Source organism: Pseudomonas parafulva NBRC 16636 = DSM 17004, assembly GCF_000730645.1.
Classification (GTDB): Bacteria; Pseudomonadota; Gammaproteobacteria; order Pseudomonadales; family Pseudomonadaceae; genus Aquipseudomonas; species Aquipseudomonas parafulva.
The window spans coordinates 1-51635 of the sequence record NZ_BBIU01000032.1; the positions used below are offsets into that span (position 1 = coordinate 1).

40 protein-coding genes are annotated in these 51635 nt (G+C 62.5%); 16 read left to right on the top strand and 24 right to left on the bottom strand.

The genetic code is table 11. The features are described from left to right. Positions 1-165 precede the first annotated feature (165 nt). The 6 genes from PPA02S_RS18435 (at position 166) to PPA02S_RS18455 (ending at position 8383) form a co-directional block, all read left to right on the top strand. Positions 166-681, top strand: a complete 516-nt coding sequence (locus tag PPA02S_RS18435; protein WP_028635253.1) for an RNA polymerase sigma factor — start codon at positions 166-168, stop codon at positions 679-681. Next, positions 678-1634, top strand: a complete 957-nt coding sequence (locus tag PPA02S_RS18440; RefSeq protein ID WP_028635254.1) for a FecR domain-containing protein — start codon at positions 678-680, stop codon at positions 1632-1634. Before PPA02S_RS18435 ends, PPA02S_RS18440 begins: the two co-directional genes overlap by 4 nt. Before the next feature lie 108 nt (positions 1635-1742). Next, positions 1743-4175, top strand: coding sequence for a TonB-dependent siderophore receptor (locus PPA02S_RS18445; RefSeq protein WP_028635255.1), 2433 nt, complete (start codon positions 1743-1745; stop codon positions 4173-4175). Between the two features lie 56 nt (positions 4176-4231). Next, a complete protein-coding gene (locus tag PPA02S_RS18450; protein WP_028635256.1) occupies positions 4232-5344 on the top strand; it encodes a PepSY-associated TM helix domain-containing protein in 1113 nt (370 codons plus the stop codon). After that, positions 5341-5517 carry a DUF4175 domain-containing protein gene (locus PPA02S_RS23100; RefSeq protein ID WP_161629598.1) on the top strand — a complete coding sequence of 59 codons (177 nt, stop codon included), beginning with the start codon at positions 5341-5343 and terminating at the stop codon, positions 5515-5517. The genes PPA02S_RS18450 and PPA02S_RS23100 overlap by 4 nt, the downstream gene beginning before the upstream one ends. 70 nt (positions 5518-5587) lie before the next feature. Further along, positions 5588-8383: a dermonecrotic toxin domain-containing protein gene (locus PPA02S_RS18455; RefSeq protein WP_033728201.1), complete on the top strand. Its 2796-nt coding sequence runs from the start codon at positions 5588-5590 to the stop codon at positions 8381-8383. Here PPA02S_RS18455 and PPA02S_RS18460 read toward each other — a convergent pair. From PPA02S_RS18460 to glnE, 8 genes are all read right to left on the bottom strand, one after another. Continuing rightward, the gene (locus PPA02S_RS18460) at positions 8356-9798 is read right to left on the bottom strand and encodes a lipopolysaccharide kinase InaA family protein (RefSeq protein ID WP_028635258.1); all 1443 of its coding nucleotides are present in this window, start codon (positions 9796-9798) and stop codon (positions 8356-8358) included. The genes PPA02S_RS18455 and PPA02S_RS18460 overlap by 28 nt on opposite strands. After that, positions 9798-10550, bottom strand: coding sequence for a lipopolysaccharide kinase InaA family protein (locus tag PPA02S_RS18465; protein WP_028635259.1), 753 nt, complete (start codon positions 10548-10550; stop codon positions 9798-9800). The genes PPA02S_RS18460 and PPA02S_RS18465 overlap by 1 nt, the downstream gene beginning before the upstream one ends. Further along, positions 10547-11281: a lipopolysaccharide kinase InaA family protein gene (locus tag PPA02S_RS18470; protein WP_028635260.1), complete on the bottom strand. Its 735-nt coding sequence runs from the start codon at positions 11279-11281 to the stop codon at positions 10547-10549. The genes PPA02S_RS18465 and PPA02S_RS18470 overlap by 4 nt, the downstream gene beginning before the upstream one ends. Beyond that, a complete protein-coding gene (gene rfaP / locus PPA02S_RS18475; protein ID WP_028635261.1) occupies positions 11281-12087 on the bottom strand; it encodes a lipopolysaccharide core heptose(I) kinase RfaP in 807 nt (268 codons plus the stop codon). Before rfaP ends, PPA02S_RS18470 begins: the two co-directional genes overlap by 1 nt. Beyond that, a complete protein-coding gene (locus PPA02S_RS18480) occupies positions 12084-13208 on the bottom strand; it encodes a glycosyltransferase family 4 protein (RefSeq protein ID WP_028635262.1) in 1125 nt (374 codons plus the stop codon). The genes rfaP and PPA02S_RS18480 overlap by 4 nt, the downstream gene beginning before the upstream one ends. Next, positions 13208-14266 (bottom strand): lipopolysaccharide heptosyltransferase I, encoded by a 1059-nt coding sequence (gene waaC / locus PPA02S_RS18485; protein WP_028635263.1) that lies wholly within the window; start codon positions 14264-14266, stop codon positions 13208-13210. The genes PPA02S_RS18480 and waaC overlap by 1 nt, the downstream gene beginning before the upstream one ends. Then, positions 14267-15316, bottom strand: a complete 1050-nt coding sequence (gene waaF, locus PPA02S_RS18490) for a lipopolysaccharide heptosyltransferase II (RefSeq protein WP_028635264.1) — start codon at positions 15314-15316, stop codon at positions 14267-14269. A gap of 139 nt (positions 15317-15455) precedes the next feature. Further along, positions 15456-18389: a bifunctional [glutamate--ammonia ligase]-adenylyl-L-tyrosine phosphorylase/[glutamate--ammonia-ligase] adenylyltransferase gene (gene glnE, locus PPA02S_RS18495; protein ID WP_028635265.1), complete on the bottom strand. Its 2934-nt coding sequence runs from the start codon at positions 18387-18389 to the stop codon at positions 15456-15458. Positions 18390-18772: 383 nt separating this feature from the next. Between glnE and aceE the strand changes: the two genes are divergently transcribed. The 5 genes from aceE to PPA02S_RS18520 all read left to right on the top strand — a co-directional run bounded on the left by aceE (position 18773) and on the right by PPA02S_RS18520 (position 27468). Continuing rightward, on the top strand, positions 18773-21418 hold the full coding sequence (gene aceE, locus PPA02S_RS18500) for a pyruvate dehydrogenase (acetyl-transferring), homodimeric type (RefSeq protein WP_028635266.1): 2646 nt from the start codon (positions 18773-18775) through the stop codon (positions 21416-21418). A 13-nt stretch (positions 21419-21431) separates the two neighbouring features. Beyond that, entirely contained in the window at positions 21432-23078 is a 1647-nt protein-coding gene (aceF, locus tag PPA02S_RS18505; RefSeq protein ID WP_028635267.1) for a dihydrolipoyllysine-residue acetyltransferase, read from the top strand. 252 nt (positions 23079-23330) lie between these two features. Further along, complete coding sequence (locus PPA02S_RS18510) at positions 23331-26018, top strand: putative bifunctional diguanylate cyclase/phosphodiesterase (protein WP_028635268.1); 2688 nt, start codon at positions 23331-23333, stop codon at positions 26016-26018. Positions 26019-26172: 154 nt separating this feature from the next. Continuing rightward, positions 26173-26841, top strand: a complete 669-nt coding sequence (gene msrA, locus PPA02S_RS18515; RefSeq protein WP_028635269.1) for a peptide-methionine (S)-S-oxide reductase MsrA — start codon at positions 26173-26175, stop codon at positions 26839-26841. A gap of 3 nt (positions 26842-26844) precedes the next feature. Then, positions 26845-27468: a glutathione S-transferase gene (locus PPA02S_RS18520; RefSeq protein ID WP_028635270.1), complete on the top strand. Its 624-nt coding sequence runs from the start codon at positions 26845-26847 to the stop codon at positions 27466-27468. A 65-nt stretch (positions 27469-27533) separates the two neighbouring features. Here the strand turns inward: PPA02S_RS18520 and rloA2 are convergent, their stop codons facing one another. Beyond that, complete coding sequence (rloA2, locus tag PPA02S_RS18525; protein ID WP_028635271.1) at positions 27534-28034, bottom strand: retropepsin-like aspartic peptidase RloA2; 501 nt, start codon at positions 28032-28034, stop codon at positions 27534-27536. A 182-nt stretch (positions 28035-28216) separates the two neighbouring features. Between rloA2 and yihG the strand changes: the two genes are divergently transcribed. Beyond that, on the top strand, positions 28217-29104 hold the full coding sequence (gene yihG / locus PPA02S_RS18530) for a 1-acylglycerol-3-phosphate O-acyltransferase, YihG family (protein ID WP_028635272.1): 888 nt from the start codon (positions 28217-28219) through the stop codon (positions 29102-29104). A gap of 630 nt (positions 29105-29734) precedes the next feature. After that, positions 29735-30538: an RHS repeat-associated core domain-containing protein gene (locus PPA02S_RS22795; protein WP_080667908.1), complete on the top strand. Its 804-nt coding sequence runs from the start codon at positions 29735-29737 to the stop codon at positions 30536-30538. 109 nt (positions 30539-30647) lie between these two features. Here PPA02S_RS22795 and fdhA read toward each other — a convergent pair whose 3' ends face one another. Next, entirely contained in the window at positions 30648-31847 is a 1200-nt protein-coding gene (gene fdhA, locus PPA02S_RS18535) for a formaldehyde dehydrogenase, glutathione-independent (protein WP_023532721.1), read from the bottom strand. 268 nt (positions 31848-32115) lie between these two features. Here fdhA and PPA02S_RS22800 point away from each other — a divergent pair, with 268 nt between their 5' ends. Beyond that, positions 32116-33144 carry an RHS repeat-associated core domain-containing protein gene (locus tag PPA02S_RS22800; RefSeq protein WP_080667909.1) on the top strand — a complete coding sequence of 343 codons (1029 nt, stop codon included), beginning with the start codon at positions 32116-32118 and terminating at the stop codon, positions 33142-33144. Between the two features lie 55 nt (positions 33145-33199). Here PPA02S_RS22800 and purU read toward each other — a convergent pair whose 3' ends face one another. The 6 genes from purU to PPA02S_RS18565 form a co-directional block, all read right to left on the bottom strand. Continuing rightward, positions 33200-34057: a formyltetrahydrofolate deformylase gene (purU, locus tag PPA02S_RS18540; protein WP_028635273.1), complete on the bottom strand. Its 858-nt coding sequence runs from the start codon at positions 34055-34057 to the stop codon at positions 33200-33202. Between the two features lie 11 nt (positions 34058-34068). After that, entirely contained in the window at positions 34069-34701 is a 633-nt protein-coding gene (locus PPA02S_RS18545) for a sarcosine oxidase subunit gamma (protein WP_028635274.1), read from the bottom strand. Between the two features lie 128 nt (positions 34702-34829). After that, positions 34830-37847 carry a sarcosine oxidase subunit alpha gene (locus PPA02S_RS18550; protein ID WP_028635275.1) on the bottom strand — a complete coding sequence of 1006 codons (3018 nt, stop codon included), beginning with the start codon at positions 37845-37847 and terminating at the stop codon, positions 34830-34832. Further along, positions 37844-38179: a sarcosine oxidase subunit delta gene (locus tag PPA02S_RS18555; RefSeq protein WP_028635276.1), complete on the bottom strand. Its 336-nt coding sequence runs from the start codon at positions 38177-38179 to the stop codon at positions 37844-37846. Before PPA02S_RS18555 ends, PPA02S_RS18550 begins: the two co-directional genes overlap by 4 nt. Before the next feature lie 14 nt (positions 38180-38193). Next, the gene (locus PPA02S_RS18560; RefSeq protein WP_028635277.1) at positions 38194-39444 is read right to left on the bottom strand and encodes a sarcosine oxidase subunit beta family protein; all 1251 of its coding nucleotides are present in this window, start codon (positions 39442-39444) and stop codon (positions 38194-38196) included. Between the two features lie 15 nt (positions 39445-39459). Continuing rightward, on the bottom strand, positions 39460-40713 hold the full coding sequence (locus PPA02S_RS18565; protein WP_028635278.1) for a serine hydroxymethyltransferase: 1254 nt from the start codon (positions 40711-40713) through the stop codon (positions 39460-39462). A gap of 354 nt (positions 40714-41067) precedes the next feature. Between PPA02S_RS18565 and PPA02S_RS18570 the strand changes: the two genes are divergently transcribed. Next, a complete protein-coding gene (locus tag PPA02S_RS18570) occupies positions 41068-42108 on the top strand; it encodes a threonine aldolase family protein (protein WP_028635279.1) in 1041 nt (346 codons plus the stop codon). A 115-nt stretch (positions 42109-42223) separates the two neighbouring features. On the opposite strand, the gene PPA02S_RS22805 is transcribed toward PPA02S_RS18570, so the two are convergent. The 4 genes from PPA02S_RS22805 to gbcB all read right to left on the bottom strand — a co-directional run bounded on the left by PPA02S_RS22805 (position 42224) and on the right by gbcB (position 45027). Next, positions 42224-43069: an RHS repeat-associated core domain-containing protein gene (locus PPA02S_RS22805; RefSeq protein WP_080667910.1), complete on the bottom strand. Its 846-nt coding sequence runs from the start codon at positions 43067-43069 to the stop codon at positions 42224-42226. Positions 43070-43218: 149 nt separating this feature from the next. Then, the gene (locus tag PPA02S_RS18575) at positions 43219-43521 is read right to left on the bottom strand and encodes a cell division protein ZapA (RefSeq protein WP_028635280.1); all 303 of its coding nucleotides are present in this window, start codon (positions 43519-43521) and stop codon (positions 43219-43221) included. Further along, on the bottom strand, positions 43518-43748 hold the full coding sequence (locus PPA02S_RS18580) for a hypothetical protein (protein ID WP_028635281.1): 231 nt from the start codon (positions 43746-43748) through the stop codon (positions 43518-43520). The genes PPA02S_RS18575 and PPA02S_RS18580 overlap by 4 nt, the downstream gene beginning before the upstream one ends. A 178-nt stretch (positions 43749-43926) precedes the next feature. Further along, positions 43927-45027 carry a glycine betaine monooxygenase reductase subunit gene (gbcB, locus tag PPA02S_RS18585; RefSeq protein ID WP_028635282.1) on the bottom strand — a complete coding sequence of 367 codons (1101 nt, stop codon included), beginning with the start codon at positions 45025-45027 and terminating at the stop codon, positions 43927-43929. Between the two features lie 294 nt (positions 45028-45321). Here gbcB and gbca point away from each other — a divergent pair, with 294 nt between their 5' ends. Then, on the top strand, positions 45322-46614 hold the full coding sequence (gene gbca, locus PPA02S_RS18590) for a glycine betaine monooxygenase oxygenase subunit (RefSeq protein WP_028635283.1): 1293 nt from the start codon (positions 45322-45324) through the stop codon (positions 46612-46614). A gap of 54 nt (positions 46615-46668) precedes the next feature. On the opposite strand, the gene PPA02S_RS22815 is transcribed toward gbca, so the two are convergent. The 4 genes from PPA02S_RS22815 to dgcB form a co-directional block, all read right to left on the bottom strand. Continuing rightward, positions 46669-47463 carry an RHS repeat-associated core domain-containing protein gene (locus PPA02S_RS22815; RefSeq protein ID WP_080667912.1) on the bottom strand — a complete coding sequence of 265 codons (795 nt, stop codon included), beginning with the start codon at positions 47461-47463 and terminating at the stop codon, positions 46669-46671. Between the two features lie 188 nt (positions 47464-47651). Continuing rightward, positions 47652-48422: an electron transfer flavoprotein subunit beta gene (gene etfB, locus PPA02S_RS18595; protein WP_028635284.1), complete on the bottom strand. Its 771-nt coding sequence runs from the start codon at positions 48420-48422 to the stop codon at positions 47652-47654. 10 nt (positions 48423-48432) lie between these two features. Then, positions 48433-49665, bottom strand: coding sequence for an electron transfer flavoprotein subunit alpha (etfA, locus tag PPA02S_RS18600; protein WP_028635285.1), 1233 nt, complete (start codon positions 49663-49665; stop codon positions 48433-48435). After that, complete coding sequence (gene dgcB, locus PPA02S_RS18605; RefSeq protein ID WP_028635286.1) at positions 49665-51620, bottom strand: dimethylglycine demethylation protein DgcB; 1956 nt, start codon at positions 51618-51620, stop codon at positions 49665-49667. Before dgcB ends, etfA begins: the two co-directional genes overlap by 1 nt. Positions 51621-51635: the final 15 nt, after the last annotated feature.

A 51635-nucleotide genomic window follows, 5' to 3' on the forward strand; every position in this document is an offset into this window, starting at 1 on the left:
TCCCACAGGTTGATGTGGCTTGCTTGCGAAATAAATCAACTGCGCGGCATCGCAAACCTAAAGGCTGGGTACCCGATGACCGTCCATTGCACATCCCCCTGCGCCTCTGTAACAATCGCGAATAGTTATCGTTAGTTAGTGCATACGTTCCAGGGGGGACGCTGCTTGCCTGCTCAGAGCCCACACGCCGATCTGGTCGGTGCGTTGTACCGCGACCATCGCGGCTGGCTGCTCGCCTGGCTGCAACGCAGCATGGCCTGCCGGCAACGTGCCGAAGACCTCAGCCAGGACACTTTCGTGCGCCTGCTCGGCCGTGAGCAGCTGCAAACCCCGCGTGAGCCACGGGCGTTCTTGGCTGCGGTGGCCAAGGGCCTGATGTTCGATCACTTCCGCCGCGCTGCCCTGGAGCAAGCCTACCTGGCCGAGCTTGCGCAGCTGCCCCCTGCCGAACACCCCTCGCCCCAGGTGCAGCACCTCATCCTCGAAGACCTCAAAGCCATCGACCGCCTGCTGGGCAAGCTGTCCAGCAAGGCCCGCGCAGCCTTCCTGCACAACCGCCTCGACGGCATGGGCCACGCCGAAATCGCCGAACGCCTCGGGGTATCGGTATCCCGGGTACGCCAGTACATCGCCCAGGGCATGCGCCAGTGCTACGTGGCTCTGTATGGGGAACCTACGTGAACAACGCACCGGTGTCGGCCAAGGTGCTGGAGGCCGCCATCGCCTGGAAGCTCAGCCTGGACGACATTGGCACAGCCCCGGATGAGCGCAGTGCCTTCATGCGCTGGCACGCCGCCAGCGATGAACATGCCCGTGCCTGGCGCCAACTTGCGGCCCTGGATACGCGCGTCAGCGCAGCCGCAGGCCCGGCACGCCAGGCCCTGCTGCAATCGCGGGCAGGTTTGCGCCAGCGTGTCAGCAAGCTTGGCGGGGGGCTGGCAGGCGTGTTCCTGCTCGGTTCCTTGCTGGCGTGGGTGGGCGCGCCCTCACTGGCGCCGAGCTACTGGCTGGCAGACCAACGCACTGCCACCGGCGAGTTGCGCACCCTGCGCCTGGAGGACGGCACCATGCTCAGCCTCAATACCCATACCGCCGTGGATATCAATTACCAGGGCCAGCAGCGGGTAATCGTGCTGCATCAGGGTGAAATCTCCATCGAGACCGGCCATGAAGACCCGCGCCCACTGCTGGTACGCACCGATGACGGCCGCCTGCGGCCACTGGGCACGCGTTTTCTGGTACGCCGGGAGGCCGAAGGCACGCGCCTGGAGGTGTTGCAGGCCTCGGTAGGCGCCCGGCCCTCCAACAGCGGTGATGAGCAGGTGCTGAGCGAGGGCCAGCAGGTGCTGATGAACGCCAATGGCCTGGGCCAGATCGGCGCCGTGGCGCCCGGCGCAGACGCCTGGACTCGTGGCATGCTGGTGGTGGAAGACATGCGCCTGGCCGACCTGCTGGCCACCCTGGGGCGCTACCGCAGCGGCTACCTGGGCGTGGACGACAAGGTCGCCGACCTGCGGGTAAGCGGCAGCTTCCCGCTGGCCGATACTGACCTGGCGCTGGAGTCGCTGGTACCCGCGCTGCCGGTCAAGATCGAGCGACATACCCATTGGTGGGTCAACGTCACACCCCGGTAAGTTGGCCAGGCATTGCACCGGCCCATTATTTTTTGCCCTACCCCTGTCACTTTTCAAACCTCGCCCGGCAAGGAAGCAGTTAGCACTTATCCGTCTAGGAGCCGCTGCATGTCCCGAGCTGTCGATCGTATCCTGCGCCCCAGCCTGATGGCCCTGGCCATCGCCGTGAGCGCGCCCCTGGCAAGCCCCGCCTTGCTGGCCGCCGAGCAGGCCACCACCCGTGCCTACGCGCTGCCGAGCGGGCCGTTGGCCGCTACCCTGAACCAGATCGCCAGCCAGGCCGGCATCGCACTGGCCATCGACCCGGCGCTGGTCAGCGGCCGCAGGTCGGCACCGGTCAATGGCCAGTACAACGGCCTGGGCGCCCTGCAGGCCGCGCTGCAAGGCAGTGGCCTGCAGTTGCAGCAGAGCAGCGTGGGCAGCTACAGCCTGGTAGCGGTTGCACAGGGCAGCCTGGCCCTGCCGGCCACCACCGTGGATGCCGCCAGCGTCAACGAAAATGCCTGGGGCCCGGTGGAAGGCTACGTGGCAAAACGCACCGCGGCAGGCACCAAGACCGATACTGCACTGGTCGAGGTGCCCCGTTCCATCTCTGTGGCCACCCGTGAGCAAATGAAAGACCGTGGCGTTCACAGCCTGGATGACGCGGTGCGTTACATGCCGGGCATCGTCTCGGCGAGCTTTGGCAGTGACACGCGCTATGACTGGATGCGCGTGCGCGGCTTCGAACCCACCCAGTTCCTCGACGGCCTGCCACTGCCGCGGGGCGTGTATGCCAACCCAAAGGCCGAAACCTGGAACCTCGACCGCCTGGCCCTGCTGCGCGGCCCGGCCTCATCGCTGTATGGCCAGACCCCGCCCGGTGGCCTGCTGGACATGGTCAGCCGTCGCCCGCAGGCCGAGAGCAGTCATGAAATCGAGTTGCAATATGGCAGCGACAACCATCGCCAGATCAACTTTGCCAGCACGGGCAAGATCGACGACCAGGGGCAATGGCTGTACGGCATAAGCGGTGTGGTTCGCGATGGCGGTACGCCCATCGATCATATCGACGACAAGCGCTACAACATTGCGCCCAGCCTGACCTGGAACATCGACGAAGACACCTCGCTGACCCTGCTCAGCCAGTTCACCCGCGACGATACCGGTGCTACCAGCCAGTTCCGGCCCGTACAAGGCACCAAGATCGACATGCCGTTCGGCAAGGTATCGCACCACAAGAACCTGGGCGACCCGGGCTACGAATACTACGACCGCACTTACTACGCGCTGGGCTATGCCTTCGAGCACCGGTTGAATGACGTGTGGCAGTTCCGCCAGAACGTGCGCTACACCAAGTCCGACCTGGCGTTCCAGACCATTACCCCCGGCAGCTACAACCGCGAGAGCCCGCCTGTGAGTGACGATGGCACCGTTCGGCGCATGTCCACCAACACCGATGAAGACATCAGCCAGTTTGCGGTGGACAACAACTTCCAGGCGGACTTCAACACCGGCGCCCTCAGCCATACCTTGCTGATAGGCCTGGACCACCAGCGAATCAACACCAACTACCTGTCGATCTTCGGCTTTGACGTGCCGGACAGCAACGTCAACAACCCGGTGTATGGCTTGCCCATCACCCGCCCGCCCCGCTCCACTGCGTTCTACGACTACAACCAGAAAACCCGGCAAACCGGCGTGTACTTGCAGGATCAGATGGCACTGGACAACTGGCGCCTGACCCTGAGCGGTCGTGAAGACTGGGTGCACACGGGCACCAAGTTCTTCAATAAAGACGACGCCACCCATACCCAGCGGGACAAGCAGTTCAGCGGCAACGCCGCGCTCAGCTACGTGTTCGACTCAGGCTTCGTGCCTTACCTGTCCTACGCCGAGTCCTTCCAGCCCACCCTCAACGCAACGGCATCACCTACCGAGTCGTTCAAGCCCACCGAAGGCAAGCAGTGGGAGCTGGGGGTGAAATATCAACCGCCAGGCTCCAGCACCCTGCTTTCTGCTGCTGTGTACGACCTGACTCAGAAGAACGTGTCAGTAACCAACACCGTCGGCGGCATTACCATCACCAGCCAGACAGGTGAAGTGAAAGTACGTGGCCTGGAACTGGAAGCCGTGTCGGATGTGAGCGACAACCTGAAGGTGATCGCCACCTATACCCTGGCCAAATCTGATGTCCAGAAAGGCGACTACAAAGGTAACCGCCTGCAACTGATGCCTAACCAGCAGGCATCGGTATGGGGCGACTACACCTGGCACGCAGGGGCACTCGATGGGTTCGGCATCGGTTTGGGCGCGCGCTACACCGGCAACACCTACGGCGACCAGGCTAACACCTACCTGGGCAAGGCGGATGCCTACACCGTGTTCGACGCCTCCGTGCATTACGACCTGGGCCGCCTTGCCAACAGCCTCAAAGGTGCGTCGGTTGCGGTCAATGCCACCAACCTGTTCAACAAGGACTACCTGTCCACCTGCGACAGCTACTACTGCTACTACGGTGACGAACGCAGCGTGGTGGCTAGCGCTTCCTACCAGTTCTGAGTAACGGGGCGGCCGCGTTGCGGCCTCCCAGCTTGAACGCCCCAACCGGTACCCCGATGAAAAGCCCAACCATCCGCCGCTGGTCGACGGTTCATACTTACAGCAGCCTGGTCTGCACGGTGTTCCTGCTGTTGCTGGCCATTACCGGCCTGCCGCTGATCTTCCACCACGAACTGGAACACCTGCTGGGCGATGCCCCCGAGCTGCGCCAGATGGCTGCGGGTACTCCACACCTGGACCTGCAGCAACTGGTGCTCAAGGCCGAGCAGCACCGTCCGGGCGAAGTCATGCAATACTTCGGCTTCGATGCCGACGAACCCGACGGTGTGGTTGCCATTACCGCCGCCACGGCCGGCACCGAGCCCAATGCCTCCCACACCTTCATGCTCGACGCCCGCACCGGCGAGGCCGTGGCCATGCCCGCCGCCAATGGCGGGTTCATGATGGTCATGCTGCGCCTGCACGTGGACATGTTCGCCGGGCTGCCGGGCAAGCTGCTACTCGCTTTCATGGGTGTGCTGTTCATCGTGGCGATCGTCTCCGGCACCGTGCTGTACGCACCGTTCATGCGCCGGCTGCCCTTTGCGGCAGTGCGCCGGGACAAATCCACCCGGCTGCGCTGGCTCGACCTGCACAACCTGATTGGCATCGTCACGTTGACCTGGGCCTTGGTGGTCGGGGTAACGGGCGTGATCAGCGCGCTGTCCGACCTGGTGATCGCCGCCTGGCGCAACGACAGCCTGGTGACCATGGTGGCGCCTTACCGTGATGCCCCGCCGCTGACCGAGCGGGCGCCGGCCAGTCACCTGCTGCACATCGCCGAGCAGGCTGCACCCGGCATGCAGGCAGACTTCATCGCCTTCCCGGGCACGCGCTTTTCCAGCGAGCACCACTACGCCGTGTTCATGAAGGGTGCCAGCCACCTGACGTCGCACCTGCTCACCCCGGTCCTGATCGACGCCCGCAACCTAACGGTGACCGCCGTTGGTGAGCGCCCCTGGTACATGGATGCCATGGGGCTCTCGCAGCCGCTGCACTTTGGCGATTACGGCGGGCGGCCCATGCAGGTGTTGTGGGCGGTACTCGATACCCTGACCATCGTGGTACTGCTCAGTGGCCTGTACCTGTGGTGGGGCAAGCAGCGCCGAGCGCGGGAGCAAAAACCATGAGCCACAGCTCACGCAGTACCTGGCGTATCTTCGCCTGGCCAGGGCTGATCGCGGTGCTTGGCGCAGCGGGGCTGTTCGCCGCGCTACTCGGTGACGGCGTATGGGACATGCTGGCCTGGCTGGGCCTTGGCTTGCCGGCGGTACTGAGCATATACGGCCTCGGCAAACGTTGAGGTACCCGGGTAACGCGCCTGAGCCTGCCAGGCCCACCAGGCTATGGCGCCACCCCACGGAGTGCCGCCCATGAGCCTGCAACAATTCATCGCCTACGACCAGCAGTTGGCCGACCTGCTCACCCCGCTACCCCAACCCGACACCCGCTTGCCCTGGCTGGAGGCACGCCAGCGTTACTTTGCCGACCTCGCCGCCTATTGGCTGGACACCGGCGCCACCCCCTCAACACGCCAAGCCAGGCTGGCCGCCGTGCTACGCGCCCAGCTACTGGCGCAGATCAACCTGCGCATCGGCGACCATACCCTGGGTTCGAACCACGCCGAGTTGATGAAAACCTGCATCGAGTTGCCGCTGTCGTGGCAGCGCCAGCACCTGCCCAGCCCCACGCGGCCACAGGTCTACCGGCCCGTGCTGGATATCAGCACACCGAGCTGGCGTGGCTACCTGCCCGGCACCTTCATCATTATCGAAGGTGGCCCTGAAGGGCGCATGCCAGAACCGGCCCAACACAGTGAATATGCGCTGCTGTGCAGTTTGTCCCACGGCATCGAGGCGTTCGATGACCTGGCGGAGTTGCATGTGGAGCTGTGCGAACGGCTGGATGACCCACTGCAGAGCCAACCGCTGTTGCGTCATCTGCCTGATGAGCAAACGCGCGACCTGGCGCGCAACGCCGAGCGCCTGCGCTACGAGTGGTTCAACGACGACCTGGTGCAGCACCAGGCCCAAGTGCTGATAGATGGCCAGCGTGTACGCCTGACCCACGTATGGGAGGCAGCCGTGCCAGCCGGCCAGGTGAACTGGCTCGAGTTGGCCGAGCACCTGGAACACGCTGCCGACCTGCTACCCCTGGCGGGCAGCCCGCCCGCCCTGCATACCCGCTATGGCCTGTTGCTGGAACGCAATTCTCCGGCCTGGCTGAAGAACGCCTCGCCACAAGCCCTCACCCATGTGATGCAGACCATGCAGGAACTGATCATTGCCATCGACCGCGCCGCCGCCCCTGGCATCCTCAGCCACGAGCAGTTTCTGGACCAGAACAGCCTGAACGCCTGGACGTGTGAGCGCCTGCGCGCGGCCCTGCGCCAGCGCCACCAGTTCGACGCAGACCCGCTCGAGCTGTATGTCAGCGTGACCATGGCCCGTCAGCGCGGCCCTGTATTGCACCCAGGCCTTGCCACAGGCTACATCCCGGCGGCAAGCCGCCCCCAGGTCGGCGACACCATCGAGCTGGTGGGCAAAACCTACCGCCTCGACCAGCTGGCAGCGCTCAATGTTGCCTGGCTGGACATCGACTACTGGCTCACCGCACGCGTACACCGCAAAGACAACAGCGCCGTCCCGCAGGTTACCCCCGCGCAGATCAAGCAACTGGTCCGCGACCTGAACGTGGGCGAAACCTACAGCCGGTACTTGCGCGCCCACCTGCTGGACTCACCCGATGCACAGTGGCGTCAACAGCAATACATTGCGATCAGCACGGCACGCATGCAGGCCGAGGCAGCGAAGGCCCGTTACGCCGGGCATTACCTCGAAGACGTGTTCGAACGAGGCTATGCCTGGAGCAGGGCGGTCATCGATCACCCGAACAGCGAACAGCGGCACAGCCATGGCCACCGGTTGAGTGTTCGTCAGTGCCTGATCGACAGCCACACAGTCATGGGCGTCATGTTGATCACACCAAATAACCCTGGCCTGCAGCGGTTCGTGGTGTACACCCCCGACGCACCGGACCGACGGGCCTGGCGCGAGTACCGCAACGCCCGGCACCTGCTGCGCACACTGCGCGCTCAGCCCCTGCTGCGTGACTACCTCAAGGAGCGCCTGCCACTGGCAGACCATGCGCAGCTGGAGCGGGGCTTGCTGAAAGGCCGCATGGGGCCAAGAATCGCCACGCCAGCCATCACTGGCGATTTTCAGCAGGCCCGCTACCTGGCCGAAGTGCGGGCAGCACTCGCCATGGTGGATGCCAGCACCAATACCAAGCTGGAGCTGCTTGGCGAGTTCAGCCTTCATGCCCTGTGGGTGCTGCTCGACCTGGTTAGCCTGGTACTGCCAAACCGGGCGCTGACACCACTGTCATTCGGCCGTGCGGTGATCTCTGTTCTGGACATGACCCAGGCCTACAAGCAGGAAGATCGTGTAGGTGTACTGAAGCATCTGGTAGAAGCCTTTACCCATGTCAACGACGGTATAAACAGCATCGGTGGCTCCACCGTAGTGCGCAGGGCGATAAGGGGCATGCCACCGACGCCGCCTGTGCTGTTACCGCCAGCCCTGGCCCTGCGCGTAGACACCCAGAAGCTGCATTACCGGGTAGACGGTATTCACAAGGAAGGCATCTACGAACAGAAATCCCCCTATCCTGGGGTCACCTTCTACTTCATCAAGGACTCGGCAGGCCGCACGTATCAGGTCGCCTTCGACGGCTATCGCTGGCGAGTGGTCGACCCTCGCCAGCCCGACGCGTACACCAAGGTGCCGGTAAAGCGCCGCGAGGATGGTGAGTGGGTGGTGGATTCGCCCGTGCTCTGGTACGACGGCCTGCCTGACCTGGGAGCGCTGCTGGACGGCTGTCGCCTGGCCAAAGTGCCACTCGGCACCCCTGCGGGTACCCCGGGCCTGTACCTCAGCACCGGCCAGCTCTATCTGCTGGCAGGGGGGCACGCCTTGCCCGTGCGCAGGCACCTGCTGGTGGATCACTACCACCTGCAATTGGGAAGCGCCTCGGCGGCCGCCGTTTACGCCTGGGCCATCCTGCGCTGGCAGGGCCAGCAGTGGCGTATGCGTGTGCGCCAGGCCGGGCGCAGCAGCGCCTGGCTGGCGCTACCGCAGGGCTACGCGGTCAGCGTGGGCAGCAGTTGATTCAGGCGTTGGTACAGGGCGCTGCTGCTGGGCCAGTTGCGTAGCAGCCGCGCACGGTCGCGGGCATAGGCCGGGGCAAAACTCAGCTGGGTCGCATGCTGGGTCATGGCATCCAGGTCGATCAGCGACCATTGGCCGCCCTGCCAGAACAGGTTATGGCCCTTGAAGTCGCCATGGCTGATGCGCTCGGCGATCAGCCGCTGCATCAGCTGTACCAGCGCCTGAACCTGCTCTTCGGGGGCCTGCCCCGTTTCAACGTGCGGCGCGAAACAGGCGCTGAGGTCTGGCCCGTCGATGTATTCGGTCACCAGGTAGGCCGTAGTGCGCAAACCCATCACCCGCTGCTCCAGCACCGCCAGGGGGCGCGGCGTGGCGATATCCAGAAAACGCAGGCGGTGCCCTTCGATCCATGAATGCCAGGCCCGGCTCGGGCGCCAGAACCGCTTGAACCAGTGCGCGGTGTTCTTAATGTTGTAGCGTTTAAGTACCAATGGGCGGCCATTGACCTCGATGCGCGCCACACTGGCCGCGCCGCCGGTCTTGTACAGGTGCCCTTGCTCGATCAGTGCATCGGCCTGTTCAAGCACCGGCAGCATGGCCTGGGCCTCACTGCGCACCACTGCGCGCAGGCCAGACAGACTGCGCTGCACACTGAACAGGCTGCATTCGCGGCCGGCTTTTTCCAGGTAGTCCTTCTGGCGCCAGGCGCGCACCTTGTCTACCTGCTTCTGCAAGGCTTCCAGGGGCAGTGCATGTTCGGCATTGGCCAGCAGATAATGCACCAGCAGCTCCTCGATGAAGGGCTCCAGGCGCTTGGGCAACTGGGCAAAGAACACCCCGAGGTTTTCCAGCACCCGTGGCCGCGAGAGCTGCTGGCCAGGCGTTTCAGCCTTGATACCGGCGCCGTCGATCAGGTACAGCTTGCCGCCGTGGCGCAGCAGGTTGTCCAGGTGCAGGTCTTCCTGCCACAAGCCCTGCCGGTGCATGTGTGCCACGGCGGTCAGCGCTTCGCCCAACACGGCCTGTTGTTCGTCGGCCAGTGCAGGCAGTTGTTCCACGCCAGCCCAGGCATCAGCCAGGCTCTGTGCGCCATCGAGAAACTCGAACAGCAACCAGCCGCCTTCACCTTCCACCAGGCCGTCAGCCAGCAGCTTCGGTGTCGTCAGGCCTTGCTCGGCCAGCAGTTTCACCCCTTGCAGCTCACGCTGGAACTGGCGTGCGGCGTTGCTGCCTACCAGCAGCTTGGCCAGCACCGGAATGCCCCGCCAGATACCCGCGCCTACGTAACGCTGGCCTGGCAGCACACGCAGCAGGCTCAGCAACTGCAAATCGGCACCACCGGCAGCATCTGCCAGGGTCAGGCTCAGGGGCAGCGACGGGTGGCGACCTGCCGCTTTCAGTTCAGACAGGTGCATCAGCGTGCCTCTTTGTGATGGCGGCGTTGCATCAACCGTTGCAGCCAAGTGTCGACCAGCGTGCTGCCTGCAGGCTGCGCCAGGTAGGCCGCCAGCAGCGTGCGCACGTCGTGCTCACCCCACACCGGCGCCCGGCGCAGCAATGGCTCCAGGTCGCGCAGGCGGTCACGCATGCCGAACAGCAACGGCCGGGTTTTTTCCAGGTCGATCAGCTGTGCGTCCCAGCCTTCCCGGCGCTGGCGCAAGAAGATGTGCTTGGGATAAAAGCACCCATGCACCTGGCCGGCGCCGTGCAGCGTACGCGCCAACTGGCCGCACGCTATCAGCATGCCGTCGCGCGCAGCGGCGCCCAGTTGCGCCCACTGCGCCAGTTGGCTGTCGAGGTCGCTCCAGTCGTCCAGCGCACGGGTCATCAACACCGCCCGGTGCTGGCCAGCCTGTTTGCGTTCGCCGTAGAACACCGCCTGCAGGGCCGGTATGTGCAGCTTCTGGTAACGCACGATGTTGCGAAATTCGCGGGCGAAGGTGGGTTCGCCGAACGGCCGGTGCAGGGTGCGGGTCAGGTAGTCGCTTTGCCGCTTGAGGTAGTAACCCTTGCCCTCAAGCTCCAGGCGGAACACGCTACTCCAGCCACCACGGCCGGTATTGGGCTCGTCCACCGCGTCCAGTTGCAACGCCCACAGCGCCTCGAAATCGTCCAGGCCATGGCGTTTGAGCAGCGCTCTGTCGTCGCTGGCCACGTAGTCGGTCATTCCCTTCCCTCGAAAAAGCCCAGTACCTGGCGGATACGCTTCTTGTCCCGGTCGTTCAGCCGGTTGCGCTCACGGTACTGCAGGTAGAAGCGCAGGCGCTGGGTGGCAGACAAGTGATACTTGGCCACTTTGTCCAGGCAGGCCAGGTCCTTGATCAAGCGGTGACGCCACATGAAGCCCCGCCAGAAGTCGCCAGTGGGGCAGTCGATGAAGAACACCGTGCCCTGGTCGTCGACCAGCAGGTTGCGCCATTTCAGGTCGTTGTGGGCAAAGCGGTGCTCATGCATGACCCGGGTGTGGCGGGCCAGCTGGCGGCTGATATGGTCGACCCAGGCGCGGTCGGCCAGGCGCGCATCATGGCGCTCGGCCAAGGCCGACAAGTCTTCGGTGTTGGGCAGCTCGCGGGTAATCATGGCACCGCGGCCAAAGGCCAGGCCGTTGCGCTCAAGCCCCCAGGCCACTACTTCGGCCGTGGGAATGCCCCATTTGTCGAACTGCTTGAGGTTCTGCCATTCGGCCTTGATACGCGGCCGACCCAGGTAACGGCGCATGTGCTTGCCGGCACCGGTGTAGCGTTTGACGTAGTAGTTGACCCCGTCACGCTCGATCCGCACCACCTCGCTGAGCGGGTCGCGGGTAAGGCGCTCGCCCTGGATGGCAAACACCGCATCGAGGCTGCCGAAGTCCGCCGCCAGATGTTGATAACCTGGCGCCAGTGTCCAACTCGCCATCAGAGTGCATCCCCATAGCGTTGCTTACGGTCGTAGAGTTTCTGCGCCTTGCGTTCCAGCCAGGCCAGCAGCGCGGCCTCGTCCCGCAGCACCTCGCGCAACGGGCGCTGGAAGTACGCGCGCAAAAAGCGCAGCTTGTCGCGGGCGGTCAGGCCAATGTCCAGGGCCGAGAAATACAGGGCGGCCAGGTCTTTGTCGCGCCAGCGCCGGCTGATTTTCGCCCGTGTCTGCGCACGGTGCAGGTCGATCACCGACAGTTTGAAGCCATCCGCCGTCACCGGCCGGTCTGTGTGCAGCAGGAAATGGCAGATGTAGCAGTCACGGTGGTTCACCCCGGCGCGGTGCATGCCACCGGTCATCTCGGCCACACGTGCAATCAGCGCATGCTTCAGGCGCGGCTGAGGCGGTTGCTTCACCCAGTCGAGGCTGAAGTCTTCCAGGCTGATGGTGGGCGCCAGTTCTTCGGTGATGATGAACGAGTGCTGCGTGGCCGGGTTACTGCCGCGCTCACCGTAGGCAACGGCGGTCATGGTCGGTACACCCACTTCATGCAGGCGCTGGATGGCTCGCCATTCCTGCCCTGCACCGAGCACCGGCAGCTTGGCCGTGAGCAGGTTCTTGGCAATCTCACCCCAGCCGATGCCGCGGTGAATCTTGACGAAAAAGCCTTCGCCAGCCACCTCGGTACGCAGCGTGCGACGCCCTTCCAGCTCCCGGTACACCTCGCCCTGCAAGGCTTCCACGGCGTCGAAGGCATCACGCCCGGCCCACAGGCTTTTGAAGGGTTCGGCCAGTATCAGCTTCATACGCCCTCCTGCCCCAGGATCACGTCGGCAGCGTGCTGCGGCATGCTGTACAGGTCGGCGGTATCAGCGAAGCGCAGGCCGTTGCGCGACCAGTCGGTGCGGGCCTGTGGGTCTTCGAGCATGCGCTGCAGGTAGCCGTTGAGCTGCTCTTGTTCGAACGGCTCGTCCAGTACCAGGCCGCACTCGGCCTCGGCAATGTAATGCGCGTAGCCGCACACCTTCGACACCAGCACCGGCAAGCCTGCCACCAGCGCTTCGAGCAACACCGTGCCGGTGTTCTCGTTGTAGGCCGGGTGGATCAACAGGTCGGCACCCAACAGGAACCGCGGGATGTCGCTGCGCCCTTTCAGGAACTGCACCTGGTCACCCAGGCCCAGGGTTGCGCTCTGCAGCTGGAACACCTTGGGGTCATCCTGGCCGATCACCATCAGCCGGGGGCGCTTGCGCAAGGCCGAAGGCAGCGCAGCCAGCGCCTTCAGGCTACGGTCCACACCTTTGGTCTTGAAGCCGGAGCCAATCTGCACCAGCAGCAGTTCGTCATCTGCCAGGTTGAATTCCTTGCGGAAACCCGCGCGAATCTCGGCGGCGTTCGCCGGGGCCCGGCGGTCCTGGGAAATGCCCGGCGGCAGCAGGTGAAAACGCTCCACCGGGGTGCCGTAATGCTTGATGAACAGCGGTTGCTGCACTTCGGAGATCATCAGCACCTCGGTGCTGGCGTGCTTGTCGAACACGGCCCGCTCGTACTCGGCAAAGTGCCGGTAACGGCCCCAGCGGCGGTACAGGCCACCGCGCAGGGTCTGGGCCTTGTCTTCAAAGCAGCCATCGGCAGCGTAATAAACGTCCAGCCCCGGCATTTTGTTGAAGCCGATCAGGCGGTCGACGGGGCGCTCGGCCAGGTCGGCCTGCATCCAGGCGGTGAGCTTTTCGTTGCGGCGGTGGTTGAAGATCGCCTTGACCGGCGCCACCAGCACTTCGAAACCTGCGGGGATGTCGCCCTCCCAGATCAGCGTGTACACACGGATCTGGTGGCCGCGCCGTTGGCACTCCAGGGCGATGCGCATGAAGTCGCGCTGCAGCCCACCGAAGGGGAAGTATTTGTAAAGCACGAAAGCCAGTTGCATCAACGGACATCCTCAGCCAGCAGCAGCGCGCTCAAGCGGCTCGCCACATGCTCGGGATTCAGGCGAGTGAAGCACAGCGGCCACTCGCGGTTCGGATCGTACCGGCGCAGGTCTTCGGCGCTCGGTTTGTAGGTGCATTTTTTTTGCAGGCAGGGCGCGCACGGCCAGTCACTGGCCTGGTGCACCTGGGTCCGCCCGTAGGCACCGGTAAGGCCCGGGTTGGTTGGGCCAAACAGCGACAAGGTAGGCACATCGAGCGCTGCGGCCAGGTGGCCCAGGCCGGTATCGACCGCGACGCAGGCCTTGGCGGCAGCGAGCACACGGGCCACGCCTGCCAGGTTCAACTTGGGCAGCACCTGGCAGTTGTTCAAGCCCTGGGCGATGCGCTCGGCCCGGGCCTTTTCCGCCGGGTTGCCCCAGGGCAGGCGCACTTCCAGCCGGCGACGGCCCATGCGCTCGGCAAGCTCGCGCCAATAGGCTTCGGGCCAATGCTTGGTGGCCCAGGTGGTGCCATGCAGAAACACCACATAGGGTGCAGCCGGTGGCAGTTGCAGGCGGTCGAGGTCCAGGCCGTATTGGCCGATCCCTTCCGGCAGGTCATAGGCCAGGGCCATGGCGAACAACTGGCGAACACGCTCCACGGCATGCTGGCCGACGGCAACCGACAGGCGCCGGTCGTAGAAGCGGCTGGCCCAGCCTTCACGGGCGGAATAGCGGTCCAGCCCGGCGATGGGCGCCTTGACATAGCGGGTAAGCCAGGCCGACTTGACCAGGCCCTGGGCATCGATCACCAGGTCGTACTTGCGCGCGCGCAGGCGCTGCTTGAACGCCTTCCATTCGCCGCTGCGCAGCGTCTGCCACAGGTTCTTGCGCCAGCGGCGGATTGCCACCGGGATTATCTGGTCCACGGCCGGGTGCCAGCTGGGGATTTCGGCAAAGCCTTCTTCCACCACCCAGTCGAAGCGGATGCCGGGTATGGCGTGGGCCGCATCGGTGAGCGCCGGCAGGGTATGGATCACATCACCCAGCGACGAGGTCTTGATGATCAGTACCCGCACTTATTCGACCTCGACCACAGCATCGATCAACCCCGGGCCACTCAGGCTGTGCAAGGCCGCGATGACGCTGCCTGGCTGCAGCAGGCGCAGGCAGTTGTAGTGGCCAAACCGGCAGGTGCGGTCGAAACACGGGCTGCACTCGATGCCGGTGCGCACCACTTCCACCTGTTCGGCCAGCGGCGGTGTGAAGCCAGGCGATGTAGACCCGTACACCGCCACCAGCGGGCGGTTGAGGGCAGCTGCCACGTGCATCAGTCCAGAATCGTTGGACACCACGGCCTGGGCACAGGACATCAGGTCGATGGCCTCGGCCAGGGAGGTTTCACCGGCCAGGTTGGACGATTCTTCACGCAAGCCGGGGATTAGCCGGTCACGGATCTGCTCACCCACAGGGTGGTCGTTTTTCGAGCCGAACAGCCATACCTGCCAGCCCTGGCGGATCATCGCGTCGGCGACTGCAGCGTAATGCTCGGCAGGCCAGCGTTTGGCCTCGCCAAACTCGGCACCTGGGCACAGTGCGAGCACCGGGCGGTCCAGCTCCAGCCCGAACTTGGCCAGGGCAGCGTCGCGGCTCTGGGCTTCGATCTGCAAGCTGGGGCGCGGGTAAGGTTGCGGCAGCGCTGCCCCCGGCGGGTAGGCCAGGGCCATGAAACGCTCGATCATCAGCGGGTAGCGGGCCTTGTCCAGCTTGCGCACATCATTCAGCAGGCCAAAGCGCATCTCGCCGCGCCAGCCGGTGCGCTTGGGGATACCGGCAAAGAACGGCACCAGCGCCGACTTGAGCGAATTAGGCAACAGGATGGCCTGGTCGTACTGACCGGCCAATGACTTGCCAATGCGCCGGCGGGTGGCCAGTTCCAGCGCACCATGGCCAAGCGGGAAGCTAAGCGCCTGCCGCACCTCAGGCATGCGCTCGAGGATAGGCCGGCTCCACTCGGGGGCGAGCACATCGATCATGCAGTCGGGGTGCTGCTGTTTCAGGCACTGGAACAGGGTCTGCGCCATTACCATGTCGCCGACCCAGCTGGGGCCAATGATCAGTATTCTCATGCTTAGTCCAGAAACACTCGGGGAGGCTGCAGGCTGCGGTAAGCCTGGCCTCCCCTCTTTATATTCAGGCTATGTGGCGGACAGTGTACCACCCACGTGGGCCATTCGCGGGCAAGCCCGCCTACAGGCGACAGGCCCTTCACGTAAGGCCCAGCTCACCCCATATACGCCGTACCTCACGGCGTTCATCGGCAAACTGCGCCGCGTCGATCACCCCGGCCTGCTTCTGCAAGGCCTGGCGGTGCGAGGCCGAGCGGAACGCCTTGTACACTTCACGCAACAACGCCGCGTCGCTGGCCGGCATCAGGTTCGCCTGCTCCAGCTCTTCCAGGATGCGGATGTTATCGGTCCATCGCAGTATGGCCGCGTGGTCGTGCGACCAGGCCAAAGCGGCGTATTGCACCATAAATTCGATATCGACGATACCGCCCGCATCCTGCTTGATGTCAAAGGGCATGCCGGCATCGAAGGCATTGGCCGCCGTGCCGGCGGCGGTTGCCTTGGTGCCCAGGTTGTCACGCATCTTGGCGCGCATTTCACTCACGTCGATGCGCAGCTTTTCCAGGTCCCGAGGCTGGCCCAGTACCTGGGCACGTACGCCCTCGAAGGCCGCGCCTACCCGCGGGCAACCCACCAGCACCCGGGCGCGTACCAGGGCCTGGTGCTCCCAGGTCCAGGCTTCGTTCTGCTGGTAGCGCTCGAACGCCCCCAGCGAGCTGACCAGCAACCCGGATGCGCCAGAAGGCCGCAGGCGCATGTCCACGTCGTACAGCTGCCCCGAGTTGGTCTGGGTGGTCAGCAGGTGAATGATGCGCTGGCCCAGGCGGGTGAAGAACTGCGCGCTGTCGATAGGTTTGGCGCCGTCGGTTTCCGCTTGCGGGTCACCGTCGTGGATGAACACCAGGTCAAGGTCCGACCCATGACCCAGCTCCAGGCCGCCGACCTTGCCGTAACCAATGATGATGAAGCCCGGGTCGCAGGGGCTGCCGTCGCTGCGCACGGGCTGGCCATGGCGGGCCACAGTCTGCCGCCAGGCCAGGGCCAGCACCTGGTCGAGGATGGCTTCGGCCAGCCAGGTAAGGTAGTCGCTGACTTTCATCAGCGGCAGGTTGCCGCTGATTTCCGAGGCTGCCACGCGCAGGCTGTGGGCCAGCTTGAAGTGGCGCAAGGCCTCCATCTGCTGCTCCAGGTCGTCCTCGGGGATCCGGGTCAGCCTTTCACGCAGCTCGCTGGCCAGCTCTGGCGCCAACGGCGGGCTGAACAGGCGCCCTTCGTTGAGCAGCTCATCGAGCAGCAACGGGTAGCGGGCAATCTGCTCGGCAATCCACGGGCTGGCCGCACACAGCGTCAACAGCCGCCGCAACGCCCCGGGGTTTTCCGTCAACAGCACCAGGTAGGCAGACCGCCGCGCCACGGCTTCGACCAGCGGCAACACCCGCTCCAGCACCAGGTCGGGGTTTTCGTGTTCGATGGCCTGGGCCAGCAGACGCGGGATGAAAGCATCCAGGCGCTCGCGCCCGATACGCTGCATCGAGCGCAACTGCGGGCTGGAGCGCAGTGCCGCCAGGCGGCGCAAGGCTTCAACGGGTTGCCGGAAGCCGGCTTCTTCAAGCTGGCGACCCGCTGCTTCCTCGTCCTGGGCCTGCTCCCACAGCGGCGACCACTCGCCGCCCACCACCAGCTCGCTTACACCGTCCTCGTCATCCGGGTCGGCGATCACCTGCCGGAAGTGCCAGTCGATACGGCCCCGCCAGTGGCTGAGCTGCGCCTGGAAGCCCTGCCAGTCAGCAAACCCGAGCATGTAGGCAACCCGTGCCTGGTCGGTGTCGCTTTCGGGCAGCATCTGCGTCTGGCGGTCGGCAATGGCCTGGATGGCATGCTCGGTATAGCGCAGAAACGCATACCCCTCGCGCAGCTCCGCCACCACAGCGGGCGGCAGGTAGCCCTGCCCCTCCAGCGTTGCCAGCACCTTGAGCAGCGGCCGCTGTTGCAGGCTCAGGTCCCGCCCACCATGGATCAGCTGGAAGGCCTGGGCAATGAACTCCACCTCGCGGATACCACCCGCACCCAGCTTGATGTTGTCGGCCATGCCCTTGCGCCGCACTTCCTGCTGGATCAGCTGTTTCATGGTGCGCAGGGCTTCGATCGCCGAAAAATCCAGGTACCGGCGGTACACGAACGGGCGCAGCATGTCTTGCAACTGCGCACCGGCTGCCTGGTCCCCGGCCACCACCCGCGCCTTGATCATGGCATAACGTTCCCAGTCGCGGCCCTGGTCCTGGTAGTACTGCTCCAGCGCATTGAAACTGAGCACCAGTGCGCCAGACGAGCCGTAGGGGCGCAGGCGCATGTCGACGCGGAACACGAAGCCGTCGACGGTGACAGGGTCCAGCGCCTTGATCAGGCGCTGCCCCAGGCGGGTGAAGAATTCCTGGTTATCCAGCGAACGCTTCACGCCTTCGGTTTCGCCACCCTCGGGGAAGGCGAAAATCAGGTCGATGTCCGACGACAGGTTCAGCTCGCCGGCCCCCAGCTTGCCCATGCCCAACACCACCATGTGCTGCGGCTGGCCACTGCGGTTACCCATGGGCGTGCCGAACTGCTGGCAGTGGCGCGGGTACAGCCACTGGTACGCTTCGTCGATGGCGGCATCGGCCAGGTCGGACAGGTCGCGGCAGGTCTCAGCCAGGTCGGCTTGGCGGGTGATGTCCCGCCAGATGATCCGCAGTTGCTGGCGGTTGCGCTCACGGCGCAGGTTACGCGCCAGTTCTTCTTCTGTTTGCGCCGCCTGGGCTACCTCGGCAACCTGGGCACGCAGCTCGCCGGGCGCGTGGCGCCGGTCCAGCGCGCCCGCGGCCAGCAGGCCGAAGAGCATGGCAGGGTCACGCTGGGCCAGGCCGAGCACGAAATCGCTGGCGGCGGCCACCTGATCGAACTGCTGGCGGTGCAACGGGCTCCAGAGGTTCAGGTCCAGGCCGGGGTGGGCAGCCACGGCATCTTGCAAAAACTGCCCATTGCGCGTGGCCAGTGGCTGCAGGGCAGGTGGCAGATCGGAGGGCAAAGGTAGGCGCATGGTCTATCCTTGATCGGCGTGAAAAGGGAGAGGGAAAGCGGCCAAGGAGACACCGGCCCACGGTTGGACTGTCGTACAAAGGTTGGAAATAGCTGAAATGCCTGTTTTTGTGGCAACAAACATCAAGGACCACCCGTTCGCGACTCACTACCAACCAACATGAACGTTTTTCCTCACAAGCCGAGATGCGACCGAACGTCGCACAGCTGTAGTTTTACTACTACCCATGGCGTGCAAAGGCATGAAATGAGAAAGCAAATGTAGTAAAACTACACGGCGCCGGACGATACCCCGGTATTCCAAGAATTCACGACGTCTGCCCATAAGGCCAGTCGCAATCTCAGGCAATCGATTCTGGTTGCCTTTCCGCCCTGGAGCAAGCCATGCAAGACCTCGATCCAATCGAAACCCAGGAATGGCTGGATGCCCTGGAGTCGGTCCTCGACAAAGAAGGCGAAGACCGCGCTCATTACCTGATGACCCGTATGGGCGAGCTGGCCACCCGTAGTGGCTCTCAGCTGCCGTATGCGATCACCACGCCATACCGCAACACCATCCCTGTCACCCACGAAGCACGCATGCCTGGCGACCTGTTCATGGAACGCCGCATTCGCTCGATGGTGCGTTGGAACGCCCTGGCCATGGTCATGCGCACCAACCTGAAAGACTCGGACCTGGGCGGACACATCTCCAGCTTCGCCTCCAGCGCCACCCTTTACGACATCGGCTTCAACTACTTCTTCCAGGCCCCGACCGAAGAACACGGCGGCGACCTGGTGTTCTTCCAGGGCCACGCCTCGCCAGGCGTCTACGCCCGCGCCTTCATGGAAGGTCGCATCAGCGAAGAACAGATGAACAACTTCCGTCAGGAAGTGGACGGCAACGGCCTGTCCTCGTACCCACACCCCTGGCTGATGCCTGACTTCTGGCAGTTCCCGACCGTATCGATGGGTCTGGGCCCGATCCAGGCCATCTACCAGGCACGCTTCATGAAGTACCTGGAAGCCCGTGGCTTCATCCCGGCCGGCAAGCAGAAAGTCTGGTGCTTCATGGGCGACGGCGAGTGCGACGAGCCGGAATCCCTGGGCGCCATTTCCCTGGCCGGCCGCGAGAAGCTGGACAACCTGATTTTTGTCATCAACTGCAACCTGCAGCGCCTCGACGGCCCTGTGCGCGGCAACGGCAAGATCATCCAGGAACTCGAAGGCGTGTTCCGTGGCGGTGGCTGGAACGTCAACAAGGTCGTCTGGGGCCGTTTCTGGGACCCACTGCTGGCCAAGGACACCAACGGTGCCCTGCAGCGCCGCATGGACGAAGTCATCGACGGCGAGTACCAGAACTACAAGGCCAAAGATGGCGCCTACGTGCGTGAGCACTTCTTCAACACCCCAGAGCTCAAGGCCATGGTCGAAGACCTGTCCGACGACGAGATCTGGAAGCTCAACCGTGGCGGCCACGACCCGTACAAGGTCTACGCGGCGTACCACCAGGCTGTTAACCACAAAGAGCAGCCGACCGTTATCCTGGCCAAGACCATCAAGGGCTACGGCACCGGTGCCGGCGAAGCCAAGAACACCGCGCACAACACCAAGAAGGTCGACGTCGACAGCCTGCGCAAATTCCGCGACCGCTTCGACATCCCGGTCAAGGATGCAGAGCTGGAGAACCTGCCGTTCTTCAAGCCTGAAGAAGGTTCCGCCGAAGCCAAGTACCTGGCCGAGCGCCGCGCAGCCCTGGGCGGTTTCGTGCCGCAGCGCCGCGCCAAGAGCTTCAGCGTGCCTACCCCGCCACTGGAAACGCTGAAAGCGATCCTGGACGGCTCGGGCGACCGCGAAATCTCCACTACCATGGCCTTCGTGCGTATTCTGGCGCAGCTGGTCAAGGACAAGGAAATCGGCCAGCGCATCGTGCCGATCATTCCGGACGAAGCCCGTACCTTCGGTATGGAAGGCATGTTCCGCCAGCTGGGCATCTACTCGTCGGTCGGCCAGCTCTACGAGCCTGTCGACAAAGACCAGGTGATGTTCTACCGCGAAGACAAGAAGGGCCAGATCCTCGAGGAAGGCATCAACGAAGCCGGCGCCATGTCGTCGTTCATCGCTGCCGGTACCTCGTACAGCTGCCACAACCAACCGATGCTACCGTTCTACATCTTCTACTCGATGTTCGGCTTCCAGCGCATTGGCGACCTGGCCTGGGCCGCTGGCGACAGCCGCACCCGTGGCTTCCTGATCGGCGGTACTGCCGGCCGTACCACCCTCAACGGTGAAGGCCTGCAGCACGAAGACGGTCACAGCCACATGATGGCCGGTACCATCCCGAACTGCCGCACCTACGATCCCACCTACGGCTACGAGCTGGCGGTGATCATCCAGGACGGCATGAAGAAGATGACCGAAGAGCAACAGGACATCTTCTACTACATCACCGTGATGAACGAATCCTACCAGCAGCCTGCCATCCCGGCCGGTGCGGAGGAAGGCATCATCAAGGGCATGTACCTGCTGGAAGAAGACACCCGTGACGCCGCACACCATGTGCAGCTGATGGGCTCGGGCACCATCCTGCGCGAAGTGCGCGAGGCAGCGAAGATCCTGCGTGAAGAGTTCAACGTCGGTGCCGACGTGTGGAGCGTCACCAGCTTCAACGAACTGCGCCGTGACGGCCTGGCCGTGGAACGCGCCAACCGCCTCAAGCCTGGCCAGAAGCCACAGCAGACCTACGTCGAGCAGTGCCTGACCGGTCGCAAAGGCCCGGTGATCGCGTCTACCGACTACATGAAGCTGTTCGCCGAGCAGATTCGCCAGTGGGTGCCAAGCAAAGAGTTCAAGGTCCTGGGTACCGACGGTTACGGTCGCAGCGACAGCCGCAAGAAGCTGCGTCACTTCTTTGAAGTCGACCGCCACTTCGTGGTGCTGGCTGCCCTGGAAGCCCTGGCTGACCGCGGCGAGATCGAACCCAAGGTTGTGGCTGACGCCATCGTCAAGTTCGGCATCGACCCGGACAAGCGCAACCCCCTGGACTGCTGAGGAGTATTTTTAAGTGAGCGAACTCATTCGCGTACCTGACATCGGCAGCGGTGAAGGTGAAATCATCGAGCTGTTCGTCAAGGTCGGTGACCGTATCGAGGCCGACCAGAGCCTGCTGACCCTGGAGTCCGACAAGGCCTCCATGGAGATCCCGGCACCGAAGGCTGGTGTGGTCAAGGAACTGAAGGTCAAGCTGGGCGACCGCCTGAAAGAAGGCGACGAGCTGCTGGTACTGGAAGCCGAAGGTGCCGCTGCTGCGGCCCCTGAGGCACCGGCGGCCGAGCAGAAGCCTGCAGCAGAAGCAGCGGCGCCAGCGCCTGCCGCAGAAGCTGCCCCGGCCCCCGCTGCTGCACCGGCTGCGGCCAGCGTGCAGGACATCCACGTGCCGGATATCGGTTCGTCGGGCAAGGCCAAGATCATCGAAGTGCTGGTGAAGGCTGGCGATACCGTCGAAGCCGACCAGTCGCTGATCACCCTGGAGTCCGACAAGGCCTCCATGGAAATCCCGTCCCCCGCCGCTGGCGTGGTGAAGGAAGTCATCGCCAAGCTGGACGATGAGGTTGGCACCGGTGACCTGATCCTCAAGCTGGAAGTGGCTGGCGCCGCGCCGGCTGCTGCTCCAGCCCCTGCGGCTGCGGCGCCGGCCAAGGCCGAGGCTGAACAAGCCCCGGCGGCAAGTGCTCCTGCGCCTGCTGCCCCTGCCGCTGCACCTGCAGCCGCTGCGCCAGCTGCCGGTAGCAACACCAAGGTTCATGCCGGCCCTGCCGTGCGCCAGCTGGCCCGTGAATTCGGTGTCGAGCTGGGCGCAGTGGCGGCCAGCGGCCCACACGGTCGTATCCTGAAAGAAGACGTGCAGGTTTACGTCAAGGCCATGATGCAGAAGGCCAAGGAAGCACCTGCAGCTGCCGGTGCCACCGGTGGCGCAGGCATCCCGCCGATCCCTGCCGTGGACTTCAGCAAGTTTGGTGAAGTGGAAGAAGTGGCCCTGACCCGCCTGATGCAGGTCGGTGCTGCCAACTTGCACCGCAGCTGGCTGAACGTGCCGCACGTCACCCAGTTCGATTCTGCCGACATCACCGAGCTGGAAGCCTTCCGCGTGGCGCAGAAGGCTGTGGCCGAGAAAGCAGGCGTCAAGCTGACCGTGCTGCCGTTGCTGCTCAAGGCCTGCGCCTTCCTGCTCAAGGAACTGCCAGACTTCAACAGCTCGCTGGCCCCAAGCGGCAAGGCGATCATCCGCAAGAAGTACGTCAACGTCGGTTTCGCCGTGGACACCCCGGATGGCCTGCTGGTACCGGTGATCAAGAACGTCGACCAGAAGAACTTGCTGCAACTGGCTGCCGAAGCCGCGGCGCTGGCCGAAAAAGCCCGCACCAAGAAGCTGTCGGCTGACGAGATGCAGGGCGCCTGCTTCACCATCTCCAGCCTCGGCCACATTGGCGGCACCGGCTTCACGCCGATCGTCAACGCACCGGAAGTTGCAATCCTGGGGGTCTCGAAAGCCACCATGCAGCCGGTGTGGGATGGCAAGGCCTTCCAGCCCAAGCTGATGCTGCCGCTGTCGCTGTCCTACGATCACCGTGTGATCAATGGCGCTGCCGCCGCGCGCTTCACCAAGCGTCTGGGCGATGTGCTGGGCGACATCCGCACCCTGCTGCTGTAACGCTGCACACTGCCCCTCCTGGCGAGGGGCAGGACTTTTTTCGAGCTGCCACGCTCGTACCTCAACCCCGTCGTTTGGCGGGGCTTTTTTTGTCCGTCAAAAAACCCAAGGCGATCTAACTTTCCCGCTCACCCCGCCGATAACCATTACACACCCTCAAACATGGCCGCTTGCCAGCCATAGGGACATGATGCAACCTTGCCAGATTCGACGTGGTCCAACGGGCGCGTTCCCTCTTCAAGCGAGTCTTCGATGAAAAGCCAAACCGATGCCGCCAGCCGTGTGGCGGCCGAGGTCGTCACGCCGTTACCCGTGCCGTCGCGGCTGGGTATGCTGCGGTTCGAAAGGCTCAACGAAGCAAGCTGGTCGCTGCTGTACCTGGACCCGGCCTGCGAGCGCCAGTTTGGCCTGCACGCCGGCGATTTGTGCGCCCTGGTGGATGCCCCCTACGCCAGCCTGATGGAGCCTGAGGCCCGCTACCGGCTGCACGACGACATTCAACTGCAATTGGCCCAACGTGCCTATTACCGGGTGCGCTACACCCTGCATACACCAAGCGCCTCACTGCGCATGCTGGAAGTGGGCGAAGGCTACAAGCAACACAACCGCCAGTTGCTGCGCGGCTACCTGAGCGTGCTGGACGACCACCCCGAAGACACCGGCGAGACCGCCAGTGAGCTTGAGTCGCGCAACAACCGCCTGCAACTGGCCCTGCAACTGAACCAGCGTGCCCAGCAGGAACAACTGGAGCACCTGGAGCGGGTGCGCAGCCAGCAGGACCTCATCCTGCGCCTGGCACGCCAGCGGTACAGCGCCGAAAACTCACTGCTCGAAGCCGCCGAATTGATCACCCGCAGTGCCTGCGAAATCTACAAGATCGACTGCGCTGGCATCTGGCACCTGGAAGACCAGCGCCTCGAACCCATCACCGCTTGGTACAGCGACGTGCAGGCCTACCGCCAGCCCGAAGCCATTGACGCCAGCCGCTTCCCCGACTACCTGGACGCCCTGCACGCCAGCCGGGCCATCGACGCCCACAATGCCGGCCACGACCCCCGCACACGCGCCCTGTTGCAAAGCATGGGCCCCGGCAACAAGGCGATGCTCGACGCCAGTATCCGCGTCGACGGCCAGGTGGTAGGCGTGCTGTGCCTTGAGCAGACCGGGCAGACGCGCGCCTGGCAGTCAGACGAAATTGCCTTTGCAGGCGAGCTGGCCGACCAGTTCGCCCAGGTGATCACCAACCACAACCGCCGTGCCGCCACCAGCGCGCTGCACCTGTTCCAGCGAGCGGTGGAACAAAGTGCCAGTGCCTTCCTGCTGGTGAACCGCGATGGCCAGGTGGAATATGTAAACCCGAGTTTCACCGCCATTACCCAGTACAGCACCGATGAAGTCCAGGGCCACCACCTGGGTGAGTTGCCCGCGCTGGAAAACCTCAACGAACTGCTGTTCGATTCCCCTTCCAGCCTGGCCATGGGCAACAGCTGGCAGGGCGAATTCAAAAGCCGGCGCAAGAACCTGGAGCCCTACTGGGGCCAGTTGTCGATCTCCAAGGTGTACGGCGACAACCGCGAGCTGACCCACTACATCGGCATCTACGAAGACGTCACCCAGACCAAGCTGGCGCAGCAGCGCATCGAGCGGCTGGCCTACACCGACAACCTGACCAACCTGGGTAACCGCCCTGCCTTCATCCGCAGCCTGGACGAATGCTTCGCCCGCGACGTGCAAAACGCCATGTGCCTGTTGTTGGTAGACATCGACAACTTCAAGCGCATCAACGACAGCCTGGGCCACCACACCGGCGACAAGCTGCTGATCAGCCTGGCCAGGCGCTTGCGCAACAGCCTGCACGCCGGCGGCATCCTGGCGCGCTTCGCCAGTAACGAGTTCGCCGTGCTGCTCGACGACACCAGCCTGGAAGCGGGCCAGAGCGTGGCGCAGCAGTTGCTGCATACCCTCGACAAACCGATGTTCGTCGACAACCAGTTGATCAACGTCACTGCCTCGGTGGGCCTGGCCAGTGCGCCGCAGCACGGCGCCGACCCCACCAGCCTGATGAAGAACGCAGGCCTTGCCCTGCACAAGGCCAAGGCCAACGGCAAGCACCAGGTGCAGGTGTTCACCGAAGTGCTCAATGCCGAAGCCAGCTACAAGCTGTTCGTCGAGAACAACCTGCGCCGCGCGCTGACCCAGAACGAGCTGGAGGTGTTCTACCAGCCCAAGCTGTGCCTGCGCAGTGGCCGGCTGTTGGGCCTGGAAGCCTTGCTGCGCTGGAACCACCCCGAGCGCGGCATGATCCGCCCGGACCAGTTCATCAGCGTGGCCGAAGAAACCGGCCTGATCATCCCCATCGGCAAATGGGTGGTGCGCCAATCATGCCGCATGAGCAAGGCGTTGCGCGAAGCCGGCCTGGGCAACCTGCATGTGGCCATCAACCTGTCGCCCAAGCAGTTCTCCGACCCGGACCTGGTGGCCTCGATCAGCAGCATCATTCGCGAGGAGGGGCTGCCGGCGCACCTGCTGGAACTGGAACTGACCGAAGGGCTGCTGCTGGAGGCCAGCGACGACACGCACCGCCAGCTGGATGAACTGAAAGCCCTGGGCCTGACCCTGGCCATGGACGACTTTGGCACAGGCTACTCCTCGCTGAGCTACCTGAAGAAGTTTCCGATCGACATCCTCAAGATCGACCGCAGCTTCATCAATGATATCCCGGACAACCAGGACGACATGGAAATCACCTCGGCGGTGGTGGCCATGGCGCACAACCTGAAGCTGAAAGTGGTGGCAGAGGGCATCGAGACACCCGCCCAGCTGGCGTTCCTGCGCCGCCACCGCTGCGACATTGGCCAGGGTTACCTGTTCGACCGGCCGATCCCAGGGCGCGAGCTTGCCGAGCGATTGAAGCGTTACCCACGCGGGCCGATGGCCTGACAGCAGCATAAACCTCGGGCACTATAGTGCCCATGAGGGCCTATTAACTCACAAGCCCACCAAGTATTTCGAATACTGTGAAAGGCCTGTGGGAGCGGGTTTACCCGCGAATGCCCCAGCACCTATCCAACTGAAAAAACACAGAGGAACGGCCATGGTCCTGCGTTCGGAAATCCTGGTGAACAAAAACGTCATGCCTACCGCGGAACAGGCCCTGCCTGGCCGCGAAACGCCAATGAGCCTGCCCGAATTCCACTACGTGTTCGAAGGCACCCCGCTACTCGGCCCCTTCTTCGAAGGCGCTATCGACTTCGCCATCTTCGGCCTGGGCTGCTTCTGGGGCGCAGAGCGCCGCTTTTGGCAGCGTGAAGGTGTGGTCAGCACGGTGGTTGGCTACGCTGGCGGTTTCACCCCGAACCCTACCTACGAAGAAGTCTGCTCGGGCCTGACCGGCCATACCGAAGTGGTGCTGGTGGTGTTCGACAAGGACAAGGTCAGCTACCGCGAGCTGCTGGCCATGTTCTGGGAACTGCACAACCCGACCCAAGGCATGCGCCAGGGCAACGATGTCGGTACCCAGTACCGCTCGGCCATCTACTGCACCAGCCCGGAACAGCTGGAACAGGCCAAGGCCAGCCGCGACGCCTTCCAGGCCGAGCTGAGCAAGGCAGGCTTCGGCGAAATCACCACTGAAATCGACCAGGCACCGACGGTGTACTTCGCCGAGGCCTATCACCAGCAGTACCTGGCCAAGAACCCCCAGGGCTACTGCGGTATCGGCGGTACCGGCGTGTGCCTGCCGCCTAGCCTGCAGGGTAATTGAAGCATGAGCACGATGACCCTGTTTCACGCCCCCTTGTCGCCATTCGTGCGCAAGGTCATGGTGGTGTTGCACGAAACCGGCCAGCTGCAGCGTGTGCAACTGCACACGGTGAATATCAGCCCGGTGAGCGGCGATGCGCAGCTCAACCAGGGCAACCCGATCGGCAAGATCCCGGCCCTGCGCCTGGATGACGGCACCGTGCTGCATGACAGCCGGGTCATCTGCGAATACCTTGACCAGCAGCACGTGGGCCAGCCACTGCTACCCCGGGAGGGCTCTGCCCGCTGGCGGCGCATGACGCTGGCGTCCCAGGCCGATGCAATCATGGATGCGGCTGTTTCCAGCCGCTACGAAAGCTTCTTGCGGCCTGAAGACAAGCGTTGGGGCGGGTGGCTGGAGGCTCAGGCCGAAAAAATCCGTCGTAGCCTCGCCAACCTGGAGCAGGAGCACCTGGCTGAGCTGGCATCCGGGTTCGACCTGGCAGCCATTGGCCTGGCGTGTGCACTGGGGTATCTGGACCTGCGCCAGCCCGAGTTTGGCTGGCGGGAGCGTCAGCCAGGGTTGGCGGCGTGGTATGCCGAGGTGAGCCTGCGGCCGTCCATGGTAGCGACCGCTCCAGTGGCGTGAGCGGACTCATCGCGGGTTTACCCGCGATGGCCCCAGCCCATTTCAAGCTGCAAACCTGAACCTAGTCAGCAACCCGGCTTGCCCGCCGTGTATTTCTTCGCCGGGTTGACTGCAGCCTTGAACTCGCGCAGGGCCTTGGCGCCCACCAGCAGCGGGTAATTGAAGTGGCTGCGGTCCACAAGGTTGACCTCGACCGTACGCTTCACATCGCCCAGGCAAAGCTCAAGGTCAACCACCGGCCGTTTGGTCGCCTCGGGCGCATCCCCTTCATCGTCCTCTTCGGCGCGCGCCTTGATCTTGCTGATGCGCGAGACCTTGTGCTCGTACACCTTGCCGTCCGCATCCTGGGTGGCAAGGCGGAAACGCACCCACTCCTCGCCGTCACGGGTGAAGCGTTCGATGTCCTTTGCCGACAACGACGCCGTGTAGGCACCGGTGTCCATCTTGGCTTTCAGCGTTTCACCGATCTCCGGCAGTGCGATGTTTTCATAACGTCCATACACGGTAGGCTCGGCGGCCATCACCGGTAGCGCCAACACTGACAGCAGGGCAAACAGTGGTTTCACAGGCAAGCTTCCTTGAGAGGGGTCGGTGCTTAGACTGCACCGGCAGAAGAGGTTCGCTGTCACAAGCCTAACCAACATAATGTGAAACATTTGTCTTCATCGCAGCGCATTGGACATTTGGCGTAGGCCAACGCCCTGCTTATCATTGCCAACAGTTTTCATCCCACAACAAGAGTTTCCTTATGCGTCGCCTGCTGACCGGCATTCTCACTACCACCCTGCTGCTGCTCAACACCCTGGTGTTGATCGGCCCGCTGCTGGTATTCGCCCTGATCAAACTGGTGCTGCCAGGGCGTGGCCGCGACTACGCCTCATGGGCAGTGATGTGGGTGGCCGAAACCTGGTCGGAAATCGACAAAGCCATCTTCGCCCTGTGCATCCCTACCCAGTGGGACATTCGCGGTGTCGAAAGCCTGCGCAAAGACACTTCGTACCTGGCGGTGAGCAACCACCAAAGCTGGGTAGACATCCCCGCACTGATCGAAAGCCTCAATCGCCGCACGCCGTTCTTCAAATTCTTCCTGAAAAAAGAGCTGATCTGGGTGCCGCTGCTGGGCCTGGCCTGGTGGGGCCTGGACTACCCCTTCATGAAGCGTTACAGCAAGGCGTTTCTGGAGAAGCACCCCGAGCTCAAGGGTAAGGACCTGGAAATCACCAAGGCCGCCTGTGAGCTGTTCCGCCGCCAACCAGTGACCGTGGTCAATTACCTAGAAGGTACCCGCTTCACCGAAGCCAAGCGGTTGGAACAGCAATCGCCCTATCGTCACCTGCTCAAGCCCAAGGCCGGCGGTGTGGCCTTCGTGCTGGCTGCATTGGGCGAGCAGCTGGATGCCCTGCTTGACGTCACCATCGTGTACCCCGGCAACAAGGCGCCAGGGTTCTGGGACCTGCTCAATGGCAGTGTCAGCCGGGTGATCATTGATATTCAGGTACGCGAACTGGACCCCGCGCTGTGGGCGGGAGATTACGAGAATGATCCGGAGTTTCGCCAGACTGTGCAGGCCTGGGTGAACCGGTTGTGGGTGGAGAAGGATCAGCGGATCGAGCAGCTGCGCGGGGAGATGGGCTGAGCTTTTTGGCCGAAGTGGCCTGTCGCTTGCAAGCCGGCTTCTACATCGACGGCAGGCAAAGAAGCCACGGAGGGTGCCAGTGGCTCCACCGGCTGCACCTGATAATTCTGATAGTTGCGCACAGCCTGTGCTGAGGCAAAGACTAGAGCGACAGTTCTTAGTCGAGGGCCTGCCATTGAGAATTACCGCCTCTGCGTATAGCCCATACGAGTGCATTACCAGTCAGGTAGTGTGAGGTGGTCCTCGGAGGTGCGACACTTGACTAAACGCGCCCGAAGCCAGCGCCTTGAATGCAGTAAGCAGGTCGTTGGGAGAGATCGGGGTAGCTTGGGCGGGTTCAAAATTACCTTGCTGCCAGGGCTGGTGCGCGCTAGTCCTATTACATCCCGGGCTCCGCCCACCGTTTGTTAAGGCGTGATGTGCAACTCGCCGCCCGAGGTTTTATTGCGCCTCGGGCACCAGCACCTTGGCGTGCAGTTGAGGGCCAGGAGGGTCGAAACGGCCGCCTCCTTATCGGGCCCATTAAAAGCCGAGGCCAGCCTGTTATTTTTGCCAGTATCCGAGACTAATGAACGGTCCCACACTAAATATAAGAAGAGTAGCATTTAGGCAAACGGTAAGGGGTATTCAATGATTGCTAAGACAGGAGTAAACACCTCTGACCCTGTCAAGAGGTATCTCAAGGCCTCGACGCCGGGCCAAACCACGGTAGTTGCAGGGCTTTCTTACACTCCCTATGGGCACCGTCTTTCATCAGCCCTTGCTTTAATTGGCTTCAATGGGGAATATCTAAATAGCCTGACGCACCAATATCTGTTGGGATCTGGCCGTCGGGTCTATGCCCCTGCATTGATGAGGTTTTTGTCCCCCGATGTGAAAAGCCCATTTCACGAGGGTGGGATCAACGCCTACGCATATTGTGCTGGCGATCCAGTGAACCGCATTGATCCTAGCGGACAGAGCTGGCTCAGCCCGATTAAAGGAATAGGAAATCTATTGGGTCTCAGAAGACGACCACAGCGTCTTGCAACTCAACGGGCACATAGATCGACGGCAGCGCTGGCTACTCCCAATGCAGAAACTTCAGCTCGCAGCATCAGCGAACCAAACTTAAATCTGAGCACCCTTGAACCCACGGTCACGCGTGAGTTACTCCCCTCGCCCCCAACATATATTGAGGCTTACAAACGTATACCACTTAGTACACGACAAGAGATAATCGCCAACAAGGCCAAGATCAAGGACCTCCTACTTGACGTCGAGATTTCCGGACACATGAACAGTAGAGACCATCGCCAGTATGTTGCTGAACTTGACGAAGCATTGCGCATTAGGGATCAGCTTTGGAACAGGCCCATAAACGTAGACCTCCCTAGCTATGACGAATTATTTCCTGCCAGCTTAGTTAATGAAATTAGATCTTCGAATACATAGGATAACGGGAAGGTCTGGCACTTCACACGGCCGGTTAGGGCTTACCATGAAATGACGATGGTTATGATAAAGCCCCTCATTTTGAGGGGCTCTTTTTAGGCGACATCTATTACGCCGCGCCCCACATCTTATGCGGGTCAATCACAAACTTCTTCGGCACCCCTGCATCAAACTCGCCATACCCTTCCGGCGCCTGATCCAGGTTGATCACCTGCACGCCTACCACTTCGGCGATATTGATGCGGTCCCACATGATCGCCTGCATCAGCTGACGGTTGTACTTCATGGTTGGGGTTTGACCGGTATGGAAGCTGTGCGACTTGGCCCAGCCCAGGCCGAAGCGGATGCTCAGTGCGCCGATCTTGGCGGCGGCATCCACCGCACCCGGGTCTTCCGTCACGTACAGGCCGGGGATACCGATCTGGCCGGCAACACGGGTGACCTGCATCAGCGAGTTGAGCACCGTGGCCGGGGCTTCATGCTTGGCGCCTTCATGGCCATGGCCGCGGGCTTCGAAGCCAACGGCATCGACAGCGCAATCCACTTCTGGCTCGCCGAGGATGTCGACGATCTGTTCGTGCAGCGGGGTGTCCTTGGACAGGTCGACCACTTCGAAGCCTTGGGACTTGGCGTGGGCCAGGCGAGCCGGGTTAAGGTCGCCGACGATGACGCAGGCAGCGCCCAGCAGGCGGGCCGAAGCAGCGGCAGCCAGGCCGACCGGGCCAGCGCCCGCGACGTAAACGGTGCTGCCAGGGCCAACGCCCGCAGTCACGGCACCGTGGTAGCCGGTTGGCAGGATGTCGGACAGGCAGGTCAGGTCACGGATTTTCTCCATGGCCTTGTCGCGCTCAGGCAGTTTCAGCAGGTTGAAGTCGGCGTATGGCACCAGCACGTACTCGGCCTGGCCGCCGGTCCAGTCGCCCATGTCTACATAGCCATAGGCACCACCGGCACGGGCCGGGTTGACAGTGAGGCAGACACCGGTGTGCATTTCTTTGCAGGAGCGGCAACGGCCGCAGGCCACGTTGAACGGTACCGATACCAGGTCGCCGATCTGCATGCGCTCGACGTCGCTGCCCTTCTCGACGATTTCACCGGTGATTTCGTGGCCCAGCACCAGGCCGACCTGGGCAGTGGTGCGGCCGCGGACCATGTGCTGGTCAGAGCCGCAGATGTTGGTGGAAACCACCTTGAGGATCACGCCGTGCTCGATTTTCTTGCCGCGCGGATCTTGCATCTTGGGGTAGTCGATCTTTTGTACTTCGACCTTGCCAGCGCCGAGATACACCACTCCACGGTTACCAGACATGCTCTTACCTCGCTTGATTTGTATTTATGCAGCGGTGGTTGAACGCGCCGCCATCCATGGGCGGCATGTGTTACTGGATGCAGGGAATTGTGGGCTTGATAGATGACCTCGCCGTGACTAAATGCGACAGGGGGTTATCTGTTTACGGCAAAGGACCATGGTTGTTCTGAGCCTCGGCGTGGCCAGCCACCGGTATTTCTGACAGGTGCCGGGCTGGCCCCTTCCACTGTAGGATCACGTGAAGCCCTCAAGCAAACGGTGAACGGTCATGAACGCGCACAACAGCTTTCTGTTTTATAATTTCACCCAGCTATCGGTGATAAAAACACCTTCCACGACCACCCGCTTGCTTCGAGCTGGGCTGAATCACCTAGCAGAACGAAACAACCACGGCAAGCGTTTGCTCTGCGCGCAGGACAAGGCCGGTTCACTGCTTCTGACAGCGGACCGGCACGGGCAAACAGATCATAATACGTTCACTGCCTACGGCCACGACGAAGCCGAAAGAGCACGAACTTCCGTCATTGGCTTCAATGGCGAGTTCCATGACACCGCGCTGGAAGGCTACCTGCTGGGGAATGGCCACCGGTTATACTGCCCCGGCATCATGCGCTTTTACAGTGCAGACGCGCTCAGTCCTTTTAACGCCGGTGGACTCAATGCCTATGCCTATTGCAGCGGTGATCCGATTGGCAAGATTGACCCGAGCGGGCAAGCGCCGTTTATTTTCAAGCCAGTTACTAGATTCTACAGCTGGCTATCAAAGAGACTGAATGCCAGGAGGCCTAACGTGCCTTCAGAGAGCCCTAACGTGCCTTCAGAAGCACTACCTCCACCGAGCCAAAAAAAACTCACGGGAGTTTACTATCAGATTAAATCAACTGATGAGCGTGTATTGGAAACCATATCCTATCATAATAACGGCATTACCAATATATATGCTAAGCCGGTCACCTCTGCGCCTCGAAAGCTAAATCCAATTCAGCTAGAAAGGCAGCAAGAGCGTGCTGATATTCTCATGGAAAGAGAGTGGGCAAGGCGCAGTTCGGTCGAGTCGGGAATTTTTGTGGATTCGGACTCAACAATCGACCTTCATACAAAGGTAGTAAGAGATCAACTTACTCAATTACAAAAGGTCCAGCGATCTGCACTGCACGAACTAAAATCGCGGCACCCCCTCAGGGCCTCCGTGAATGAAGCAAGCTTCATGCTCGTGGACGCCAGAAATGAGTCAGCGACCGTAATGCAGGACTTTTCCGATCTGCTTCACCGTCACGCACGGGTTCGAAGACAGTAGTTCTTCCTATTCAGCAGCGGATACCAACTCGCACGGGTGGTAGAATGAGGCACCCTCAAAGCACCACCGTCCGATTGGCATTCAAAAACACCCGCTTTTCGATGTGATACCCCACCGCCCTCGCCAGCGTCAGGCATTCGATGTCACGCCCCTTGGCGATCAGGTCTTCGGGGTAATGGCTGTGGTCCACCACTTCGACGCCCTGGGCGATGATCGGCCCTTCGTCCAGGTCATTGTTGATGTAGTGCGCGGTGGCACCGACCATCTTCACACCCTTGTTGTACGCCTGGTGATAAGGCTTGGCGCCTTTGAACCCAGGCAACAGCGAGTGGTGGATGTTGATTGCCCAGCCGTCCAGGCGCCGGCACAACTCGGGCGACAGCACTTGCATGTAACGGGCAAGAATCACCAGCTCGGCACCCGTGTCCTCGATCACCTGCAGCACCTTGCGCTCTTGCCCGGGCTTGTCCTTGGGGTCGAGGGCAAAGTGGTAGTAAGGGATCTTGTGCCAGTGGGCCAATGGCTCCAGGTCGGGGTGGTTGGACACCACCGCCACCACGTCCATGGCCAGCTGGCCAATGCGCTGACGATACAGCAGGTCATTCAGGCAGTGGTCGGCCTTGGACACCATGATCACCACCTTGGGGCGGTGGTTGGGCGCGGTCAGCTCGAAGGCCATGCCAAAAGCCTGGCTGCGTTCGGCCAGGCCTGCACGCAGGCCGTGTTCGTCAAAACCGTCCGGTACGCGAAACTCCACGCGGATGAAGAACCGCCCTGACAACCGGTCGTCGAAGGAGTGGTGCTCCGTGACGTAGCAGCGTTGCTCGAAGAGATAACGCGTCACCACGTCGACGGTACCGAGCATGCTCGGGCAGTCGGCGGTAAGAATCCAGGTATCCGGTGCCCGACTCATGGTGTTTCTCCTTAGGCCTCGATGGCCAGACCGTACTCAGCCGATGCGTCCTGCAGCCACAACCACCAGTAGTCCGAGAAGCTGCGGCGGATCACCAGTTCCCAGGTGTCTTCGGCCGTACGGCGGATCACCAGTTGCGACTTGGCGAACACGGTGCCCACAGCCTTGCCGACCGGGAAGTTGTTCGGGTGTACGTCGTAGCTGGTGGACTTCATCAGCACTTCGCGCACGTTCGGGCCGCGCAGCTCCAGCAGGCTCTGCCCACCGCTGACGTTGACCACCTGGATGTGCTGGCCTTCAAGGGCAGCACGCAGCTTTTGCTCCACCGCCAGCTCCTGGCCGCCGGGTACGATCAGCAGCCACTCATCCGGCCCCACCCACTGCAGCGACATGTCGTTGCTGGCGACCACGGTCAGCGCGACCGGCAGCTCGAGGCCCAGGGCCTTGTGCACGCCAGCGGCGAATTCCGGGTTATGGCCGTCACCGCGCAGGGTGAGGTGGCCGAGGAACTTGCGTTCACGCAGGATCACGCCTGCGTTGTTGCGGCCCTTGCCCACCAGGCTGGCCAGGTCGGCATGGTGCAGCGGCGACTGGGCCTTGGCCTCGGCGCCGGGGTTTTGCTGGAAGACGTTGATAGCGCTCATTTCTTACCTGCCTTGAATTCTGTAGGTCGCATACGGTGCCATGGCGAGTGGTGCATCCTGTAGGAGCGGGTTTACCCACTCCTACAGGGACCTCATTACCCGCCCGGCACCGTTTGCCATCCGGGGACTTAGACGTTCTGCCGCTCACCCTTCGGATCGAAGAACACCGAAGACACGATTTCCGCCTCGATCACGCTGCCGTCAGCCTGCGGCGAGTAAACCCGCTCGCCCATGCGCTTGAGGCCGCCCTTGACCACGCCCATGGCAAACGAATAGCCCAGGGAGTTGGCGGCATAGCTGGAGGTCACGTGGCCGACCATGTCCATCGGAATGGCTTGCTTGGGGTCGAACACCAGTTGCGCGCCTTCAGGCAGCCACTTGGTGGGGTCGATCGGCTTCAGGCCTACCAGCTGCTTGCGGTTCTCGCGCACGCAGTCTTCACGGTTCATGCCACGCAGGCCGATCCACGAGAACGGCTTGTTGCGGCCCACGCACCAGCTCATGTTCAGGTCGTCCGGGTTCATCGAACCATCGGTATCCTGGCCCACGATGATGAAGCCCTTCTCGGCGCGCAGCACGTGCATGGTTTCGGTGCCATACGGGGTCAGGTTGTACTTCTTGCCAGCCTCGATGATCTGCTCGAGTACGCCCATGGCGTAGTTGGCCTGTACGTTGACCTCGTAGGAAAGCTCACCGGTGAACGAAATACGGAACACCCGCGCCGGTACCCCACCCACGTTGCCTTCCTTCCAGGTCATGAACGGGAAGGCTTCCTTGTCCATGTCGATGTCGGTGAGTTCGCTCAACAGCTTGCGGCTGTTGGGGCCGGACAAGGTCATGGTGGCCCAGTGGTCGGTGACCGAGGTGAAGTACACCTTCAGCTCAGGCCATTCGGTCTGGTGGTACAGCTCCATCCACTGCAGCACACGTGCAGCGCCGCCCGTGGTGGTGGTCATGATGAAATGGTTGTCGCCAACGCAGGCGGTTACGCCGTCGTCGAACACCATGCCATCTTCCTTGCACATCAGGCCGTAGCGGGCCTTGCCCACATCGAGCTTGGTCCAGGCGTTGGTGTAGATGCGGTTGAGGAACTCACGGGCATCCGGCCCCTGGATGTCGATCTTGCCCAGGGTCGAGGCGTCCAGCAAACCGACGCTGTCACGCACGGCCTTGCACTCACGCGCAACGGCGGCATGGATGTCTTCGCCGGCCTTGGGGAAGTACCACGGGCGTTTCCACTGGCCCACGTCCTCGAACTCGGCGCCGTTCTTCACGTGCCAGGCATGCAGGGCAGTGAAGCGTACCGGTTCGAACAGGTGACCACAGTGCCGGCCCGCTACCGCACCGAAGGTAACCGGCGTGTAGTTGGGGCGGAACATGGTGGTGCCCATTTCCGGGATGGTGATGCCCATCGAACGGGCGGCGATGGCCAGGCCGTTGATGTTGCCCAGTTTGCCCTGGTCGGTACCGAAGCCCAGTGCGGTGTAACGCTTGACGTGCTCGACCGACTCGAAGCCCTCGCGGGTGGCCAGCTCAATGGCCGCAGCGGTGACGTCGTTCTGCTGGTCGACGAACTGCTTGGGTGCGCGGGCAGTGCCCTTGTCGTGCGGCACCTGGAACAGCGCCACAGTGGCGTCTTCCTTGCGCGACACGGTTTTTGGCAGGGTGCCGACGGTGGCTTTGAAACCGGCTTCGGTGGCTGCGCGCACGCCGCCCTCAAAGCCATCGGCAATGGCGTCACCCAGCGGGTATACACCGTTGATGCCGCCCACGCATTCACGTTTCTGCGGGGCCTTGCCCGGCACGAAGCCCAGAATGTCGTCACGCCATACCGGGCGACCGCCCAGGTGCGAAGCCAGGTGAACCACCGGGCTGTAGCCGCCGGAAGTGGCGATCAGGTCGCACTCAAGGGTTTCGCCTGGGCTGGTGACCTTGTGTGCCTGCACATCGATGGCTGCCACGCGGGCACCGGTAACATGCTTGCTGCCCTTGGCCTCGATCACGGCGCTGGAGGTAAGAATGCGGATACCCTTGGCACGTGCTTCTTCCACCAGCGAGCCACGCGGGTTGTGGCGCGCATCGGCGATGGCCACTACCTGCAGGCCGGCGTCGTGCCAGTCCAGCGCGGTACGGTAAGCGTGGTCGTTGTTGGTCGACAGCACCAGCTTGCGGCCCGGTGCCACGCCGTAGCGACGCACGTAGGTAGACACGGCACCGGCCAGCATGTTGCCCGGCACGTCGTTGTTGCCATAGACCAGCGGGCGTTCGTGGGCACCGGTCGCCAGCACGACACGCTTGGCGCGTACGCGGTGCACGCGGTGGCGTACCTGGCCGATCGGCGCACGGTCACCCAGGTGGTCGGTGAGGCGCTCGTGAATGGTCAGGAAGTTATGGTCGTGGTAGCCGTTGACCGTGGCGCGTGGCAGCAGGGTCACTTCCGGCAGGCCTTCGAGCTCTTTCACCACCGCACTGACCCACTCGGCAGCCGGTTTGCCGTCGAGGGTTTCACGGGTGTCGAGCAGGCTGCCGCCGAACTCTTCCTGTTCGTCAGCCAGGATCACCCGGGCACCACTGCGCGCAGCGGCCAGGGCAGCGGCCAGGCCAGCAGGGCCGGCACCCACGATCAGCACGTCGCAGTGCTGGTTCATGTAGTCGTAGCTGTCCGGGTCGTTCTGCAGCGGTGCACGGCCCAGGCCGGCAGCCTTGCGGATGTACTTCTCGTAGGTCATCCAGAACGACTTGGGGTACATGAAGGTTTTGTAGTAGAAGCCCGGCGGCATCATGCTGCCGCCTACCTTGCCAAGGATGCCCATGACGTCGTTGTTGACGTTCGGCCAGCCGTTGGTGCTGGTGGCAACCAGGCCCGAATACAGGGCCTGCTGGGTAGCACGCACGTTGGGGATCTGGGTGGCTTCGCTGGAGCCGATTTGCAGGATGGCGTTCGGCTCTTCGGTACCTGCCGCGATGATGCCGCGGGGGCGCGAGTACTTGAAGCTGCGGCCGACGATGTCAACGCCGTTGGCCAGCAGTGCGGCCGCCAGGCTGTCGCCGGCATAGCCCTGGTAGGTCTTGCCATTGAAGGTGAAGTTCAACACCTTGCTGCGGTCGATGCGGCCGCCGCTGGCGAGGCGATAGGTCTGGCTCATACGTTGACTCCCCGTTCGTTTACAGCAGCCGAGCGCTCAGGCGTGTGTTCACGGGCGCTGACCTGCGGCTTCTCGCCAATCTTGTAGGTTTCCAGAATCTCGTAGGTCTCGGTGTTGCGGGTGACGTTGAAGTACTGACGGCAGCCGGCAACGTGGTCCCACAGCTCGTGGTGGATACCGCGCGGGTTGTCACGGTAGAACATGTACGTGCCCCACTCCTCGTCGGAGCAGGCGCTGGGGTCCAGCGGGCGGGCGATGTGCGCCTGGCCAGAGGCGTGGAACTCTTCTTCGGAGCGCAGCTCGCCGCAGTGGGGACAGAAAATATGCAACATGACGGTGTCTCCGGTTAGTGGGCGACGGCGGCAGCGCCGTGTTCGTCGATCAGTGCGCCGTTGTAGAAACGGTCCATGGAGAACGGCGCAGCCAGTGGGTGCATTTCGCCCTTGGCCAGGCTCGCAGCGAAGACGTTGCCCGAACCCGGGGTCGCCTTGAAGCCGCCAGTACCCCAACCGCAGTTGAAGAACATGTTCTTGACCGGTGTTTTGGTGATGATCGGGCAGGCGTCCGGCGAGGTGTCGACGATGCCGCCCCACTGGCGGTTCATGCGCACGCGGGACAGGTTGGGGAACATCTCGACGATGGCCTGCAGGGTGTGCTCGATCACCGGGTACGAGCCGCGCTGGCCGTAGCCGACCCAGCTGTCGATACCGGCACCGATCACCAGGTCGCCCTTGTCGGACTGGCTGATGTAGCCGTGTACGGCGTTGGACATGATCACGCTGTCGATGATCGGCTTGATCGGCTCGGATACCAGGGCTTGCAGCGGGTGCGATTCCAGCGGCAGGCGGAAGCCGGCCAGCTTGGCCATGTGCCCGGAGTTACCGGCGGTGACCACACCGACGCGCTTGGCGCCGATGAAACCTTTGTTGGTTTCAACGCCAATGACCGCGCCGTTTTCCTTGCGGAAACCTGTCACTTCGGTCTGCTGGATCAGGTCCACGCCCAGGGCGTCTGCTGCGCGGGCGAAGCCCCAGGCCACGGCATCGTGACGGGCCACGCCGCCACGGCGCTGCACGGTGGCACCCAAAATCGGGTAGCGGGTGTTCTTGGAGCAGTCCAGGTACGGGATCTCGGCCGCCACCTGGGCGGTGTTCAGCAGCTCGCCGTCCACGCCGTTCAGGCGGTTGGCACTGACGCGGCGCTCGGAGTCACGCATGTCCTGCAGGGTGTGGCACAGGTTGTACACGCCGCGCTGGGAGAACATGACGTTGTAGTTGAGGTCCTGGGACAGGCCCTCCCACAGCTTCATGGCGTGTTCGTACAGGTGCGCCGACTCGTCCCACAGGTAGTTGGAACGCACGATGGTGGTGTTACGGGCGGTGTTGCCGCCGCCCAGGTAACCTTTTTCGATTACCGCCACGTTGGTGATGCCGTGCTCCTTGGCCAGGTAGTAGGCCGTGGCCAGGCCATGGCCGCCACCGCCAACGATGACCACGTCGTACACCTTTTTCGGCGTGGGCGTGCGCCACATGCGCTGCCAGTTCTCGTGGTGGCTGAGGGAGTGCTTGAGAAGGCCGAAGCCCGAGTAACGTTGCATGGTGTGGGACTCCACTCAGCGGTAAACAGGGAAATCTGCGCACAGGGCCGCGACGTTTTTCGCCACATCGGCTTCCACATCAGCGTCACCGAGGTTGTCGAGAATGTCGCAGATCCAGCCGGCCAGGGCCACGCACTGGGCCACCTTGAAGCCACGGGTAGTCACGGCCGGGGTGCCGATACGCAGGCCCGAGGTCACGAACGGCGACTGCGGGTCATTGGGCACGGCGTTCTTGTTGACGGTGATGTGCGCGCGGCCCAGGGCAGCGTCGGCGTCTTTGCCGGTGAGGCCCTGGCGAATCAGGCTGACCAGGAACAGGTGGTTGTCGGTACCGCCAGACACCACGTCGTAGCCACGGTCGACGAACACCTGGGCCATGGCCTGGGCGTTTTCGATGACTTGCTTCTGGTAGCTCTTGAACTCAGGCTCCAGCGCTTCCTTGAAGCACACCGCCTTGCCGGCGATCACGTGCATCAGCGGGCCGCCCTGGGCGCCCGGGAATACGGCAGCGTTGAGCTTTTTCTCGATCTCTTCGTTCGACTTGGCCAGGATCAGGCCCCCACGTGGGCCGCGCAGGGTCTTGTGGGTGGTGGTGGTGACCACATCGGCGAACGGGATCGGGTTCGGGTACAGGCCAGCGGCTACCAGGCCGGCAACGTGGGCCATGTCCACGAACAGCAGCGCACCGACTTTGTCGGCAATGGCGCGGAAGCGTGGGAAGTCGAGAGTCTTGGAGTAGGCCGAGAAGCCGGCAACGATCATTTTCGGCTTGTGCTCGACCGCCAGGCGCTCGACTTCGTCGTAGTCGATCAGGCCGGTGTTGGTGTCGATGCCGTACTGCACGGCGTTGTACAGTTTGCCCGACGACGACACTTTGGCACCGTGGGTCAGGTGGCCACCGTGGGCCAGGCTCATGCCCAGGATGGTGTCGCCCGGCTGCAGCAGTGCCAGGTACACGGCGCTGTTGGCGGAGGAGCCGGAGTGCGGCTGAACGTTGGCGTAATCGGCACCGAACAGCTGCTTGGCGCGCTCGATGGCCAGCGCCTCGACTTTGTCGACGTGCTCGCAACCGCCGTAGTAGCGCTTGCCCGGGTAGCCTTCGGCGTATTTGTTGGTCAGGCCGCTGCCTTGGGCCTGCATCACGCGCTTGGAGGTGTAGTTCTCCGAGGCGATCAGCTCGATGTGATCTTCCTGCCGCTGTTCTTCGGCATTCATCGCCGCCAGCAGTGCATCGTCGTAACCCTGGATCTGGTCTTGCTTGCTGAACATCTTGTCTCTCCCGGCAGCGATCATTTTTTGTTCGGAGGGTTCAACGACCCTTTGCGGCGATGGTATGACTGGCGGGGGCGTGTCAGATGCCTGCGCACGCCTTGCAATGGCGCGTTTACGACATTCGTTTTTTTGCGGGTGCTGCCGGCCTCTTCGCGGGTAAATCGGATCGCCGCACCGCCGCTCCCACTGGTACAGCAGAGCTCTGGAAGGTAGTACTGGCCCTGTGGGAGCGGGTTTACCCGCGAAGAGGCCAGCCCAGACAACCAGATACTCGACAATGCACAGCTTGTATAGGCAACTGCCAAAACGATGGTTTAGAGTGCTGCTCTGCGTCGTTCAAAGGACAGTGCCATGACAGACAAGAGCCAACAATTTGCCAGCGACAACTACTCCGGCATCTGCCCCGAAGCCTGGGCCGCCATGGAGCAGGCCAACCATGGCCACGACCGCGCTTACGGCGACGACCAGTGGACCGAACGCGCCGCCGAGCACTTTCGCAAGCTGTTCGAAACCGACTGCGAAGTGTTCTTCGCCTTCAACGGCACCGCCGCCAACTCGCTGGCCCTGGCCTCGCTGTGCCAGAGCTACCACAGCGTGATCTGCTCCGAGACTGCGCACGTCGAAACCGACGAGTGCGGTGCACCCGAGTTCTTCTCCAACGGCTCAAAGCTGCTGACCGCGGCCAGTGTGAACGGCAAGCTGACCCCACAGTCGATCCGCGAAGTGGCCCTCAAGCGCCAGGATATCCACTACCCCAAGCCACGGGTGGTGACCCTCACCCAGGCCACTGAAGTGGGCACCGTCTACCGACCCGATGAGCTGAAGGCCATCAGCACCACCTGCAAGGAGCTGGGCCTCAACCTGCACATGGACGGTGCGCGCTTCAGCAATGCCTGCGCATTTCTGGGGTGCAGCCCGGCAGAAATCACCTGGAAAGCCGGCGTCGATGTGCTGTGCTTTGGCGGCACCAAGAATGGCATGGCGGTTGGCGAGGCCATCCTGTTCTTCAATCGCCAACTGGCCGAAGACTTCGACTACCGCTGCAAGCAAGCCGGGCAACTGGCGTCGAAAATGCGCTTCCTCTCCGCCCCCTGGGTCGGCCTGCTGGAGGGCGGCGCCTGGCTGCGCTACAGCGCCCATGCCAACCGCTGCGCGCAGTTGCTGGCGTCATTGGTGAGCGATTTGCCAGGTGTGCAACTGATGTTCCCCGTAGAGGCCAATGGCGTGTTCCTGCAAATGCCCGAACCTACCCTCGAAGCTTTACGCAACAAGGGCTGGCGGTTCTACACCTTCATCGGCAGCGGCGGCGCGCGCTTCATGTGCTCTTGGGATACCGAAGAAACACGGGTGCGGGAGTTGGCGGCAGATATACGCAGTTTCTTAAACTGCTGACAATTATGTGAGCACAGCCTAAGGCTACGTTAGCATCGTGCAGACTACATCAGTATCTCTGTAACGCTGGTTACGGTTGAGTGGTAAACCCGTGTGCCCGGCGTTTGACCTGCCATTAAACGATGTGTTGACGAATTTGCTCAACCGCTTGTTGCGGAGTTCTGCTCAATTCAGGCTCCGCCTTCATCAATACTCGATGGGCCGCATGCTCCACCCAAGATTTAAGAGAGGGTTCAAATGCGAGCTGATGAGCGAGGTGAATGTGTTGCGGTGAGGCGCCGCTTCTGGTCAGGTGATGTACCACCGAGGACGCGGTAGTCCTGGAGCTGCCGCCTAAATTCTTCAGATCTCCAACAGGCAATTTTTGCAGCAACGCATCGGTTGCAGGGCTGCGCTCCAACAGAAGGCGTTCGAGTGGGGAGGCCTTTTTTAGAGACCTAAACGGCTGAGGTCTCGATTCGTCTTCATACCAGAGGGATGCAGGGCGGGGATGACCGCTAATTGGCTGAGGGCCAGCGTGACCACGCTGTGGCAGCTGATTCTCTACATCCCATGCCCTGCTGGAGATAATTGGACGGCTCCATCGTTTATCTGGAGTTGATCGGCCAGTGGAATTGCGACGCTGAAGTGCTCTCCGCTCGGCTACACGTCCGGTCGGGTCCTGCTGATTGACCGGATCGTTGGCGACGTAAGCATAGCTATTCAAACCCCCGGCTTCGAACGGGCTGAGTTCATCAGGGGCTTGAAAACGCATCAAGGTCGGGCTGTAAATTCTGTATCCATTCCCGAGCGCATACCCGCCAGTGCCATGATTAAAGACCTGGCCATTGAAACCTAAATGGATGGCTCTTGCCCCGGGTCGAAGATAGCCGTAGGCCGTATAGCCAACGGTCGTGGCTCCACCCTCCAATGCCGGCACAGATCGGGCAGCCCTCGATACTGTATTTTTTTCGACCATCATGAAATCTCACAACCTCGCCATCAAGGTGCTTATTCTTGCGCAAAGCAAGTCGATGTTGAAACTGACAGAAATGATGGTTAGCAAACCCCCTTGCCACCGAGGGTCTGCAATAGGCAATCTAGTGCCCGACCTAGTCGCTTAGCGGTAAGTCAGCTTTCACTCATCGTGCGAGCAATAACATCGACTGTCGCGTCGATACGTGCCTGAGCCCGCTCCAGGTCACTTTTGTGATCGATCTTCAGCTGAATTTGCTGAGAACACAGGTTCAATGCCGCCAGCACCAGCAATTTGTCACCGATCAGCGTGGGGTACTGGCGCTTGGTCTGGGCCAATGCGGTGTTGAGCATCTGTACCGCCTGGGCGAGGGTTGCCTCCTGGCCTTCAGGCGCCTTGATCGAATAGTCATTGCCCAGGATCGACACAACATTGATCGGTTGCGCTTGCAGCGTCATGCGCCCACTGCACCCGCGTTGGCACGCTCCAGCAGGGCCTGCAGGCGGGCTGCAGTGCTGCCGTTCTGTTCTTCCTGCTCCATCAGCGACAGCTGCAGGGTTTCGTTCTCTTCCTTTGCCTTGGCCAGTTCCTGGCCCAGGGTGGTGTTCTGCTCGGTGAGTTGAGCGTTCTTTTGCATCAGGTCGCTGACCAGCTGCTCGATTTGATTGAGGGAGGCTTCAAGCATGGGTCTATCTCAGTTGTTGCGAGGGGCGCACACGATAAAGAAAAGTGCTGCCCATCGCCATTAAATATCGGATTCACAAGGTTTCCGCCCCGCAGATTGACAGGGTATCCACCTGCTTGTTCCGACCTGAGTCAACCACCGGTCAGTCAGGCTGCACAAAACCAACCCAGCCTGGCCCTCAATAATCGATGCGCACATCCCCTTTCGGCACGCTGCAGCACGACAGGATGTACCCCTCGGCTTCATCTTCCTCGGTGATACCGCCGTTGTGCTCCATTTCCACTTCGCCACCCAGCTTGAGCACCTTGCAGGTACCGCAAATGCCCATGCCGCAAGCTTTCGGGATCATCAGGCCGACCTTGGCCGCTGCAGCGTGCACGGTTTCGCCGGGGGCGATACGGATGCTCTTCTCGCTGCCGATGAACTCCACCAGGTTGAGGTCGGCAGCGTCCACTTCTGGCGCGTCTGCCGCCGCTTCGGCGTGCTCCACGGCGTCGGCCTTGGCCTCGGCCGGGGTCGCCCCGAAGGACTCCTCGTGGTAGTTGTCCATGTCGAAGCCCACCGCCTCGAGCATGCGCTTGACCGCCGTCATGTACGGGGTGGGGCCGCAGCAGAACACCACGCGCTCCATGTAGTCGGGGGCAATCAACTCCATCAGCCGTTGGTTCAGGTAGCCACGGTAACCCGCCCAAGGCTCGCCCAAACCGTGTTTCTCGCAAATGATGTGCAGGCTGAAGTTGGGCACGCGCGAGGCCATCTGCTCCAGCTCGCGGTGGTAGATGATGTCTTTCGGTGAGCGGGCGCTGTGCACGAACACCATGTCCACATTGGCGTTGGTGTCATAGAACCAGCGGGCCATGGACATCACCGGGGTGATGCCGACGCCACCGGACAGGTACAGCACCTTGGCGGCCGGGAAGTCGATGGCGTTGAACAGGCCGACCGGGCCGTGCACCGGCAGCTCGGCACCTTCGTGCATGGTGTCGTGCAGGAAGTTGGACACCAGGCCACCCGGCACGCGTTTTACCGTGATGGAAAAACTGTACGGCACCGACGGCGAACTGGAGATCGTGTAGGAACGCATCACCGGCTTGCCTTCGATTTCCAGCTCCAGGGTCACGAACTGCCCAGGCTTGAAGAAGAACATGATCGGCTGGTCTGCCATGAAGCAGAAGGTGCGCACGTCCCAGGTCTCCTGGATGACCTTGACGCAGCGCACGATGTGGCGGCCGTTGGCCCAGGTCTGGGTAGTGACCGGATTGAGAAAGGTATCGGACATGTTCATCTCCAGCAGCCGACTATTGGCCTTTTTATGGCTTGGATGATGCGCAAGCTTGAAGCCATGAACATTCCTGCCAGCGACATCGGCGTACTTATCGCGACCAGCCCCGCACCGCAAGGGCTGCGGCGTCGTAATTCAATTCGGCCATGTCGCCCATGGATACGGTTCACGCCGCCTTCGGACGCACACTCCACCGCAAAACAACACGCTGTTCATGGTTAACAGCCTTGCGGCACCACAACAACGATTAGCCACCTTTTGCCGGCCGCAAACGGCCCCGAGGAATACACGATGGACGTCACCGCAACCCTGAGCCTGGGCGATCCACTGGAACCTGCACGCAAGGCCACCGCCGAGATGCTGCAGACCCGCGAGCGCACCTACTCGCTGCCCCAGCCTTTCTACACCGACGAGCGTCTGTTCCAGATCGACATGCAGGAGATCTTCCACAAAGAGTGGCTGATCGCCGGCATGACCTGCGAGATCCCGGCCAAGGGTAACTACCTCACCCTGCAGATCGGCAAGAACCCGATCATCGTGGTGCGGGGTACCGAGGGCAAGGTGCATGCCTTCCACAACGTTTGCCGCCACCGCGGCTCGCGCCTGTGCGTCAGCGAAAAGGGCAAGGTGGCGAAACTGGTGTGCCCTTACCACCAGTGGACCTACGAGCTCGACGGCCGCCTGCTGTTCGCCGGCACCGAGATGGGCGCCGACTTCGACATGAAGCAGTACGGCCTCAAGCCGGTCAACGTGAAGGTGGCTGGCGGCTACATCTTCATCAGCCTGGCGGAAAACCCGCCGGCCATCGACGAGTTCCTGGCCACGCTGGACCACTACATGGAACCGTACGACATGGAAAACACCAAGGTGGCGGTGCAAACCACCTTGATGGAAAAAGCCAACTGGAAGCTGGTGCTGGAAAACAACCGCGAGTGCTACCACTGCAACGGTTCGCACCCAGAACTGCTGCAAACCCTGCTGGAATGGGACGACACCAACGACCCACGCGCCAGCCAGGAATTCAAGGACCACGTGGCAGCCTCTGCCGCCGCCTGGGAAGCCGAGAAAATCCCGTACCTGCACAAGAGCCATGGCCTGCGTAACCGTATCGTGCGCATGCCGCTGCTCAAGGGCACCGTGTCGATGACCATGGATGGCAAGCAGGCCTGCCAGAAACTGATGGGCCGCATCAAGAACCCAGACCTGGGCTCGATGCGCATCCTGCACCTGCCCCACTCCTGGAACCACTGCATGGGCGACCACATGATCGTGTTCACCGTGTGGCCGATCAGCGCCCAGGAAACCATGGTCACCACCAAGTGGCTGGTGCACAAGGATGCCGTAGAAGGTGTGGACTACAACCCAGAGAACATGCGCAAGGTGTGGGACGCCACCAACGACCAGGACCGCCGCCTGGCCGAAGAGAACCAGCGTGGCATCAACTCCACGGCTTATCAGCCGGGCCCTTACTCCAAAACCTACGAGTTTGGTGTGGTGAACTTCATCGACTGGTACAGCGGGCGCTTGCTGAACAACTTGGGTGCGGAGCCTGCACCGTATCTGAAGGAAGTGTTGGCGCAGTAGCTGCGCTAGAAGTCGGGGTAGCGACAGATGTCGCTATCCTTCTTCAAGCCGACGTTAAGCGGATCTTATAGTTGCAGCATTACTTTGCAGCCTGTCCGAGAAGTCTGTGTTTACAGGGCGCACACGCCCCCTTAAAGAACTGTCAACGCTCCTCGTCGATCTCTGAGACAACGGCACGTGAACGAGTGTGGGGTCACTCGATTGCCACGGTTTCGCTTGCGCCAGCTTCCACGCTTCATAGGTAGAGGTGCCCAGCGACGCTATCGTCAGCGCTGCAAGCGCCCAGGTTTGCCAATCGGCGTCCGGATCAACTGTTCTGGTCACCCCGACGGTAAGCCCGGCCGTACCCGATAGGGCGCTAATACTCGATAGCACCCAGTCAGCGCGCGATGGCTTGGGGATACTCGGTAGAAGAGGATCTATGGCACTCCGTGGGAGCGAATTGATTCGCTTGTAGAAAGACCTGAAACGTAGGCCGCTGATAAAGACACCCATGAGGTTGGTGAAGATGCTCAGCACTGGCAGCACATACTCTTCTGGCTTTTCCCCAGTTGGGTCTCTGTAGTTAACTGGATCACCCACGCAGTAGGCATAAGTATTCAAGCCTCCATCACCAAATGGGCTGTATTTATCGGGTGTATGGAAGCGCATGATCGATGGCTTGTAGTGCCGGTACCCATTTCCCAGCGGGTAGCTGCACATCAGCCGATCACGCAACTCTCCACAAAAGGCAAGGCGTGACTCGAAGAGCCCGTTCCCAGCGCCATAGGGCGAATAGGCGCGATGAAGTGGGCGCCCGTTTTCTGATACGGAATGTCGGCGATCGTTGTTATGAAGAAAGGTCGGCATGATTACCCTAACTCGCGTGGCATGCGTGCAGGGTATATAGGGAGGCCGCGCTTGCGAACTGGCAGAAATGACAGGCAGTGAGTAGCCCCCATCGCCCCCTGTAGGAGCGGGTTTACCCGCGATCACCGGCAAAGCCGGTGCCAGCCATTGCGCTGATGCCTCGCGGGTTCAGTGAAAAGCCACGCCAATCAGCGCAGCACACCTTCCTCCACCAACAACTTCAGAATTGCCTCGGCACCTTCCTGCGGGGTGACGTCCTTCAGCACCTTGCCCCCACCACCACTGGCCTTGGCCGTCGCAGCCTTCATGCGGTCGGCGCCGCTTTTGGCCTTGATCACCTTCAACCGCTTGGGCCGTGGGCGCGCCGGCTGCAGGGCCTCTTCGCCCAGCAGTTCATCGTCCACCACCTGCACGTCCTGCGCCGCCAGTACACCGCGGCGTGCGGGCCCGAAGGCGCTTTGGCGCGGTTTGGGCGCGGCGTTGTCGACCGTGGCCAACAGCGGCAGGCGTACCTTCAAACGCCGACGCTGGCCACGTGGCAGCGCTTGCAACACCTGTGCTGTGCCGTTTTCGATGGACTCCACTTCGGCCAGCCCCACCACCAGCGGCCAGCCAAGCTTCTCGGCGAGCAGGAACGGCAGCATGCCAGACCCCTCCCCCGTTTCGGCCTGGCTGCCGGTAAGCACCAGTTGTGCACCGGCACCGCGCAAGTAATCGCCCAGCACCCCCAGCACATCCGCGCCAGCGGGTTGCTCAAGCACATCCAGGTGTTCCAGGCCCATCCCCAGGTAACCGCGCAGGGCTTCCTCGTGAGGGTCGCCTGCATGCACAACCTGCAGATCCCCGCCGGCCAGTTGCAGGCCCAGCTCCACTGCACGTGAATCCTGCTCGGCGCGGCGCGCACGACCCGAGCTTGGGTGGGCGCCGATCGAGACCAGGCTGATGACTTTCGTACTCATGCTCGTGCCCTTATGCCGCGTCGCGCTGGGCGCCGTTGCGGTAGTTATCCACAGCGTCGATCAGTGCCTGGAGAATCGCCGCACTGTCGCCAATGACCGACAGGTCGGCGCGTTTGATCATGTCGCAACCGGGGTCCATGTTGATCGCCACCACCTTGTCGCAGGCGCCGATGCCCTGCAGGTGCTGGATGGCGCCGGAGATACCCACCGCCATGTACACCCGTGCAGTTACCCACGTACCCGTGGCGCCCACCTGACGATCACGCGGCATGTGGCCGTCGTCCACCGCCACGCGGGACGCGCCCTGGGTAGCACCCAGCGCGGTGGTGGCCTTGTGGAACAGTGGCCAGTCCTTGACGCCGTTGCCGCCAGAGACGATGAACTCGGCCTCCGCCATGGCGATCTTGGCCGGGTCTACCGCCACCGAGCCTAGGTCTTCGATACGCGAAATGCTGCGGGCAACATTGGCAGACAACTCGACCGGCAACGCTTCGTGGCGCGTCTCGCTGACCGGCTCGGCACACTCGGCCGCGGCCAGGATCAACCGCGGCAGTGCACGCTGCATGTCTTGCTGGCCAGCGCCAGCACGGCCGATGCACTGGCCGTCCTTGATTTGCCACACACGGGTAGCCGGGCGTTCACCCAACGCCGCCCCCAGGCGCCGGCCCAGCTCACCACCGCCGGTGCGGCTGTCTGGCAGCAGCCAGTGGCGTGGGGCAAACTGGTTGTCCACCGCGCGCAGGCCCTGCACCAGTTGCTCTGGCGCATAACCCTGGTATTCATCACCGTCGATCACCAGCAGGCGGTCTACGCCGGCATTGGCGAAGCTGCTTTCCTTGTGCTCGCCGAACACGATTGCCAACACCGCACCGTCGTTGCCGGCCAGGCTGTGGGCCAGGCCCAGCAAGTCGCGGTCGTGGCTGCCAAGGCGGCCACCGACCATGTCCGGCACCACGGCAATGTAGAACGCAGGGTCGGCCACCTGATGCAGCGGCAACTGCACTTCGGCCGCCGCCGTGCGCCGCGCCCCGCTGGCAGTGCCCTGCTGGGCGCCACTGCGGTCGATGCGCTTGAGCCCGTTCGGGCCGATGAAGCCTGCGGCGCTGGCGTGCGGGTTCTTGCGGATGAGGCCGTTGGGCCCCATCCAGCTGGTCTGTTGAGTCTGCATGGCTGCGTGCAGCGGGTGCAGACGGTTACGGGCGATCCACTCGGCGCGAGGGTCGCGGCGGATGATGTCGCTCATCAATGCACCTCCGCAGGTTCACGTTTGGTCTTGGCTGGTTTGCTGGCCGCCGCCTGGGCGTCTTCCTCGATCAACACGTCGGCCACCAGTTCGGCCAGGTCCTTGATCAGTGGGCGCGGCTCCACCACACCTTCGAGCATCGCCGTGCACTGCGGGCAACCCACAGCCACCACTTCAGCCTCTGTGGTGCGGATGTCGTCCATGCGCATGTCGGGGATGCGCTGCTTGCCAGGGATGTCGGTGATCGGCGCACCGCCGCCACCGCCGCAGCAGCGTGAACGGAAGCCTGAGCGTTCCATTTCACGCACCTCGATGCCAAGCGCTTTGAGTACTTCACGCGGGGCTTCGTATTCACCGTTGTAACGGCCCAGGTAGCACGGGTCGTGGTAGGTGACGCTGCCACCTTTGTGCTGGCCGAGGTTGAGCTTGTTGGCGCCAATCAGCTCGGCAATGTAGGTGCTGTGGTGCTGCACCTGATAGTTGCCGCCCAGCGCACCGTACTCGTTTTTCAGTACGTGGAAGCTGTGCGGGTCGCAGGTAACGATGCGCTGGAACGTGTATTTGGCCAGGGTCTGGATATTGCGCTTGGCCAGTTGCTGGAACGTGGCTTCATCACCCAGGCGACGGGCCACGTCACCGCTGTCGCGCTCTTCCAGGCCCAGCACGGCGAAGTCCACACCCGAAGCCTTGAGCACCTTGACGAACGAACGCAGCGTGCGCTGGTTGCGCATGTCGAACGCACCATCGCCTACCCAGAACAGCACCTCGGTGCTCTTCACCTCGGACAGCAGCTTGAGGTTCAGGTCGGCAGCCCAGTTCATGCGGCCACCCGGGGCGAAGCCGCCAGGGTTGTCAGTGGCGATCAGGTTGTCGAGCACCTCGGCGCCCTTGTTCGGGGTGGCGCCCTTTTCCAGGGTGAGGTGGCGGCGCATGTCGACGATGGCGTCCACGTGCTCGATCATCATCGGGCACTCTTCAACGCAGGCGCGGCACGTGGTGCACGACCAAAGTGTCTCGGCATCCACCAGGCCATTGACGATCGGCTGGTGCGGGTGGCCGCCATGCTCGCCGATCGGCTTGCCGGGGTAAGGGCTGCCGGCGAACTTGGCATCGGTACCACCGGCCAGGCCGATGACCATGTCCTGAATGAGCTTTTTCGGGTTCAGCGGCTGGCCGGCAGCAAAGGCCGGGCACATCGCTTCACACTTGCCGCATTGCACGCAGGCGTCGAAGCCCAGCAGCTGGTTCCAGGTGAAGTCCACTGGTTTTTCCACACCCAGCGGCGCGTTCGGGTCTTCCAGGTCCAGCGGCTTGAGGCCAGTGCTGCGGCCGCCCCCGAAGCGTTCGGCGCGGCGGTGCCAGGCCAGGTGCAGGGCACCGGCGAAGGCGTGCTTCATCGGCCCGCCCCAGGTCATGCCGAAGAACAGCTCGGACACGCCCCACAGCACGCCCAAGCCCAGAATGCCGACCATCACCCAGCCACCCGTGTTGGCGGGCAGGATGCCGGCGACCGGCAGGGTGGCAATGAAGAAGCTTGCGGCGAATACCAGCAGGCTCTTCGGCAAGCGCATCCACGGGCCTTTCGACAGGCGCGCAGGCGGGTTGAGGCGGCGCTTGAAGACAAAGATGGCGCCAGTGAACATGATCACGGTGGCCACCAGCAGCGCGTAGCCGAGGATTTTGCTCTGCAGGCCAAAACCATGCACCAGGATCGCCAAAGCAGCTGATAGCACGAAGCCGCCAGCCGTGGCCACGTGGGTCTTGGACATGTACTTGTCGCGCTCGACCACATGGTGCAGGTCCACCAGGTAGCGGCGCGGCATGGCCAGCAGGCCGCCGATCAGGTCGACCTTGGAGGCCCGACCCCGGCGCCACATGCGCACCCGGCGCAGGGCGCCGAGCACCGCCAGACCAAGGGCAGCGAACAGCAGGATGGGTAGAAGGGTGTTCAACATGGGAGGCTCCCACAA

What these genes read in the sequence shown, in the direction of transcription:
- PPA02S_RS18445 (WP_028635255.1), top strand. Translation starts at nt 1,743, where the DNA reads ATGTCCCGAGCTGTCGATCGTATCCTGCGCCCCAGCCTGATGGCCCTG.
- PPA02S_RS18450 (WP_028635256.1), top strand. Translation starts at nt 4,232, where the DNA reads ATGAAAAGCCCAACCATCCGCCGCTGGTCGACGGTTCATACTTACAGC.
- PPA02S_RS23100 (WP_161629598.1), top strand. Translation starts at nt 5,341, where the DNA reads ATGAGCCACAGCTCACGCAGTACCTGGCGTATCTTCGCCTGGCCAGGG.
- PPA02S_RS18455 (WP_033728201.1), top strand. Translation starts at nt 5,588, where the DNA reads ATGAGCCTGCAACAATTCATCGCCTACGACCAGCAGTTGGCCGACCTG.
- PPA02S_RS18460 (WP_028635258.1), bottom strand. Translation starts at nt 9,798, where the DNA reads ATGCACCTGTCTGAACTGAAAGCGGCAGGTCGCCACCCGTCGCTGCCC.
- PPA02S_RS18465 (WP_028635259.1), bottom strand. Translation starts at nt 10,550, where the DNA reads ATGACCGACTACGTGGCCAGCGACGACAGAGCGCTGCTCAAACGCCAT.
- PPA02S_RS18470 (WP_028635260.1), bottom strand. Translation starts at nt 11,281, where the DNA reads ATGGCGAGTTGGACACTGGCGCCAGGTTATCAACATCTGGCGGCGGAC.
- rfaP (WP_028635261.1), bottom strand. Translation starts at nt 12,087, where the DNA reads ATGAAGCTGATACTGGCCGAACCCTTCAAAAGCCTGTGGGCCGGGCGT.
- PPA02S_RS18480 (WP_028635262.1), bottom strand. Translation starts at nt 13,208, where the DNA reads ATGCAACTGGCTTTCGTGCTTTACAAATACTTCCCCTTCGGTGGGCTG.
- waaF (WP_028635264.1), bottom strand. Translation starts at nt 15,316, where the DNA reads ATGAGAATACTGATCATTGGCCCCAGCTGGGTCGGCGACATGGTAATG.
- glnE (WP_028635265.1), bottom strand. Translation starts at nt 18,389, where the DNA reads ATGCGCCTACCTTTGCCCTCCGATCTGCCACCTGCCCTGCAGCCACTG.
- aceE (WP_028635266.1), top strand. Translation starts at nt 18,773, where the DNA reads ATGCAAGACCTCGATCCAATCGAAACCCAGGAATGGCTGGATGCCCTG.
- PPA02S_RS18510 (WP_028635268.1), top strand. Translation starts at nt 23,331, where the DNA reads ATGAAAAGCCAAACCGATGCCGCCAGCCGTGTGGCGGCCGAGGTCGTC.
- msrA (WP_028635269.1), top strand. Translation starts at nt 26,173, where the DNA reads ATGGTCCTGCGTTCGGAAATCCTGGTGAACAAAAACGTCATGCCTACC.
- PPA02S_RS18520 (WP_028635270.1), top strand. Translation starts at nt 26,845, where the DNA reads ATGAGCACGATGACCCTGTTTCACGCCCCCTTGTCGCCATTCGTGCGC.
- yihG (WP_028635272.1), top strand. Translation starts at nt 28,217, where the DNA reads ATGCGTCGCCTGCTGACCGGCATTCTCACTACCACCCTGCTGCTGCTC.
- PPA02S_RS22795 (WP_080667908.1), top strand. Translation starts at nt 29,735, where the DNA reads ATGATTGCTAAGACAGGAGTAAACACCTCTGACCCTGTCAAGAGGTAT.
- fdhA (WP_023532721.1), bottom strand. Translation starts at nt 31,847, where the DNA reads ATGTCTGGTAACCGTGGAGTGGTGTATCTCGGCGCTGGCAAGGTCGAA.
- PPA02S_RS22800 (WP_080667909.1), top strand. Translation starts at nt 32,116, where the DNA reads ATGAACGCGCACAACAGCTTTCTGTTTTATAATTTCACCCAGCTATCG.
- purU (WP_028635273.1), bottom strand. Translation starts at nt 34,057, where the DNA reads ATGAGTCGGGCACCGGATACCTGGATTCTTACCGCCGACTGCCCGAGC.
- PPA02S_RS18545 (WP_028635274.1), bottom strand. Translation starts at nt 34,701, where the DNA reads ATGAGCGCTATCAACGTCTTCCAGCAAAACCCCGGCGCCGAGGCCAAG.
- PPA02S_RS18550 (WP_028635275.1), bottom strand. Translation starts at nt 37,847, where the DNA reads ATGAGCCAGACCTATCGCCTCGCCAGCGGCGGCCGCATCGACCGCAGC.
- PPA02S_RS18555 (WP_028635276.1), bottom strand. Translation starts at nt 38,179, where the DNA reads ATGTTGCATATTTTCTGTCCCCACTGCGGCGAGCTGCGCTCCGAAGAA.
- PPA02S_RS18560 (WP_028635277.1), bottom strand. Translation starts at nt 39,444, where the DNA reads ATGCAACGTTACTCGGGCTTCGGCCTTCTCAAGCACTCCCTCAGCCAC.
- PPA02S_RS18565 (WP_028635278.1), bottom strand. Translation starts at nt 40,713, where the DNA reads ATGTTCAGCAAGCAAGACCAGATCCAGGGTTACGACGATGCACTGCTG.
- PPA02S_RS18570 (WP_028635279.1), top strand. Translation starts at nt 41,068, where the DNA reads ATGACAGACAAGAGCCAACAATTTGCCAGCGACAACTACTCCGGCATC.
- PPA02S_RS22805 (WP_080667910.1), bottom strand. Translation starts at nt 43,069, where the DNA reads ATGATGGTCGAAAAAAATACAGTATCGAGGGCTGCCCGATCTGTGCCG.
- PPA02S_RS18575 (WP_028635280.1), bottom strand. Translation starts at nt 43,521, where the DNA reads ATGACGCTGCAAGCGCAACCGATCAATGTTGTGTCGATCCTGGGCAAT.
- PPA02S_RS18580 (WP_028635281.1), bottom strand. Translation starts at nt 43,748, where the DNA reads ATGCTTGAAGCCTCCCTCAATCAAATCGAGCAGCTGGTCAGCGACCTG.
- gbcB (WP_028635282.1), bottom strand. Translation starts at nt 45,027, where the DNA reads ATGTCCGATACCTTTCTCAATCCGGTCACTACCCAGACCTGGGCCAAC.
- gbca (WP_028635283.1), top strand. Translation starts at nt 45,322, where the DNA reads ATGGACGTCACCGCAACCCTGAGCCTGGGCGATCCACTGGAACCTGCA.
- PPA02S_RS22815 (WP_080667912.1), bottom strand. Translation starts at nt 47,463, where the DNA reads ATGCCGACCTTTCTTCATAACAACGATCGCCGACATTCCGTATCAGAA.
- etfB (WP_028635284.1), bottom strand. Translation starts at nt 48,422, where the DNA reads ATGAGTACGAAAGTCATCAGCCTGGTCTCGATCGGCGCCCACCCAAGC.
- etfA (WP_028635285.1), bottom strand. Translation starts at nt 49,665, where the DNA reads ATGAGCGACATCATCCGCCGCGACCCTCGCGCCGAGTGGATCGCCCGT.
- dgcB (WP_028635286.1), bottom strand. Translation starts at nt 51,620, where the DNA reads ATGTTGAACACCCTTCTACCCATCCTGCTGTTCGCTGCCCTTGGTCTG.